The organism is Bradyrhizobium sp., from assembly GCF_047605465.1.
Taxonomy (GTDB): domain Bacteria; phylum Pseudomonadota; class Alphaproteobacteria; order Rhizobiales; family Xanthobacteraceae; genus Bradyrhizobium.
The window spans coordinates 1-52,523 of record NZ_JASGFS010000046.1 but is presented as its reverse complement, the minus strand read 5'-3'; the positions used below and the strand labels follow the sequence as shown (position 1 = coordinate 52,523).

The 52,523-nt window shown below is 65.6% G+C and carries 47 protein-coding genes; 18 read left to right on the top strand and 29 right to left on the bottom strand.

The window, feature by feature from the left end; translation table 11 throughout:
- Both QM712_RS26435 and QM712_RS26430 read right to left on the bottom strand, forming a co-directional pair.
- Positions 1-1,068: PEP/pyruvate-binding domain-containing protein (locus tag QM712_RS26435; RefSeq protein WP_415026092.1), on the bottom strand; the 1,068-nt coding region annotated here is incomplete at its 3' end.
- Between the two features lie 102 nt (positions 1,069-1,170).
- Positions 1,171-1,326 carry a DUF3096 domain-containing protein gene (locus QM712_RS26430; RefSeq protein ID WP_074077234.1) on the bottom strand — a complete coding sequence of 52 codons (156 nt, stop codon included), beginning with the start codon at positions 1,324-1,326 and terminating at the stop codon, positions 1,171-1,173.
- A gap of 223 nt (positions 1,327-1,549) precedes the next feature.
- Here QM712_RS26430 and QM712_RS26425 point away from each other — a divergent pair, with 223 nt between their 5' ends.
- A complete protein-coding gene (locus QM712_RS26425; protein ID WP_415026091.1) occupies positions 1,550-1,903 on the top strand; it encodes a DUF1236 domain-containing protein in 354 nt (117 codons plus the stop codon).
- 156 nt (positions 1,904-2,059) lie between these two features.
- Here the strand turns inward: QM712_RS26425 and glyS are convergent, their stop codons facing one another.
- From glyS to QM712_RS26395, 6 genes are all read right to left on the bottom strand, one after another.
- Positions 2,060-4,261 carry a glycine--tRNA ligase subunit beta gene (gene glyS / locus QM712_RS26420; protein ID WP_415026090.1) on the bottom strand — a complete coding sequence of 734 codons (2,202 nt, stop codon included), beginning with the start codon at positions 4,259-4,261 and terminating at the stop codon, positions 2,060-2,062.
- A complete protein-coding gene (locus QM712_RS26415; protein WP_415026089.1) occupies positions 4,261-5,196 on the bottom strand; it encodes a glycine--tRNA ligase subunit alpha in 936 nt (311 codons plus the stop codon). The genes glyS and QM712_RS26415 overlap by 1 nt, the downstream gene beginning before the upstream one ends.
- 234 nt (positions 5,197-5,430) lie before the next feature.
- A complete protein-coding gene (locus QM712_RS26410; RefSeq protein ID WP_415026088.1) occupies positions 5,431-5,622 on the bottom strand; it encodes a hypothetical protein in 192 nt (63 codons plus the stop codon).
- Positions 5,623-5,737: 115 nt separating this feature from the next.
- The gene (locus tag QM712_RS26405) at positions 5,738-6,646 is read right to left on the bottom strand and encodes a S49 family peptidase (protein ID WP_415026087.1); all 909 of its coding nucleotides are present in this window, start codon (positions 6,644-6,646) and stop codon (positions 5,738-5,740) included.
- Between the two features lie 216 nt (positions 6,647-6,862).
- On the bottom strand, positions 6,863-7,630 hold the full coding sequence (locus tag QM712_RS26400; protein WP_415026086.1) for a tRNA1(Val) (adenine(37)-N6)-methyltransferase: 768 nt from the start codon (positions 7,628-7,630) through the stop codon (positions 6,863-6,865).
- Positions 7,623-7,850, bottom strand: coding sequence for a DUF2007 domain-containing protein (locus QM712_RS26395; RefSeq protein WP_415026085.1), 228 nt, complete (start codon positions 7,848-7,850; stop codon positions 7,623-7,625). The genes QM712_RS26400 and QM712_RS26395 overlap by 8 nt, the downstream gene beginning before the upstream one ends.
- A gap of 130 nt (positions 7,851-7,980) precedes the next feature.
- Here QM712_RS26395 and QM712_RS26390 point away from each other — a divergent pair, with 130 nt between their 5' ends.
- The 3 genes from QM712_RS26390 to QM712_RS26380 all read left to right on the top strand — a co-directional run bounded on the left by QM712_RS26390 (position 7,981) and on the right by QM712_RS26380 (position 10,605).
- On the top strand, positions 7,981-8,988 hold the full coding sequence (locus QM712_RS26390) for a polyprenyl synthetase family protein (RefSeq protein ID WP_415026084.1): 1,008 nt from the start codon (positions 7,981-7,983) through the stop codon (positions 8,986-8,988).
- 102 nt (positions 8,989-9,090) lie between these two features.
- Positions 9,091-9,723 carry a LysE family translocator gene (locus tag QM712_RS26385; RefSeq protein WP_415026093.1) on the top strand — a complete coding sequence of 211 codons (633 nt, stop codon included), beginning with the start codon at positions 9,091-9,093 and terminating at the stop codon, positions 9,721-9,723.
- 15 nt (positions 9,724-9,738) lie between these two features.
- Positions 9,739-10,605: an alpha/beta fold hydrolase gene (locus QM712_RS26380; protein WP_415026083.1), complete on the top strand. Its 867-nt coding sequence runs from the start codon at positions 9,739-9,741 to the stop codon at positions 10,603-10,605.
- Here the strand turns inward: QM712_RS26380 and QM712_RS26375 are convergent.
- A complete protein-coding gene (locus QM712_RS26375) occupies positions 10,602-11,498 on the bottom strand; it encodes a LysR family transcriptional regulator (protein WP_415026082.1) in 897 nt (298 codons plus the stop codon). The two genes, QM712_RS26380 and QM712_RS26375, sit on opposite strands and share 4 nt — an antisense overlap.
- A gap of 98 nt (positions 11,499-11,596) precedes the next feature.
- Here QM712_RS26375 and QM712_RS26370 point away from each other — a divergent pair, with 98 nt between their 5' ends.
- Positions 11,597-12,532, top strand: coding sequence for an AEC family transporter (locus tag QM712_RS26370; RefSeq protein WP_415026081.1), 936 nt, complete (start codon positions 11,597-11,599; stop codon positions 12,530-12,532).
- Between the two features lie 62 nt (positions 12,533-12,594).
- On the opposite strand, the gene QM712_RS26365 is transcribed toward QM712_RS26370, so the two are convergent.
- The 3 genes from QM712_RS26365 to QM712_RS26355 all read right to left on the bottom strand — a co-directional run bounded on the left by QM712_RS26365 (position 12,595) and on the right by QM712_RS26355 (position 17,261).
- On the bottom strand, positions 12,595-13,479 hold the full coding sequence (locus tag QM712_RS26365; RefSeq protein ID WP_415026080.1) for a 4-(cytidine 5'-diphospho)-2-C-methyl-D-erythritol kinase: 885 nt from the start codon (positions 13,477-13,479) through the stop codon (positions 12,595-12,597).
- 25 nt (positions 13,480-13,504) lie between these two features.
- On the bottom strand, positions 13,505-15,301 hold the full coding sequence (locus QM712_RS26360) for a tetratricopeptide repeat protein (protein WP_415026079.1): 1,797 nt from the start codon (positions 15,299-15,301) through the stop codon (positions 13,505-13,507).
- Between the two features lie 298 nt (positions 15,302-15,599).
- Positions 15,600-17,261, bottom strand: a complete 1,662-nt coding sequence (locus QM712_RS26355) for an electron transfer flavoprotein-ubiquinone oxidoreductase (protein WP_415026078.1) — start codon at positions 17,259-17,261, stop codon at positions 15,600-15,602.
- Between the two features lie 135 nt (positions 17,262-17,396).
- On the opposite strand from QM712_RS26355, the gene QM712_RS26350 reads away from it, so the two are divergent.
- Complete coding sequence (locus tag QM712_RS26350; protein WP_415026077.1) at positions 17,397-18,212, top strand: uracil-DNA glycosylase; 816 nt, start codon at positions 17,397-17,399, stop codon at positions 18,210-18,212.
- Positions 18,213-18,334: 122 nt separating this feature from the next.
- Here the strand turns inward: QM712_RS26350 and QM712_RS26345 are convergent, their stop codons facing one another.
- The 4 genes from QM712_RS26345 to QM712_RS26330 form a co-directional block, all read right to left on the bottom strand.
- A complete protein-coding gene (locus QM712_RS26345) occupies positions 18,335-19,843 on the bottom strand; it encodes a glycosyltransferase family 39 protein (protein WP_415026076.1) in 1,509 nt (502 codons plus the stop codon).
- 210 nt (positions 19,844-20,053) lie between these two features.
- Entirely contained in the window at positions 20,054-20,881 is an 828-nt protein-coding gene (locus QM712_RS26340; RefSeq protein ID WP_415026075.1) for a ribonuclease HII, read from the bottom strand.
- A 74-nt stretch (positions 20,882-20,955) separates the two neighbouring features.
- Positions 20,956-21,408, bottom strand: a complete 453-nt coding sequence (locus QM712_RS26335) for a VOC family protein (protein ID WP_415026074.1) — start codon at positions 21,406-21,408, stop codon at positions 20,956-20,958.
- Positions 21,409-21,431: 23 nt separating this feature from the next.
- Complete coding sequence (locus QM712_RS26330) at positions 21,432-22,595, bottom strand: PA0069 family radical SAM protein (protein ID WP_415026073.1); 1,164 nt, start codon at positions 22,593-22,595, stop codon at positions 21,432-21,434.
- A gap of 210 nt (positions 22,596-22,805) precedes the next feature.
- Here QM712_RS26330 and QM712_RS26325 point away from each other — a divergent pair, with 210 nt between their 5' ends.
- Both QM712_RS26325 and QM712_RS26320 read left to right on the top strand, forming a co-directional pair.
- On the top strand, positions 22,806-25,193 hold the full coding sequence (locus QM712_RS26325; protein WP_415026072.1) for a phosphoketolase: 2,388 nt from the start codon (positions 22,806-22,808) through the stop codon (positions 25,191-25,193).
- 4 nt (positions 25,194-25,197) lie between these two features.
- Complete coding sequence (locus tag QM712_RS26320; protein WP_415026071.1) at positions 25,198-26,397, top strand: acetate/propionate family kinase; 1,200 nt, start codon at positions 25,198-25,200, stop codon at positions 26,395-26,397.
- 77 nt (positions 26,398-26,474) lie between these two features.
- Here the strand turns inward: QM712_RS26320 and QM712_RS26315 are convergent, their stop codons facing one another.
- Entirely contained in the window at positions 26,475-27,314 is an 840-nt protein-coding gene (locus QM712_RS26315; RefSeq protein ID WP_415026070.1) for an RMD1 family protein, read from the bottom strand.
- A gap of 275 nt (positions 27,315-27,589) precedes the next feature.
- Between QM712_RS26315 and QM712_RS26310 the strand changes: the two genes are divergently transcribed.
- Together QM712_RS26310 and QM712_RS26305 are read left to right on the top strand one after the other, a co-directional pair.
- Entirely contained in the window at positions 27,590-28,165 is a 576-nt protein-coding gene (locus QM712_RS26310) for a glycosyl transferase (protein WP_415026069.1), read from the top strand.
- Positions 28,166-28,227: 62 nt separating this feature from the next.
- Entirely contained in the window at positions 28,228-29,178 is a 951-nt protein-coding gene (locus tag QM712_RS26305) for a bifunctional helix-turn-helix transcriptional regulator/GNAT family N-acetyltransferase (RefSeq protein WP_415026068.1), read from the top strand.
- Positions 29,179-29,268: 90 nt separating this feature from the next.
- On the opposite strand, the gene moaB is transcribed toward QM712_RS26305, so the two are convergent.
- A complete protein-coding gene (gene moaB / locus QM712_RS26300) occupies positions 29,269-29,832 on the bottom strand; it encodes a molybdenum cofactor biosynthesis protein B (protein ID WP_415026067.1) in 564 nt (187 codons plus the stop codon).
- A gap of 136 nt (positions 29,833-29,968) precedes the next feature.
- Positions 29,969-30,913 carry a neutral zinc metallopeptidase gene (locus QM712_RS26295; RefSeq protein ID WP_415026066.1) on the bottom strand — a complete coding sequence of 315 codons (945 nt, stop codon included), beginning with the start codon at positions 30,911-30,913 and terminating at the stop codon, positions 29,969-29,971.
- A gap of 402 nt (positions 30,914-31,315) precedes the next feature.
- Here QM712_RS26295 and QM712_RS26290 point away from each other — a divergent pair, with 402 nt between their 5' ends.
- Complete coding sequence (locus tag QM712_RS26290) at positions 31,316-32,446, top strand: site-specific DNA-methyltransferase (RefSeq protein WP_415026065.1); 1,131 nt, start codon at positions 31,316-31,318, stop codon at positions 32,444-32,446.
- Between the two features lie 164 nt (positions 32,447-32,610).
- Here the strand turns inward: QM712_RS26290 and QM712_RS26285 are convergent, their stop codons facing one another.
- On the bottom strand, positions 32,611-34,266 hold the full coding sequence (locus tag QM712_RS26285; protein WP_415026064.1) for an EF-hand domain-containing protein: 1,656 nt from the start codon (positions 34,264-34,266) through the stop codon (positions 32,611-32,613).
- A gap of 233 nt (positions 34,267-34,499) precedes the next feature.
- Between QM712_RS26285 and QM712_RS26280 the strand changes: the two genes are divergently transcribed.
- Positions 34,500-35,186, top strand: coding sequence for a glutathione S-transferase family protein (locus QM712_RS26280; protein WP_415026063.1), 687 nt, complete (start codon positions 34,500-34,502; stop codon positions 35,184-35,186).
- Between the two features lie 49 nt (positions 35,187-35,235).
- Here QM712_RS26280 and QM712_RS26275 read toward each other — a convergent pair whose 3' ends face one another.
- The 4 genes from QM712_RS26275 to QM712_RS26260 form a co-directional block, all read right to left on the bottom strand.
- A complete protein-coding gene (locus tag QM712_RS26275; RefSeq protein WP_415026062.1) occupies positions 35,236-37,779 on the bottom strand; it encodes an HWE histidine kinase domain-containing protein in 2,544 nt (847 codons plus the stop codon).
- Positions 37,776-38,360: a biliverdin-producing heme oxygenase gene (locus tag QM712_RS26270; RefSeq protein ID WP_415026061.1), complete on the bottom strand. Its 585-nt coding sequence runs from the start codon at positions 38,358-38,360 to the stop codon at positions 37,776-37,778. Before QM712_RS26270 ends, QM712_RS26275 begins: the two co-directional genes overlap by 4 nt.
- A 118-nt stretch (positions 38,361-38,478) precedes the next feature.
- On the bottom strand, positions 38,479-38,619 hold the full coding sequence (locus QM712_RS26265; RefSeq protein ID WP_415026060.1) for a DUF1127 domain-containing protein: 141 nt from the start codon (positions 38,617-38,619) through the stop codon (positions 38,479-38,481).
- Positions 38,620-38,651: 32 nt separating this feature from the next.
- Complete coding sequence (locus tag QM712_RS26260) at positions 38,652-39,095, bottom strand: nuclear transport factor 2 family protein (protein ID WP_415026059.1); 444 nt, start codon at positions 39,093-39,095, stop codon at positions 38,652-38,654.
- Between the two features lie 91 nt (positions 39,096-39,186).
- On the opposite strand from QM712_RS26260, the gene QM712_RS26255 reads away from it, so the two are divergent.
- The gene (locus tag QM712_RS26255; RefSeq protein WP_415026058.1) at positions 39,187-40,104 is read left to right on the top strand and encodes a LysR family transcriptional regulator; all 918 of its coding nucleotides are present in this window, start codon (positions 39,187-39,189) and stop codon (positions 40,102-40,104) included.
- A 178-nt stretch (positions 40,105-40,282) separates the two neighbouring features.
- On the opposite strand, the gene QM712_RS26250 is transcribed toward QM712_RS26255, so the two are convergent.
- Positions 40,283-40,903, bottom strand: a complete 621-nt coding sequence (locus tag QM712_RS26250) for a glutathione S-transferase family protein (protein ID WP_415026057.1) — start codon at positions 40,901-40,903, stop codon at positions 40,283-40,285.
- Between the two features lie 149 nt (positions 40,904-41,052).
- Here QM712_RS26250 and QM712_RS26245 point away from each other — a divergent pair, with 149 nt between their 5' ends.
- Entirely contained in the window at positions 41,053-42,333 is a 1,281-nt protein-coding gene (locus QM712_RS26245; RefSeq protein ID WP_415026056.1) for a flavin-dependent oxidoreductase, read from the top strand.
- 184 nt (positions 42,334-42,517) lie between these two features.
- Here the strand turns inward: QM712_RS26245 and QM712_RS26240 are convergent, their stop codons facing one another.
- From QM712_RS26240 to QM712_RS26230, 3 genes are all read right to left on the bottom strand, one after another.
- Positions 42,518-42,766 carry a hypothetical protein gene (locus QM712_RS26240; RefSeq protein WP_415026055.1) on the bottom strand — a complete coding sequence of 83 codons (249 nt, stop codon included), beginning with the start codon at positions 42,764-42,766 and terminating at the stop codon, positions 42,518-42,520.
- Positions 42,767-42,839: 73 nt separating this feature from the next.
- Complete coding sequence (locus QM712_RS26235; RefSeq protein ID WP_415026054.1) at positions 42,840-44,930, bottom strand: AAA family ATPase; 2,091 nt, start codon at positions 44,928-44,930, stop codon at positions 42,840-42,842.
- 289 nt (positions 44,931-45,219) lie between these two features.
- Entirely contained in the window at positions 45,220-45,639 is a 420-nt protein-coding gene (locus QM712_RS26230; protein ID WP_415026053.1) for a PaaI family thioesterase, read from the bottom strand.
- A 240-nt stretch (positions 45,640-45,879) separates the two neighbouring features.
- Here QM712_RS26230 and QM712_RS26225 point away from each other — a divergent pair, with 240 nt between their 5' ends.
- Positions 45,880-47,628, top strand: coding sequence for a diguanylate cyclase (locus tag QM712_RS26225; RefSeq protein ID WP_415026052.1), 1,749 nt, complete (start codon positions 45,880-45,882; stop codon positions 47,626-47,628).
- Positions 47,629-47,634: 6 nt separating this feature from the next.
- Here the strand turns inward: QM712_RS26225 and mutY are convergent, their stop codons facing one another.
- Positions 47,635-48,774 (bottom strand): A/G-specific adenine glycosylase, encoded by a 1,140-nt coding sequence (mutY, locus tag QM712_RS26220; RefSeq protein WP_415026051.1) that lies wholly within the window; start codon positions 48,772-48,774, stop codon positions 47,635-47,637.
- A 160-nt stretch (positions 48,775-48,934) separates the two neighbouring features.
- Between mutY and QM712_RS26215 the strand changes: the two genes are divergently transcribed.
- The 3 genes from QM712_RS26215 to QM712_RS26205 form a co-directional block, all read left to right on the top strand.
- Entirely contained in the window at positions 48,935-49,426 is a 492-nt protein-coding gene (locus tag QM712_RS26215; RefSeq protein ID WP_415026050.1) for a DUF721 domain-containing protein, read from the top strand.
- Positions 49,427-49,577: 151 nt separating this feature from the next.
- Positions 49,578-50,234, top strand: coding sequence for a DsbA family protein (locus QM712_RS26210; protein ID WP_415026049.1), 657 nt, complete (start codon positions 49,578-49,580; stop codon positions 50,232-50,234).
- Positions 50,235-50,451: 217 nt separating this feature from the next.
- Positions 50,452-52,523: chromosome segregation SMC family protein (locus tag QM712_RS26205; RefSeq protein WP_415026048.1), on the top strand; the 2,072-nt coding region annotated here is incomplete at its 3' end.

The window sequence follows — 52,523 nt, the reverse complement described above, 5'->3', positions numbered from 1 at the left end:
GGTCTCGCCCATGTTGCCGAACACCATGGCCTGCACGTTGACCGCGGTGCCCCAGGATTCCGGAATGTCGTGCAGCTTGCGGTAGGTCACCGCGCGCGCGTTCATCCATGAGGAAAACACGGCGCCGATCGCACCCCAGAGCTGGTCGTGCGGATCCTGCGGGAAATCCTTGCCGGTCTCGCGCGCGACCGCGTCCTTGTATTTGCCGACCAGTTCGACCCAGTCCTCGGCGGACAGGTCGGTGTCGAGGGTGTAGCCCTGGGTGTCCTTGAACGTGTCCAGGATTTCCTCGAAGTGATGATGCTCGAAGCCGAGCACCACGTCCGAATACATGGTGATGAAGCGGCGATAGCTGTCATAGGCGAAGCGGCGATCGCCCGAGAGCTGCGACAGCGCTTCCACGGTCTCGTCGTTGAGGCCGAGATTGAGCACGGTGTCCATCATGCCCGGCATCGATGCGCGCGCGCCGGAGCGCACGGAGACGAGCAGCGGATTCTTGGCATTGCCGAAGATCTTGCCGGTCAGCTTGCCGACATAGTCGAGCGCCTTTTCGACCTGCGACTGCAGCTCTTTCGGATAGGACTTGTCGTGTGCGTAGAAGTAGGTGCAGACCGAGGTCGGGATGGTGAAGCCCGGAGGCACCGGCAGGCCGAGATTGGCCATCTCGGCGAGGTTGGCGCCCTTGCCGCCGAGCAGGTCGCGCATTTCCGACCGGCCCTCCGCCTTGCCGTCGCCGAACGTGAAGACCCACTTGCCCGCCTTGGCGAGGTTCGCAGCCGCCTTTGCGGGAGCGGCCTTGGCCGGAGCAGCCTTTGCCGGAGCAGCCTTGGCCTGAACGGGCTTGGCCGAAGCAGCCTTTTTCGATGCAGGCTTCACCGCGACCTTGGCGGCAACCTTCGGCGCAGCCGCTTTGGCGGCAGGCTTGGCAGAAGCCTTAGCAGCGGCCTTGGCAACCGGTTTCGGGGCGCTCTTGGCGAGCGCCTTGCGAGCCGCCGGCGCGGCTTTCGCCTTGGCGGAGGACTTTGATTTCGCTGGCATTTTCTTAGGCTTCGAGGCGGCTTTGGCCATAGCTTGCACACAACCTGCGAGAGGGAGGGGAAATCGCGGGCCTTACACCATTTTGGGCGGGCCCGCGCAAGTCGAACTGTTCCGGAAAATGAACCCCTGACGTTAGAGGTGGAGCCATTTCAGGAGCCCAAGCCCGATCGCGCCGTTGATGATGAGGAAGATCGCCACGATCAGGTTGAGCAGCCGCGGCATGATCAGGATGAGCACACCCGCAATCAACGACAGGATCGGCGAAATGTGGGCGACGGTGATGTGCATGAGAAGTCTTTCTGTGGCGTGAGGCGAATCGCGGGCGGATCATAGCCGACCGGGTTCCGCGGGTAGAGACGCGCCGGAGGCGAACGAGTTCCCCGCTTCGCGAAAACTGCCCGAAATTGCCGCGAATGCGGCAGGGCTTTTGCCGGAACATTGCGAAGAGGCATGCATTGGCAACCGGTCGCGCCATTGGCGCTTCCGAAAAATCTTGTCGAAGGAGTTGTCCATGCGGAACAGGATTCTTGCACTTGCAGCGCTCGCGGCCGCGATCGGCTCGCCCGTCGCAGCGCAGGCGCAAACCGGGATCACGGTGGGACGCGCACCCGTCGTGGTCGATGGCGGCCCGGCGATCGCGGTCGAGCAGCGGCCGGCCTTCCGCGAGTATGTCGTCGAGCAGCGCGTACCGGCGTTCAACATTCCGGATCGCGTCTTGGTCGGCAGCACATTGCCCGAGACGGGCATCACCTATTACGACGTGCCGCAGCGTTTCGGCGCGACGACCTACCGCTACACCGTCGTGAACGGCGCGACCGTGCTGGTCGAACCCCGCTCGCGACGTATCGTCGAGGTGCTGGACTAGCGCCGATCGACTCGATGTCCGTCGCGTCAAATCAGGCTGACGCGTGCAGTGTTAAATCGGACATCAGGCCCTGCCCGGTCTTCCCCCCGCCGGGCGGGGCTTTTTCGTGGGCGCTCGTGCGCGCCCTGCCCCCGTGTCCCGGCTCTATCCCGGATCTCAATCCTGGATCTTGGAGAAATCCGCGACCGCACGCGTCGCGCTGCGGATTTCGCCCAGCAGCTTCAGGCGGTTCTCGCGCACTTTCGGATCATCGTCGTTGACGCGCACCTTGTCGAAGAACGCATCGACCGGCGGCCGCAGCTTCGCCATCGCGCTCATCGCGGCGGCGAAGTCTTCCCTGGCGACGGCGGCGCTGGCTTCCGCCTTCACCTCTCCGATCGCCTTGGCGAGCGCCTTCTCCTCGCCGAGGCTGTAGAGCGCGGCATCCGGAGCGCCCTCGAAGCTGCGCTTGTCCTTCTTCTCCTCGATCGAGAGGATGTTGCTGGCGCGCTTGGTGCCGGCCAAGAGGTTCTTGCCGTCATCGCTCTCGAGGAACTTGCCGAGCGCCTCGACGCGGCGAACGATCATGAGCAGGTCGTCCTGACCGCCGAGCGCAAACACGGCATCGACGAGATCGTGACGCGCGCCCTGCTCGCGAAGCTGGACCTTCAGGCGGTCCGCGAAGAAGGCGAGCAGGTCAACGACCACGCTCGAAATGTTCTTCCCGCCAAAATCCTTCAGCGTTTTGGTTACTCCGGATGCAATTGCACCTCCAACACCTAGTTCCTTCGCTGCCGCGATTTTTCGATTCCGATCGACTTCACTTAACTCATTGCGCAGCAGATCTAGATGTTGATCTAACAAATCTGCCAACCTCAAGCGCAGACCGTTCTCGACAATCAGCCTGATCACGCCCAGCGCCGCACGGCGCAGCGCGTACGGGTCCTTGCTGCCGGTCGGTTTCTCGTCGATCGCCCAGAACCCGACCAGCGTATCGATCTTGTCCGCAAGCGCGACAGCGACGCTGACCGGATCGGTCGGCACGCGATCGGCGGGGCCCTGCGGCTTGTAGTGCTCCTCGCAGGCCGCGGCGACGGAGGCATCCTCGCCTTGCGCCAACGCGTAATACTTGCCCATCAGGCCCTGCACTTCAGGGAATTCGCCGACGACTTCGGTCAGCAGATCCGCCTTCGCCAGATGCGCGGCACGCGTCGCCTTGGCGACGTCCGCGCCGACCAGCGGCGCGATCTCCGCCGCAAGACGCTCGATGCGCTTGATGCGCGCCGCCTGCGTGCCGAGTTTCTCATGGAACACGATCTGCTCGAACTTCGGCAGGCGGTCCTCGAGCTTGGTCTTGAGATCAGTCTCATAGAAGAATTTCGCATCCGACAGCCGCGGACGGATCACGCGTTCGTTGCCGGCGACGATGACCTTGCCACCGTCGGCCGCCTCGATGTTCGCGGTGAGGACGAACTTGTTGGTCAGCTTGCCCGTCTTGGCATCCCTGACGACGAAGCACTTCTGGTTGTTGCGGATGGTGGCGCGGATCACCTCTTCCGGAATCGCGAGATATTCCTTCTCGAACGATCCCATCATGACGACCGGCCATTCGACGAGGCCCGAGACCTCGTCCAGCAACCCCTGATCCTCGACCAGTTCGAACCCTTGCGCGAACGTCAGCTCCTTGGCATCGGCGAAGATGATGTCCTTGCGCGCCTGCGGATCGAGGATGACCTTGGCGGCCTTCAGCTTCGCCTCATAATCCTCGAACCGGCGCACGCTGATGGCGGCCGGCGCCATGAAACGATGGCCGTAGGTGGTCTGCCCGGTCTCGATGCCGTCGACCGAAAACTTCACGACATCGGGCTCTTCGGTTTCCGGACCGAAGGTCGCGACGATCGCATGCAGCGGACGCACCCAGCTCAGCGAACCCGGCTTTGCGGAGCGCGCGCCCCAGCGCATCGATTTCGGCCAGGGGAAGGTGCGGATGATGACGGGAAGGATTTCCGCGAGCACGTCGATCGCGTTGCGCCCCGGCTTCTCGATCAGCGCGATGTAGAAATCGCCCTTCGGGTCGCGCTGGATCTTGGCCTCGTCCAGCGACTTCAAACCCGTCGCTTTCAGGAAGCCCTGCACGGCCGCATCGGGCCCGCCGACCTTCGGTCCGCGGCGTTCGGTCTTCAGGTCGGGCTGGCGCACGGGGATGCCGTGCACGGTGAGCGCGAGGCGGCGCGGCGTCGCGAACGCCTTGGCACCCTCGTAGACCAGACCTTCGGCGACGAGCTTGTCGGTGACGAGGCGGCGCAGATCGTCGGCCGCCTTGGCCTGCATGCGCGCGGGGATTTCTTCCGAGAACAGTTCAAGCAAAAGATCGGGCATCAGGCCGCTCCGCCCGCTTCGGTGTGTATCCAGGCCTCGCCGCAGGCCTTGGCCAGCTCGCGTACGCGCAGAATGTAGCTCTGCCGCTCGGTCACGGAGATCACGCCGCGCGCATCGAGCAGGTTGAAGACGTGGCTCGCCTTGATGCACTGGTCATAGGCCGGCAGCGCCATCAAATGCGCTTCCCGCTTGTCGTCCTTCCAGCCCGCGTCGAGATATTTCCGGCAGGCGGCTTCCGCCATCTTGAACTGCTCGAACAACATCGCGGTGTCGGCGACCTCGAAATTGTGCTTCGAATATTCCCGCTCGGCCTGCAGGAAGACGTCGCCATAGGTGACCTTCTGGTCTCCCTCGCGGCCGTTGAAGTTGAGGTCGTAGACGCGGTCGACGCCCTGCACGTACATCGCCAGGCGCTCGATGCCGTAGGTGAGCTCGCCCGCAACCGGTGCGCATTCGAAGCCGGCGACCTGTTGGAAATAGGTGAACTGGCTCACTTCCATGCCGTCGCACCAGCATTCCCATCCGAGGCCCCAGGCGCCCAGGGTCGGGCTCTCCCAGTCGTCCTCGACGAAGCGGATGTCGTGCACGGCGGAATCGATGCCGATCGCGGCCAGAGACTTCAGGTACAGCTCCTGCAGGTTCGGCGGCGACGGCTTCATGATCACCTGGAACTGGTAGTAGTGCTGCATCCGGTTCGGATTCTCGCCATAACGGCCGTCCTTCGGCCGCCGCGAGGGCTGCACATAGGCCGCGTTCCACGGCCTCGGCCCGAGCGCCCGCAAGGTGGTCGCCGGATGGAAGGTACCCGCGCCCACTTCCATGTCGTAGGGCTGCAGGATCACGCAGCCCTGCTCGGCCCAGAACCGCTGGAGCGCGAGGATGAAGCCCTGGAACGAGCGTTCCGGGCGCATATGGGCGGGCAATGAGGCGTCCATCGTCAGATCGGGCTCTCGCGGGGGGTTTTGAATCGCGCGGGACCGTATCGGCGGCGGGGATGGGAATCAAGGCAAAGGGGCGGGATTCGGGCTCGGTTCTCCGCCATGGCCGCGCATGGCCGTCCGAAAGACAGCGTCGCGTCCGCTCGCCGGTGTCCGTGCGATTTCCGAAACTTCTTGCGGCACGAAAAACGTGGATGCCCGGGACAAGCCCGGGCATGACGACTGGCGCGGCTAACCCGGGCGATAGGCTCCGGTCACGGGATCGCGTTTGAGCGTCTGGATTTCCCCCACGCGAGCGGTCTCGGCGACACGCGACAGGCGTATCTCCTCCAGCTCCTGGTTGATCCTGACGGCGGTCTTGTAGGCCCAGCGGACCACGGCAAGTCCGCCCAGGACGCCCGCAAATGCGACGAACGGCGGCATCGGTCGATCCTTGTTCAATGCTCAGCCCCCACAGCCATTCTGGCCCAGAGCGGGCCGCGCCGCAATTGGCTCGGCCTCGATTGGCCCCGGACCAAATGGCGCGGAAGCGCGTCGCCTAGAACCCGAATTTCGCCCAAATCGCCCTGGTTTCCAGCGACGAGATGAGGTCATCCGGAAGTCCGGCGACCGATTCCAGGGCCGAAAGCTGGCCCGCGCCGGGGGATTTCCGGCCCAGCAGTCCGGAAAGCAAGCCCGTCGGCTGCGCGATCACGGGGGTGAGAACCTTCTCGCCATAGCGGGCACGAAGAGTTGAGCGGATATCGCCGATCCCGTCGGCCAGTCCGAGCGTGATCGCGCTCTCGCCGGCCCAGTATTCGCCGGTGAACAGCGTGTCGTCCGCACCCTTCAGCCGTCCGCCCCGGCTTTCCTTCACCAGCGCGATGAAGATCTGGTGGATCTCGCGCTGGATCGCCTTCAGCTTCGCGACGTCATCCGGGTTTTCCGGGAGGAACGGATCGAGCATCGCCTTGTGCGTACCGGCCGTGTAGAGGCGCCGCTCGATTCCGAGCCGCTTTATCGCCTCCTGAAAACCGAAGCTGCCGCCGACCACGCCGATTGAGCCGAGGATCGAGGAGGGATCGCAGAAAATCTCGTCGCCCGCGCAGGCGATCATGTAGCCGCCGGAGGCCGCGACATCCTCGACGAAAACCAGCACCGGCAACTTCTTCTCGGCGGCGAGTTGCTTGATGCGCAGATAGATCTGGCGCGACTGCACCGGTGAGCCGCCGGGCGAGTTGATCACCAGCGCCACCGCCTTGGCGTTGCGGACCGAGAACGCCCGCTCCAGCACCCGCGCGACGCCCGCGAGCGTCATGCCGGGGCGGAGCGGCGTCACCGCGCCGATCACGCCCGACAGCCGCACCACCGGCAACACCGCCGTCCCCGGGCGGAAGCGCGCCGGGAGATATTGCATCACTTTGTCGACCAGGCCGGGACCTGCGCGATCGTTCGATTGTTCGGCCATGCCGTTACCTCTGCTTAACCATTTCTTATCACGCGACTGTCATTGGAGGTGCCTGGAACGTGTTTTGCAGATTCCTCGTTGGGAGGCTGCAATAGCGCAGCGGAGGAGAACAACATGAAAATCTATCTGCTGCTGATGTTGATCGGGGCGCTGCTCACGGCGATTCGCTTCACGTCCCCCCGGGAACAGCAGTCGGAATCGCTTCCCCAGTAAGCCTCACGACTCCGCCAGCGGCAAAACCGCCCTCCCCTCCAGAACATCCATCACCTCTTTTTTGGGCACACGTGACTCTTCGTTGAGCACGAGGCCCGGCAGCAGTCGAGTCGGGGCCCTGCCCCCCTTCACCGCACGCAGCAGCACACGGATCGCCGGCCGACCCGCGTCACCGTGAACCGGCAGAATCGACAGGCTGCCGAACCCGCGCGACAACGCTGCCAACACGTCCGCCAATCCGTCCGCGCGCCAGATCAGGGTGAGCACACCATTCGATCGGAGGATGCGCCGTGCCGCATGGACCCAGGCCTGCAGCGTCTCCCCGGTCGCGACATGCGCGATGTGGCGCGCCTGATCCGGCGAGCCGCGATGCCGCGCCGGATCGTTGAAGGGCGGGTTCGTGAGCACCACATCGACGCTGTCGGGCCCAAGCCCGTTTGCCGCGAAAGCATGCGCATCGGCGGTCACGTCCAGCACGATCGTCTCGGCGGAAATACCGTTCGCCGCCGCATTGGCGCGGGCAAGCTGCGCCAGCTCCGGATCGATTTCGACCATGCAGAGCCTGATCCCCGCGACGCGCCGGGCGAGCGCGAGCCCCGCCGTGCCGACGCCGGCGCCGAGATCGACCACGCGCGCGCCCGCTTCCGCCTGCGTCGCCGCGGCGAGCAGGATCGCGTCGTGCCCGGCCCGGTGGCCGGATCGCTTCTGCTTCAGGCGCAACTGCCCGCCGAGCAGGGCATCCTCCGTGATATCAAGCGCAGGCTCAGTCATCGCCACGCAATTCGTGGCTGAGACCCGCTTCGGTGAGGAGCTCCCGCGCCGCGCGGGCGTCGTCCTCATGGACCAGGATCCGCCGCGGCAGGATGCCGAGCGATCCCTCGATGATGCTCATGTTCTGGTCCAGCACCAGATGGTGGATGTTGGCGCCGTCGAGCAGCGCGCCGATCGCCGACACCAGCACCATATCGTTGGTCCGAACCAGTTCGCGCAAGGCAAGTCTCCTGCCTGAAAGAGGGGCGAGCGGCAAATGTCAAGGTTCCACGGCCCTTGCCGCATTCGCCTGCAGTTTCTATTGTATTTGCATCAGAATAGCCCTTCCGGGGCAAATATTGGAGACCGGCGTGGCCGTCATCGTACCTTTCGAAACCCCCGGCGCGTCGATCGAAGAGCTGGTTGGCCTTGTCGCTGCGGACATGGAGCGCGTCAACGCGACGATTCTGTCGCGGACGGGCTCCGATGTGACCATGATCCCCGAGGTCGCCAATCACCTCATCTCCTCGGGCGGAAAGCGCCTGCGGCCGATGCTGACGCTGGCGATGGCCAATCTCGCCGGCTACACCGGCGACGGCCACATCAAGCTCGCCGCGTCCGTCGAGTTCATGCACACCGCGACTCTGCTCCATGACGACGTCGTCGACGAGAGCGAGATGCGACGCGGCAAGCTGTCGGCGCGCATGCTCTGGGGCAATGAGGCGAGCGTGCTGGTCGGCGACTTCCTGCTGGGCCAGGCCTTCCGGATGATGGTCGAGGTCGGCTCGCTCCGCGCGCTCGACATCCTTTCGGCCGCCGCCGCCACCATCGCCGAGGGCGAGGTGATGCAGCTTGCGGCCGCCAAGAACACCGCAACCACCGAGGACGAATATCTCGCCGTGATCCGCGGCAAGACCGCCGAGCTGTTTGCCGCCGCCTGCGAGGTCGGCCCCGTGATCGCCAACCGTCCGAAGGCCGAGCAGACCGCCTGCCGTTCGGTCGGCATGAATCTCGGCATCGCCTTCCAGCTCGTCGACGACGTGCTCGACTATGGCGGCAAGAGCGCCAAGCTCGGCAAGAACACCGGCGACGATTTCCGCGAGGGCAAGATCACGTTGCCCGTCGTGTTCGCGTTCCGCCGCGGCAACGACACCGAGCGCGCGTTCTGGATCCGCGCGCTGGAGCGCGGCGAAATCGGCGATACCGACCTCGATCACGCCATCGGCCTGATGAACAAGCACCGCGCGCTGGAAGACACGCTCAGCCGCGCTCACCACTACGGCGCCATGGCGGTCGACGCGCTCGCGCTGTTCCCGCCCTCTCCGATGAAGAGCGCGCTGGAGCAGGTCGTGGCGTTCTGCCTGGCGAGATCGCACTAGGCCGCGTGTCGAGACCCTGAACGCCGCGTCGTCCGCTGCGTCGCTCCGGGCGCAGCACGCGGGGCGTGAACCCAACACGGCAAGGACGGATCGACGCGCGTGATCAGCGAAACGAATTTCTGGCTGTTCCTGGCCGCCGCCGTCCTCATCGCCGCCATTCCCGGCCCGGGCATTTTCTATGTCGCGGCACGAACGCTGTCGGACGGGCGTCGAAGCGGTTTCGCATCGACCGCCGGCACCGCGCTCGGCGGCCTCGTCCATGTCGTCGCCGGTAGCCTCGGCATGTCGGCGATCATCCTGGCCAGCGCCGAACTCTTCGCCGCGGTCAAGTTCGTCGGCGCGCTGTATCTCGTCTGGCTCGGCATCCGCACCTTCCGCAGCGCCGGTCGTATGCATGCGATCGAGAGCAATACGGTCGGCGGACGGCGCGCGTTCCGCGACGGCGTGCTGGTCGAAGCGCTCAATCCCAAGACCGCCGCGTTCTTCCTGGCCTTCATTCCGCAGTTTCTCGACCCGGCCGCATCGCGCCCGATCCTGCAGTTCATCGTGCTTGGCACGGTCTCGGTGATCCTGAATACGCTCGCCGACGTCGCCGTGGTGCTGATGGCGTCCGCGACCCGCGCGCAGCTGATCGGCCAGCCGCATCTGATGCGGCGCCTCACGCAAGGCTCCGGCGTCTTCATCGCGGGCCTCGGCCTATCGCTTGCATTGGCGCGGCGGCCGGTGAACGGGTAAGCGGATCGCAGCACCATGCTCACCCCGCAAAGCCGCACCTTCGAGTCTCACGGGCTGCGGCTGCACTATGCCGACTGGGGCAACGAGGGGGCGCCTGCCCTGATCCTGGTCCATGGCGGCCGCGATCATTGCCGAAGCTGGGACGTCATCGCACGGTCGTTGCAGCCGCATTTTCACGTGCTCGCGCCCGATTTGCGCGGACATGGCGATTCCGACTGGACCAGGGGCGGCAGCTACGCTCTGACGGAGTATGTGTACGATCTGGCGCAACTCGTGCGCATGATCGCCGCGCGCGAGATCACCCTCATCGGCCATTCGATGGGCGGGATGGTGAGCCTGATCTTTTCGGGAGCATTCCCCGAGCAGGTGTCGCGGCTGGTCGTCCTCGACGGTGTGACGGTGCTGCCGGACGCGCCCAGGCCGCCGACACATGAACGCATCACCAAATGGATCGGTCAGCTCGACAGGCTGCACGACCGCACACCACGCCGCTATCGCACGATCGAGGACGCGGCGGCGCAGATGGTGCTTCACAACAAGCGGCTGTCCCGCGACCTCGCGCTGCATCTTGCAACGCACGGCACGCGGCGGAACGAGGACGGCACCTATAGCTGGAAATTCGATCCCTATCAGCGCACCAATGCGCCGCACCGGCTCTGGTCCGACGATCACGTCGCGCTGTGGTCGCGCATCACCTGCCCGACATTGCTGCTGAATGCGGGCGAGAGCTTCCTCGCGGGCGGCAAGGCGGCAGGCCTGGAGCGCTATTTTCAGCAGGCCCGCGTCGAGACCGTCGCCGGCGCCGGTCACTGGCTGCAGCATGACAAGCCGCAAGAGGTGCTGGACGCGATCCGGCGCTTTCTCGGACTGGCAGACGATTAGTCCGTGGCGGCGGCGACGATGTCGCTGCGGGCCTCGGCGAGAAACGGCGACAGCGCCGGATTGAGATTGCCGGGCCGCCAGGCGACCACGTGCTCGATGATCGGCGCATGTTCGAGATCGCGAAACACCAGGTTCGCGATGCCGAGCTTCGCCATCGACTGCGGCACCAGGGCGATGCCGAGATTTTCCGCGACCAGGCTGACGATCGTCTGCTGAAGCTCGACCTCGAGCCTGAATGTCGGTTCGAAGCCGCCGGAACGGCAATACCCCGCGATCGACTGCCGCAATCGCGGCGCGACCTCGACCGGCGCAGCGATGAAGGCTTCGCCATTGAGTTGCTCGGGCGAGATCACCCCATGCTCCGCCAACGGGTGGCTGGCGTGCACCGCGAGGCTGAGCGGCTCGCGGTAGATCACCTGCGTCGCCAGGCCGCGTACGGGGCCGGGATCGAACAGGATCGCCGCGTCGAAACGTCCGGTCAGCACGGCGTCGGCAAGGATGCCCGGGATCACCTCGCGGAGTTCGACGCGCACGGCGGGGTGGCTCGCCATGTAACGCCGCGTCAGGCCCGGCAGGATGGTGTAGGCCGCATGCATCATGAAGCCGACCGAGAGTTCGCCCAGTTCGCCGCGCTCGGCCATCCGCGCATTCTGGCAGGCCTGGTCGAAGCTGATCAGCACCGCCCGCGAATCCTCCAGGAACCGCCGGCCGGCGGGGGTCAGCGTCGCTCGCCGCGATTGCCGGTCGAACAGGCGGACGCCGAGTTCCTTCTCCAGGGCCGCGACCTGCCGGCTCAGGGGTGGCTGGCTGATATGGAGGCGCTCGGCCGCACGGCCGAAATGAAGGGTCTCAGCCACCGCCACGAAATAGCGCATCTGTCTGATGTCGATCATTTTGATACCGAAAAGGCATGAAGCAGCGCAGCAATCAGTATTGGATGATATCAATCCGGCTGGATAGGCCTGAGTTGCAATTCAAAGTCAGGTTTCCGATGCTTTCCACCCTTGCGGCCGTCCTGCCCATTTTCGCCCTCATCTTCGCCGGCTGGCTGGCCCGCCGGATCGGCGTCCTAGGCCCCCACGCCACGACCGAACTCAACCGTTTCGTCGTGTATCTCGCGCTTCCGGCGCTTCTGTTCGACATCGTCGCGCACGCGCAATGGGCCGACGTCTGGCAGCCCCGTTTCATCGCCGCGTTCGGCATCGGTGCGGCGCTGGTGTTCTGCCTGACCATCGCCGTCCGCCTGCGCCGCCCGCGGCATCTCGCCGACGCCGCGATCGACGCCCTGAACGCGGGCTATGCCAACACCGGCTTCGTCGGCTTCCCGCTCGCGCTCGCCGCGCTCGGCCGCGAGGCGCTCGCGCCGACACTGATCGCGACCATCATCACGGTCTGCGTGCTGTTTGCGATTGCCATCGTGCTGATCGAAACGGGGCTTCAAACCGAGAAGCGGCGCCGGCATCTCGTCGCCAAGGTCGGCGGCTCGCTGCTGCGCAATCCGCTGCTCGTCGCGCCCGTTCTGGCCGCGATCGTGCCGATCGCCGGCCTCGGCGTTCCAGCCCCCGTCGAAAGCTTCCTGAAACTCCTGGGCGGCGCCGCCTCGCCCTGCGCGCTCGTCGCGCTCGGACTTTTCCTCGCGACAAAGCGTGACAGCGCGGAAACGAATGTCGGCTCCGCGGCGCTGCTCGTCGGTTTCAAGCTCGTGCTTCAACCCGCCGTCACCTGGGTGATGGCGACCGCGGTGTTCGGCCTGTCGCCGCTGCTCACGCATGTCGCGGTGCTGCTGGCCGCGCTGCCGACCGGCACGGGTCCGTTCATGCTGGCGGAGTTCTACAAGCGCGAGGCGGTGATGACGTCGAACGTGATCCTCGCATCGACGATCACGTCGATCCTGACCATCAGCGGGTATCTCGCTCTGGCGAAATGACCTGACGGAGCGCCGATGAAGCGCAGCGTCATCGGCCGCGCGTATCCTCGTCGGGAGATAGTCTAGCTCAACGTGCCCGCATGCACCCACCAGCCGGGGTGATCGCGCCGGATCGCTTCGGCCGCCGCATGGGCCTCGGCCGGCGCGCCATAGATCGCAAAACACGTCGCGCCCGAGCCGGACATGCGGGCGAGCTTGACGCCGCCGGATTTCCGCAGGGCTCCCAGCACGTCGCCGATCACCGGCTCGATCCGCAGCGCAGGCGCTTCGAGGTCGTTGGCGACGGTCTCGAGGACATCGACCCAATCGGTGATGGAGGCGCCCTCCTCCGGCCACGCCGGAGCTTCGAGGACGTCCGTGGCGCCGACCAGCAGTTCGCCGTTGCGCAGGCCGAGCGCCTGGAACACGTCCTTGGTCGCCACCGGCACGCGCGGATTGACCATGACGCAAGGCATGCTCGGCAGCTTGAGCGGCAGCAATTGCTCGCCGACCCCCGTCATGTCGCAGGCGCGCGAGAGCAGACACACCGGCACGTCGGCACCGGTCGCGAGCGCGACCTGCTGCAGGCGCGGGTCGTCGAGCGGAAGATCGTTGAGGCGCGCCAGCAGCCGCAACGCCGCCGCGGCGTCCGCCGAGCCACCGCCGATGCCGGCGGCAACGGGAAGCACCTTGTCGAGCGCGAACGCACCCAGCTTCAGATTCGGTACCGTTTCTGCCAGCAGCCTGGCCGCCTTGAAGACGAGGTTGTCGGCGGCATCCCCGCAAGCCGCGGCCAGCGGCCCGGTCGTGACGAGCCGGAGTTCGCCGCCCGGCTCCAGCGTGAGCCGGTCGGCGCAGTCGGCGAACGCGACGACGCTTTCGAGATCATGGTAGCCGTCGGCGCGACGGCCGACCACGCGAAGGCTCAGATTGACCTTCGCCCGTCCTTCTTCAATCAACGCCGGCATTGGCGAGCAACCCCCAAACGCACCCTCAACCGCCCTTGCCGTCGTCCTTCTTCTTCTCGGCCTGCGCCGCCGAAGAGTTCGAATTGTCGTCGGTGAGGCCGTTGGCGATCTTGGCCTCGATCTTCGGCAGGTCATCCGGCTCGGGCTTGAGATCGCGCGCATGCGACCACTGGAACTTGGCCTCCAGCGTGCGGCCGACGCGCCAATAGGCATCGCCCAGATGGTCGTTGATGGTGGGATCCTCGGGCTTGAGGTCGATCGCGCGCTCGAGGTTCTTCACCGCTTCCTCGTAATTGCCGATGCGGTAATAGGCCCAGCCGAGGGAGTCGACGATGTAGCCGTCATCCGGGCGCTGCTCGACCGCCCGCTTGATCATCTTCATGCCTTCGTCGAGATTGATGCCCTGGTCGATCCAGGAATAGCCGAGATAGTTCAGCACGTGGGGCTGGTCGGGCTGGAGCTCCAGCGCCTTCTTCATGTCGGCTTCCGCCTTGCTCCACTCCTTGGAGCGCTCCTCGCAGATGCCGCGGTAGTAGTACCAGACGCTGTTGGCCTTGTCGTTGCCGGCCGGCAGCGCGTCGATGCCTCGCGAATAGGTCGCGCCGCAATCGCTGAACTTCTTGCGGCCGCGCTCGATGTTGCCGAGCGCCATGATGGCTTCGAGATCCTTCGGATCCTCGCTCACCACGCTCTTGAGGATCTTGATCGACTCGTCGGTGCGGTCGGCGGAATCCAGATCGACGGCGAGCTGGATCTGCGCGTTGCGCTTCAGCGGCGAGGACGCCGGGACACGCTCATAGACCTTGATGGCCATTTGCGGCCGCTTCACGGATTCATAGAGGTCGGCGAGCGAGAGCAGAGCCAGCGGATGGGTCGGCTGGAGATAGAGCGAGAGCTGCAGATAGACCAGCGCGAGATCCTCGCCACCGCGGCGCGTCAGCGTGGCGCCGATGCCGTAGAGCGCTTCGGCCGCGCCGGCCTGCGCGGAATCGACCAGCGGCGGCATCTTCTTGCCGGCCTTGGTGTCGCGCAGCCCTTCCTGGATCAGGGGGTGGCGCGGCAGCTTCTTGTCGAAGGCCTCGTAGATCGCGGTCGCGGCGGCCGCATCCTTGTTGCGCGACAGCCAGCGCGCATAGGCCTCGGAGACGCGCAGCATGGAATCGTCGAGCTTGTAGGCGCGTTCGAACCGGGTGCCGGCGTCCTTCTCCTTGCCGGCGAGTTCGAGGATCATGCCGGTGTGGAGATCCTTGAACAGCGGATACCATTCGGGGCCTGCCAGCTTGTCGATGGAGGCGACGGCCCCCTTGGCATCGCCGGCGCCGTAGGCGGCCCATCCCGACAGCAGCGTCGCGACGAGATCGGTGATCGGACCGCGGATCGACTGATTGATGTTGGTCTGCGCGGTCGCGTACTTCTTGAGCTTCAGATCGTGCACGCCGACCACCAGGCGCGCGACGCGATTGGATTTGTCGACGGCGAGGATGCGCTCGGCGAGCTTGACCGCCTCGTCGATGTCACCGTCGGCGACGGAGGAGATGAAAGCGCGATCGAGCAGCTCGTTGTTCTTGGGGTCGGTGCGCAGGGCCGAGCGGTAGAAGGCGGCGGCCGAGGCAGCGTCGCGCTCGACGCTGGCATGGCGGGCGGCAAGGTAGCTACCGGACGTGGTGAGCGACTTCAGATCGTTTCGGGTCGGAAACTGCGCCGCCGTATCGGACGGATGGTCCGGCGTCTGCGCCAGAACCACGCCGGGGACCGTCGCGATCGACGAGCCCATGAGGGCGATGGCGGCAACAGTCCAGCGGTTGAAACGATTTGAGAACATCAGGGCTCGCCTTGAGTTGGTAGTGCCTGGGTTTGCAGCAGAAGGCCGTCTCGCACGCGAACGCGGCCGGTAGCATCGGGACCCGGAACCGTCGGGTCGGACAATGCCGCTTTTGGCGCTTCGCCGCAAGGATTCGGACCGGGCGATCCCCTCCGCACGCCCCAAACCGGCCAAGAGCGCCCCAAGACGCCGCCACTATGGCCTTATCGTGGCCGCGGCGGGTGGCCGCAGCCCGGTTCTCACGCGAACGTGCGCCAGATCACCTTTTGTGACCTGGCCCGCGCGCGTCGGGACGTTCTTACATCGCCTCGTAGTTCGGGCCGCCACCGCCCTCCGGAGGAACCCAGGTGATGTTGCCGTTGGGGTCCTTCACGTCGCAGGTTTTGCAGTGGACGCAATTCTGCGCGTTGATCTGGTAGCGCGGGCTCGCGCCCTCCTCGACCCACTCGTAGACGCCGGCCGGACAATAGCGATTCGAGGGTCCTGCGAAGACGTCGTGCTCGGACATCTTCTGCAGGTTCATGTCGGCCACCCTGAGATGGATCGGCTGATCCTCCTCGTGATTGGTGTTGGACATGAACACCGACGACAGCTTGTCGAACGAGATCTTGCCGTCCGGCTTCGGATAGTTCTTCGGCGCGTGCTGCTTGGCCGGATCGAGCGTCGAGCGGTCGGGCTTGGCGTGCGACTGGGTGCCGAACAGCGAGCCGCCGAACAGCGTGTTGCACCACATGTCGAAGCCGCCGAGCGCGACGCCGAGCACGGTGCCGAACTTCGACCACAGCGGCTTGACGTTGCGGACCAGGAACAGGTCCTTGCCGACGGACGAAGAACGCCAGGCGTTCTCGTATTCCACGACCTCGTCATTGGCGCGATCGGCGGCAAGCGCGGCCGCGACATGCTCGGCAGCGAGCATGCCGGTGCCCATCGCATTGTGCACGCCCTTGATGCGCGGCACGTTGACGAAGCCAGCCGCGCAGCCGATCAGCGCGCCGCCGGGGAAGCTGAGCCGCGGCACCGACTGATAGCCGCCCTCGGTGATGGCGCGCGCGCCGTAAGCGAGCCGCTTGGCGCCCTCGAACGTGGCGCGGATCGACGGATGGGTCTTGAAGCGCTGGAACTCGTCGAACGGCGACAGGTACGGATCGTCGTAGTTGAGATGCACGACGAAGCCGACGGCAACAAGGTTGTCGTCGTAGTGATAGAGGAACGAGCCGCCGCCGGTCTTCAGGTCGAGCGGCCAGCCGAACGAATGCTGGATCATGCCCTTCTGGTGCTTGGCGGGGTCGATCTGCCAGACTTCCTTCAGGCCGATGCCGAATTTCCCCGGCTCGCTCTTGGAGTCCAGCGCGAACTTCGCGATCAGCTGCTTGGTCAGGCTGCCGCGTGCGCCTTCCGCGAACAACGTGTACTTGCCGAGCAATTCCATGCCGCGGGTGAAGGAGTCCTTCGGCTTGCCGTCACGGCCGATGCCCATGTCGCCAGTCGCGATGCCCTTCACATGGCCCTGCTCGTCGTAGAGCACTTCGGCAGCGGCGAAGCCCGGATAGATCTCGACGCCGAGCGCTTCGGCCTTGCGCGCCAGCCAGCGGCAGACGTTGCCGAGCGAGCCGATATAGCAGTGGTGATTGTTCATCAGCGGCGGCATGACGAAGTTCGGCAGCTTGATCGCGCCGCCAGCGGTCATCCAGTAGAATCGGTCGTCCTTCACCTGCGTCTTCAGCGGGCAGTCGGAGTCCTCGCGCCAATCGGGAATCAGCTTGTCGAGCCCGGCCGGATCGATCACGGCACCGGAGAGGATATGCGCGCCGACCTCGGAGCCTTTCTCCACGACGACGACGTTGAGATCGGCGTTGATCTGCTTCAGCCGGATCGCGGCCGACAGGCCCGAGGGGCCGGCGCCGACGATGACGACGTCGAATTCCATGGATTCGCGCGGGGGAAGTTCTTCGGTGCTCATCTGATCTCAGCCCTTGAGACGGTTCCTTGTCATTTGCGCCCCCTTGTTTCCGATTTTTCCGGGTAGGACAACCACGGAAATGCGTTCCGCTGGGATGCAAGGCGGCCTAAACTGAACTAATAGTCAGACTATCGCATGATCCCTGAACCCGTCCCAACCGTCCGCGAGCTGCTGGCCTTCTATCTGGAGGCCGGTGTCGATTGCGCGCTCACGGAGGAACCGATCGACCGGCTGGCCGAGGCGGACGCGCCGCCTCCGGCCCCGCGTGCAGCACCGCCGGCCGAAATGCCGCGCCCCGTCGCGGCGCCTGCGGTGATGCGCGGCGAGGCCGCGCCTGCCCCCGACATCGCCATCGCCTCGGCGCGCGAGGCCGCGCGCACCGCGCCGACGCTCGAGGCGCTCCGCGAACTGATGCAGGGGTTCGACGGCTGCGCGCTGAAGCACACCGCGACGCGGCTGGTGTTCGCTGACGGCAACCCGCAGGCGCGCATCATGTTCGTCGGCGAGGCGCCCGGCCGCGACGAGGACATCGAGGGGCTTCCCTTTGTCGGACGCTCCGGAAAGCTGCTCGACCGCATGATCGGCGCGATAGGTCTCGACCGCACCACCGCCTACATCGCCAACGTCATTCCGTGGCGGCCGCCCGGTAACCGCACGCCGACGCCGCAGGAAACACAGATCTGCCTGCCCTTCATCCAGCGTCAGATCGAGCTGGTGAACCCCGACGTGCTGGTGACGCTCGGCAATCCCTCGACGCAAACCCTGCTGTCGACGCGCGAGGGCATCATGCGCACGCGCGGACGCTGGTTCGACTACGAGACGGGCGCGCGCACCATTCGCGCACTGCCGACCTTCCACCCGGCCTATCTGCTGCGATCGCCATCCTACAAGCGGCTGGCCTGGCAGGATCTGCGATCGATCGCGAAGGCGTTGGCCGGATTGCCGGCATAGCCGCAAGCGCGCCGTCATTCCGGGACTGCCGAAGCGAGATCCCGGAATCCATCGTGTGGCAGAATTGGTGGATGAATGGCTTCCGGGCTCGCGGCGTTGCCGTGCCCCGGAATGATACCGGCCTACGCCCCCTTCGGACGGACGATGGCCCAGCCGATGCGCAGCAATTGCTGGCGCCCGGTCACGAGCCATTCGAAGGCACGCGGCACTTCCGGCACGATGCCGGGAAACCGCGCCAGAATCTCCGGCGGCGGGGTGCCGGCGGTGTCGGACGCGCGCCACACCACGACGCCGCCGATCTCGCTGAACCGCGCCGGCGTCATCCACGGCGTCCGCGAAGGCTCGGCATCAATGAGCAGGTGCGGACGGCCCGAATGCAGCGCGATCAGGCTCGCGAGCTGCGTCTCGCCGGCGACCGCGCGCAGGGGATGATTGGTGCGCCGGACGAAACTGTCGTCGAAGAAGTCAGAGATCGCGCGCGCCGGCATCGCGGTCGGGATCTCGCTGGTGCCGGTCCATGGCAGGAACAGGCTCGCCAGGACGACGCCGGCGGCGGGAGCGACGATGGCGGCGGCCCAGACCGTGCGCAGCATCCGCGCGCGCCGCATCGCAATCAGATCGCCGGCCGCGACGACCACCGCGAGCCCCGACATCACCAGCACGACCCCGGCGCCGCCGACGACGCCGTCGAACCCGAACAGGCCGGAGATCAGCACCGCACCGAGCGCCGGCGCGAGCGCGAAGAAATAGACGAAGTTGCGGCCGAGCGGCTCGACCGGCGGCCGGTAGATGATCGGCGCCTCCTCGGTCTTGCCGGCCAGCAGGCCGTTGTTGAGAACCGTCAGCGCAGGGATCGCGGCGGCGCCGAGCACGAGGCCGCCGAGCAGCCACGCCGCATGCATCGCGCGGGCGTTCAGCTCCGAAAGCTGCGGCAGTGCCGGCAGCACCAACGTGTCGGCGCGCATCAGCCAGACGGCATAGGGCAGCGCCAGCACCGCGACGACGATCAGCGCGAACAACGGATCGAGCGCGCGCAATGTGCTGCGGCCGCGCGCGGTCGCAACCGCAAAGACGACGATCAGCAACAGCAGAAAGATCGCCGCGGGCGTGGTGAGCAGCAAGAGGCCGGCCTCGATCGACCAAGCGAACCAGGCATTGCCGCGGCGCTGGCCGATGATCTGCCAGGAATGCAGCAGCAGCAGCGCCCACAGCGGCCGCGCCAGCACCAGCGGGCCGAATTCGAGCGCGGGCGAGGAGAACGTCAGCACCGTCATGGTGAGCAGCACGGCGAGCACCGCCTGCTGGGAACCGACCACGGCGCGGGACAGGTGATAGAGCGCGATGAAGGTCGCGATCTCGCACAGCTGGGCGAGGACGTAGACGCCGAACATGTGGCCGCCCGCGGCGCGGTAGGCGATGTCGGCGAGCCAGATCGGCAACGGCGGGCCAAGATCGGTCCCGACTTGATACTCGCGGCCGAAGGCGAGCAGCGTTGCGAGGTTGCCGGGCGGGCTGCGGTAGAACACCAGCGCGACGAACAGCCACATCGCGGCCTGCAGCAGCACGGCGATCCACACGATCAGCCGCGGCCGGGCGCGAATGAGCTCGATGACCAGGGAGGTAAACCGCATGCAACGTCCGAAAGATGCAGCCAACCCGTCAGCCGGCCCTGTTCGCTTACCTCTGTTTTGATAAAGGGCGCCGCGCGTCGTGGCAACCGCGACAGGGCATCATGACCGGGCTTGTCCCGGGCATCCACGTGATTTGGTTTGCAGGCCAGGCTTGGACGGCCGGATCAGGCCGGCCTTGGCGGATCGCGGGAACGCTACAAGACGAACGAGTTAGAGATTCGCCGATGCGTCGATCTCGACGCTCGTCTCCACCTGCAGCTCGACCTCTGTCACGGCAAACAGGTCCTGCACCGGCTCGACCGTCCAGGGCATGTGCTTGGCGCGGGCGGCGGCAACGGGGGCGAAGAAGCTGCGGTGATGAACGGTGGGACCGAGGCGGTTCAGCGCGTCGAGATGTTCCGGAACGCCGTAACCCTTGTGCTGCTCGAAGCCGTAGCCCGGGCAGTCCTGCGCCAATGCGCACATCAGGCGGTCGCGCGTCACCTTGGCGACGATCGAGGCCGCCGCGATCGAAAGCACCAGGCCGTCGCCGCCGATCACGGCCTCGCAGTCGCAGGCGGTATCGAGCTTGTCGCGACCGTCGACGAAGACGTGCCGGGGCGCCTCGGGAAGCGCCACCACGGCGCGCTTCAGCGCCCACAGCGAAGCGCGCAGGATATTGTCGCGATCAATCCGGGAACGCGAGGCGACGGCGACCGAGACCTGCGCGGTCGCGCAGATCTTGTCGAACAGCTTTTCGCGCTCGTCCGCCGAGAGGCGCTTGGAATCGTCGATGCCGCGCGGAATGCGGTCGGGATCGAGGATTACGGCGGCGGCGACCACCGGACCGGCCAGCGGCCCGCGGCCGGCCTCGTCGCAACCCGCGATCGGCCAGACGCCGCGCTTGATCAGCGCCCGCTCACGGCGAAAGCTCGGAGCCACGATGATAGCTCCCTTCTTCGCGCCAGCCTTGCCGGCCGACGGCTTGGCCGCCTTTTTGGAAGCCGCCGTCCTGGGCGCCTTCCCGGCCGGCTTGCTGGCAGACTTGTCCCGAATCATGGCCGGGATCGTGCGCAAGCGGCCCGGCCGGCGCAACCGGGAACCCCGGCCAATTCCCGTTCTTCAAGCCGACCTTACTCGGCCAGATGCACCCGGCGGTCGTCGCCGACATCGATGCCGGGCGCGACCACGACCTCCCAGGGATGGCCGTCGGGGTCGGAGAAATAGCCGGAGTAGCCGCCATAATCGGTGTCGTGGGCCGCCTTCAACAGGACGGCGCCCTTGCCGACCGCGAAGGCCAGCACGGCGTCGACCTCCTCGCGCGTCCGGCAGTTCCACGCCAGCGTCACGCCGCGGAAACCCGAAGACCTCGGTGTGACCGGCAGCGAGGCATCGGCCGCGAGTTGATCCCAAGGATACAGCGCGAGGACAGCACCACCGGTCTCGAAAAACGCAACAGCCTCGCCGGTTGCCTTCAATCTCCGCGCAAAGCCGAGCGCCGCGTAGAAAGCGATGCTGGCGCGGATGTCGCCGACGCCCAGCGTGATGACGGTGAGCCGCGGCACCGGCGGCAATTCCTCACTCATGATACGCCTCGCTGGATCTTCCCTCAGAACAGGCTGAGCTGATCGCCGTTCCGCTTCGGCCTGGCGAAATGATCCGTCGTCAGCTTGGCCCGCCGCTTGTTGAGCCCGAGCCTGTCGCAGGCGATCTCGAAGCGCCGGCCGATGGTCCAGGCCATCGGACCCGTGCCCTTCATCCGCTCGCCCCATTTGGCGTCGTAGTCGCGCCCGCCGCGCATGTCGCGGATCAGCGTGAAGACGTGGCGGTAGCGGTCCGGATAATTCGCCATCAGCCATTCGCGGAAGAGATCGCGCACCTCCAGCGGCAACCGCAGCAGCACGTAGGAGGCTTCCTTGACGCCGGCATGGGCCGCGGCATCGAGGATGCGCTCGATCTCGGAATCGTTCAGCGCGGGGATCACCGGCGCGACCATCACGGTGGTCGGAATGCCGGCATCCGAGAGCTGCTTCAGCGCCTCCAGCCGCTTCGGCGGCGTCGATGCGCGCGGCTCCATGCTGCGCGCGAGCTTCGGATCGAGCGAGGTGACGGATATCGCGACCTTGGCGAGGTTGCGCTTCGCCATCCGCGCCAGGATGTCGATGTCGCGCGCGACCAGCGCGGATTTGGTGACGATGCCGACGGGATGGCCCGCCCGTTCCAGCACCTCGAGAATGCCGCGCATGATCTTTCGCTCGCGCTCGATCGGCTGATACGGATCGGTGTTGGTGCCGATCGCGATCATCCGCGGCTCGTAGCCTGCCGCCGCAAGCTCCTTCTCCAGCAAGGCCGGAGCCTCCGGCTTCACGAACAGCTTCGACTCGAAGTCGAGTCCCGGCGACAGGCCGAGATAGGCGTGGGTGGGCCGTGCGAAGCAATAGACGCAACCGTGCTCGCAGCCACGATAGGGATTGATCGAACGGTCGAAGCCGATATCGGGCGAGTCGTTGCGGGTGATCACCTTGCGCGAGGTGTCGACCGCAACCGTGGTCTTGAACGGCGGCAGCTCTTCCAGGCTCTGCCAGCCGTCGTCGAAGGCAACGCGGGCCTCGGCCTCGTAGCGGCCGCTGGCATTGGATTGTGCGCCCCGCCCTCGCCTGCGCTCGCGGTCGATCGCGACGCCGAGCTCGGGAAAATCGGAAGCCGCACCCGCCGGCTCGGAGGGCGCCGTGACCGGCGGGTGCCTGAGGGCATGAGAGGATGCTCGACTCATGAAGCCAAGATAGCACGCCAACGGAACAAATCAAGAACGAGAACAAAAATCCACAAAACAACCCCATGCACAGTAGAGCTGCCCAAACTTCGCGCGCCCGCTTTTGACCTCACGCAACACGGCCGTCACGACGCTCCCGTTTGATGGCGCAGGGATCGAACACCCTGGAACAGGGTTGATGACGATCGTTCGGTGAAGGTCAGCAACAACATGACAAATCAACAGCAATCAGCCGCCGCGAGCAGCGAGCTCGATCTCCTCGACCGTTACTGGCGCGCCGCGAACTACCTCTCCGTCGGACAGATCTATCTGCTAGACAATCCGCTGCTGCGAGAACCCCTGCGCCCCGAGCACATCAAGCCGCGCCTGCTCGGCCATTGGGGCACGACGCCGGGACTGAACTTCATCTATGCCCATCTCAACCGCGCCATCCGCGCGCTCGACCTCGACGTGATCTATGTCTGCGGTCCCGGCCATGGCGGCCCGGGCATGGTGGCCAACACCTATCTCGAAGGCAGCTACAGCGAGATCTATCCGAATATCGGGCGCGACACCGACGGATTGCGAAAGCTCTTCAGGCAATTCTCCTTTCCCGGCGGCATCCCGAGCCACGCCGCGCCGGAGACGCCAGGCTCGATCCATGAGGGCGGCGAACTCGGCTACGCGCTCGTGCATGCCTATGGCGCCGCCCTCGATAATCCCGATTTGATCGTCGCCTGCGTCGTCGGCGACGGCGAGGCCGAGACCGGCCCGCTCGCGGCCTCCTGGCATTCGAACAAGTTCCTGAACCCCGCCCATGACGGCGCGGTGCTGCCGGTCCTGCATCTCAACGGCTACAAGATCGCGAACCCGACCGTGCTCGGGCGGATGCGCGACGCGGAAATCCGCGACCTCTTCCGCGGGCTCGGCTACGAGCCGCTGTTCGTCGAGGGCGACGATCCCAAGCTGATGCACCGGACCATGGCGGACGCGCTCGACGTCGCGCTCGCCAGCATCCGCTCGATCCAGCAGCACGCCCGCGACGGCCGCAAGACCGTCGAGCGGCCGCGCTGGCCGATGATCGTGCTGCGCAGCCCCAAGGGCTGGACCGGTCCGAAGGAGGTCGACGGCCTCAAGGTCGAGGGCTTCTGGCGCGCCCACCAGGTTCCGGTCGCGAACTGCCGCGAAAATCCGGCGCATCTGAAAATACTGGAAGACTGGATGCGCAGCTACGAGCCGGACAAGCTGTTCGACGCCGGCGGCGCGCTCATTCCCGAACTGCAGGCGCTGGCGCCGGCAGGCGATCGCCGCATGGGCGCCAACCCGCACGCCAATGGCGGACTGTTGAAGAAGGAGCTGAAGCTGCCGGACTTCCGCAGCTTCGCAGTGGACGTGCCGCGGCCCGGCGGCGTCACCGGAGAAGCAACGCGCGAGCTCGGCAAGTTCCTGCGCGACGTCATCCGCCTCAACGCGCAGGAGCGCAATTTCCGCATCATGGGTCCGGACGAGACCGCGTCCAACCGGTTGGATGCGGTGTTCGAGGCCACCGAACGCGTCTGGATGGAGCCGATCGAATCCTACGACGTGCACCTCGCGCAGGACGGGCGCGTGATGGAGGTCCTGAGCGAGCATCTCTGCCAGGGCTGGCTCGAAGGCTATCTGCTCACGGGTCGCCACGGCTTCTTCTCGTGCTACGAGGCCTTCATCCACATCGTGGATTCCATGTTCAACCAGCACGCCAAATGGCTGAAGGTCACGCGGCATCTGCCATGGCGGCGCCCGATCGCCTCGCTGAACTATCTCCTGACCTCACATGTCTGGCGGCAGGATCACAACGGCTTCAGTCATCAGGATCCCGGCTTCGTCGATCTCGTCGCCAACAAGAAGGCCGACATCGTCCGTATCTATTTCCCGCCCGACGCCAACACCCTTTTGTGGATCGCCGACCATTGTCTGCGCACCTACGACCGCATCAACGTGATCGTCGCCGGCAAGCAGCCGTCGCCGCAATGGCTGTCGATGCAGCAGGCCGCCACACATTGCGATGCCGGCATCGGCATCTGGACATGGGCCGGCAGTGAGGATTCCGGCGGCGAGCCCGACGTCGTGATGGCTTGCGCCGGCGACGTGCCGACGCTGGAAACGCTCGCGGCCGTCGATCTCTTGCACAAGGCGCTGCCGGACCTGAAGATCCGCGTCGTCAACGTCGTCGACCTGATGACGCTGCAGCCGAAGGAGCAGCATCCGCATGGCCTGTCCGATCGCGACTTCGATAGCCTCTTCACGCGCGACAAGCCCGTGATCTTCGCCTATCACGGCTATCCCTATCTGATCCATCGGCTGACCTACAACCGCACCAACCATGCCGGCATGCATGTGCGCGGCTTCGCCGAGGAAGGCACCACGACGACGCCGTTCGACATGGTCGTGCTCAACGAACTCGACCGCTATCACCTCGCGATCGAGGCGATCGAGCGCGTACCCGGGCTTGCAGCCAGGGCCGCGCACGTCAAACAGCAATTCCGCGACGCGCTGATCGAGCATTCGCGCTACGTGCGCGAGCATGGCGAGGACATGCCGGTCGTGCGCGACTGGGTCTGGCCGGGCAAGACGGAGTGACGTCATGCCGGCGCCAGAGGCGGTTCTCGTTCTCAACTCGGGATCGTCGAGCATCAAGTTCGGCTTGTTCGACATCGCGGCAGCCGACCCCGTCCTGCTCTGCAAGGGCCTGCTCGACGAGCACGAGGCGCAGCCGCGCCTCGTGGCCAGGAGCCCGTCGGGCGCGACGTTGTTCGAGAAGCAGAGGACGGGATCGGACCAGGACAGCCGCCACCTGTTCGCCGACGTGCTGGCCTTCATCGCGGATCATTTCCGCGAACATCGCCTGCGCGCCGTCGGCCATCGCGTGGTCCATGGCGGCCCCGACTATTCCGGCCCGGTCGAACTGACCGAGGCCGTCGAGGCAAGGCTGGAGGACCTGACACCGCTGGCGCCGCTGCACCAGCCGCGCTGCCTCGCGCCGTTCCGCATCATCAAGGCGATGCAGCCGACGCTGACGCAGATCGCGTGCTTCGACACGGCCTTCCATCACGGCTTCGCACCGCCTGCGAGCCGCTTCGCGATTCCGCGACGATATGAAGAGCGCGGCATCCGGCGCTACGGATTCCACGGGCTCTCGTTCGAATACGTTGCGGGGCGTCTCGCCGAAATCGCGCCGGAGTTCGTCGCGAGGCGCACCGTCATCGCGCATCTCGGCAACGGCGCGAGCCTGTGCGCGCTGCGCGACGGACGCAGCATCGACACCACGATGGGCCTGACCCCGCTCGACGGGCTGGTGATGGGCACCCGCTGCGGCACGATCGATCCCGGCGTCCTGCTCTATCTGCAACAGCACGAGAAGATGCCGGTCGATGATGTCCAGCGTCTGCTCTATCACGAGTCCGGCCTGCTCGGAGTTTCCGGCATCTCCTCCGACATGCGCGCGCTGCTCGCGAGCGGCGAGGCCGCGGCGCGGGACGCGATCGATCTCTTCAGCTTCCGCGCGGCGCAGCAGATCGCGATGATGGCGACCACGCTGGGCGGGCTGGATGGCCTCGTCTTCACCGGCGGCATCGGCGAGCACGCCGGCGAGATCCGCAGCGCGATCGGCGAGCGTCTCGCCTGGCTCGGACTGCGTATCGATTCAGCTGCGAATGGCGAAGCCCGCACGCGCATCGACGACGCCGACAGTGCCGTCGCCGCTTTCGTCATCCCGACCAACGAGGAACTGACGATCGCACGGCATTGCGCGGAGATGCTGCGGGCGAGAGAGCCAATCGCATAGGGCGCCGCTTGGCGGCGCGTCTCGAACCATCGGATCGGACACGCCTTGCGCGGCGAACAGATGAGATCGCCAGGAGCTCAGTGCGTGCCCGACAAGATCTGGACGCAGCCGATCACGACCTCGATCACGATCAGCACCACCACCGCGATCTCGAGGCGGAGTGAACGCTGGGTATCGATGATGTCGGTCAAAGCGTTCGCCGTCTCCGACACCGCCTTGAGCTTCCGCTCCAGCGTGTCGAGACGCTCCTTCAGCTCGTACTCGTCCTCGAGCCGCGCATAGAGCCGGTCGAGCTCCGGCTTCTCCCAGAGCACGTCGGGCTTTTCCGCGACCGCGACGCGCCCGGCGACCCGCTGCTGGACGAGGAGCGCGTTGCCGATGAGCCGCAGGATGTCCTTGCGCCGCCGCGGCGTGCTGCCGCGCTCGGCAAGCTCGCGCGCGAAAGGCTCGATGACGTCGAACACCGCGGCGACACGCCGTTCGTCGCGCGCCAGCGAAGTGCTCTTGGCAAGCGCGTCCGCGATCAGCAGCAGCCGGTCATCGGAGAACTTGGAAAGGCAGATCGGACCGCCCGGCTGGATCACCTCGGCGCTCTCGTCCTTGCAGAGCTGCGCGTGCGCGGTCTCCTCCTCATGGGGGCTGAGTTCGCCGATCACGCGCGACTTCAGGCTGTCGATGAGCACCTTCTCCTCGGACGGGAGCAGGCCGATCAACACCACGACACCGTAGCGGAAGATCACCGTGAGGCCGGCGTGGACGCGAAAGGCGGCGGGCGTCGAGGACACCACCGTCCCGATCTCCAGCCCGGACGGATTGATGCGGTCGCCGAGCATCACCGCACGGATCCGCAAGGTCGGCGGGGCGTCCTGCTTCGGCGAAACTGCCATCGTGCCGAGAGCGAGTTGATCGGCGTTCATTCGAATACCCTGCTCATCACCGCGGAGATTGCATGTTTTTCCCGCATGGCCATGCGAGACCGGCGTCGGGCTCCAATGCCGCGTGGGAGGCGCCTCCTGCCGCCACATGCGACAGATTGTCACCCTGGACCTGATCTGGATGCTGCGAGCCCCCTCAGTTTACCATCGAAGGGTGACGTGCCGGCAAAAAGTTGCGCTCGGCACCGCTGCATGTTTATGACGGCATCAGAGCTACTACGCTTCCGAAGAAGCGCAGATATTTTGAAGTTCCTATCATGCTGAGCGTCATCATCCCGACCGACGGCGTCGAGCAAACAGCGGTCGCAACGCTGGCTGCGCTGGTGCCGGGCGCCGCTGCCGGCATCATCCGGGAGGTTCTCCTGGTGGACGGGACCCGCAACGGTGTCATCGAGCGTGTCGCCGACGTCGCGGGCTGTCGCTTCATCGGCTACGAGGGGTCGACGCAAGGCGCCGCACTGGCCGCCGGCGCGCTGCAGGCCCGTTCGCAATGGCTGCTGTTCCTGCCCGCGGGAGCCGTGCTGGAGACCGGCTGGATCAACGAGACCAGCCAATTCATCCAGGCCGTTTCGGCCAGCGGCCGCGACCGTGCCGCCGTGTTCAGCTATGCACGCTCCCCCTACGCCGATACCAGCTTTCGGGACGTGTTCCGCGCCGTGGCGCGCAAGCTCCTGGGCCCGCAGCCGGATCAGGGCCTCCTGATCGCGCGGGATCATTACGACCGGATCGGCGGATATCCGCCCCAGGCCCGCCGTTCCGAGGCGCGCCTGTTGCGGCGGCTGGGCCGGTCGTCCCGCACGATGCTGCACAGCCGGATCGTCATGGTGGGGTGACATCGCGATTACTTGCCAAAGTCAAATAATTATTTGACAATGGCAATTATCGAGGTCCCGCCATGCCATCAAGCCTTCCCCATCCGACCGACGACGTCGCCGACGACCAGATCCAGGCGGTTCGCGCCTTCAACCGCTTCTACACGCACAAGCTCGGCGTGCTCGACCAGCAGCTCCTGAAGAGCCCGTTCTCGCTGAGCGAGGCGCGCGTGCTCTACGAACTCGCGCATGGCGGCGAACAGCCGGCCAAGGCGATCGGCAACGCGCTCGGGCTCGATCCCGGCTATCTCAGCCGCATCGTGCAGAATTTCGACGAGGGCGGCCTGATCGTGCGCGAACCGCTCGCGAGCGATCGCCGGCAATACCAATTGAGCCTGACCGAGAAGGGCCGGCAGGCGTTCGCAAAGCTCGAACGCGTCACCCGGGACGATGTCGCCGCGATGCTGCGGCCCCTGCCGGTCGAGGAGCGCAGGCGGCTGACCGGCGCGATGGAAACGATCGAAGCACTGCTCGGCATGCCCCGGGCGGCCGCTCCGCGCGCGATCCTGCGCGATCCCCGCCCCGGCGACATGGGCTGGGTGGTGCAGAGCCACGGCGCGCTCTATGCCGGCGAATACGGCTTCGACTCCGGCTTCGAGGCGCTGGTCGCCGAGATCGTCGCCAAATACATGACCTCCTACGACGCCTCGCGCGAGCGCTGCTGGATCGCCGACATCGAGGGACGTCCGGTCGGCTCGGTGTTTCTGGTCAAGGCGAGCGACGACGTCGCCAAGCTGCGCCTGCTGATACTCGATCCCGCCGCGCGTGGTCAGGGCCTCGGCCAGCGCCTGGTCGGCGAATGCATCTCCTTCGCGCGCGCCTGCGGCTATCGACGGATGACGCTGTGGACACAGAGCATTCTCGTCGCCGCGCGCGGCATCTATCAGGGCGCCGGCTTCCAGCTGACCGCCACCGAGCCGCATCGCAGCTTCGGCCAGAACCTGGTCGGGGAGACCTGGGAGCGGGAGCTGTAGCGTCTCGCAGCGCTCGGCATGCGCATGAACGCGCCCTCGCCCCTTGCCCGAGAACAGCGTGCCTCGTGATCGCCGTGCCTCAGCGCACGATCACACCGTCGCGCCCTGCGCCTTCGGCCGCCGCAGATGCTCATCGAGCCGCGGCATGATCTCGACGAAATTGCAGGGGCGCGTGCGGTAATCGAGCTGGGCCGCGAGGATACCGTCCCAGCCGTCGCGGCAGGCGCCGGGCGACCCCGGCAAGCAGAAGATGTAGGTCGCGCCCGCCACGCCCGCGGTGGCGCGGCTCTGGATCGTCGAGGCACCGATCTTGGCGTGGCTCAGCATGTGAAACGCGATGGAGAAGCCGTCCATGCGCTTCTCGAACAGCGGCTCGACCGCCTCCGGCGTGACGTCGCGCCCGGTGAAGCCGGTGCCGCCGGTGGTGATGACGACATCGACACCGCTGTCGGCGATCCAGCGACGGATGATCGCGCGGATCGCTTCGACGTCGTCGGTGACGATGTCGCGCGCGGCGAGCTGGTGACCGGCCGCGGTGAGACGATCGACGAGAGTCTGACCGGATTTGTCATCCGCGAGCACGCGCGTGTCGGAGACGGTGAGCACCGCGATGTTGAGCGGGATGAATTGCTTCGACTCGTCGATGGAGGCCATTGCGCGTCCTCTTGTGTCCCTGCCCCGGAGCGGCGCATCGCAGAGCCGCGCTCCGTTTGCCCGAAGCCGGCGTCGCGGCCCGGGCTCAACGGCGCAGCATCGCATGCTCCGCCGCGTCCGGGCCACGAGGTCTTCGTTACAACGCGCCCGCGCCGAACGTGTTGCAGGCCTGGACCGTGCCCTGCTGGTAGCCGGTCATGAACCACTGCTTGCGTTGCGCCGCCGAGCCGTGCGTGAAGGAATCGGGCACGACGCGTCCGGTGGCCTGGCGCTGCAGCGTATCGTCGCCGATCGCGCTCGCCGTGGTGAGCGCGGCGTCGATGTCGCCCGGTTCGAGGAAGTTCGGACGCTTCTTCGCCTCGCGATTGACCCAGACGCCGGACAGGCAGTCGGCCTGCAGCTCGACCTTGACCTGGAGCGCGTTGGCCTCGGCCTTGCTGCCGGCCTGCTGCTGCAGCCGCGTCACGCGCGGAATGATGCCGAGGAGGTTCTGGATGTGATGGCCGGCCTCGTGGGCGATGATGTAGGCGGTGGTGAAGTTACAGGCCGATTTGCCCGAGCAGCCGCGAAAGCGCGTCTCGACCTCGCGGAAGAAACCGGTGTCGAGGAAGATGGTGCGGTCCGGCGGGCAGTAGAACGGGCCCATCGCCGACTGCGCCATGCCGCAGCGCCCGCCATTGGTGGCGTTGCGGAACAGCACGATCTTGGGACCGGTGTAGGACTGGCCGCTGGCCTGGAAGATCTCGCTCCAGCGATCGTCGATCTCGCCGAGGATGCCGGCGATCATGCTCCCCATCTCGTCGGTCGGAGCGCCGCGCTTGGCCGAGGTGGACGACCGGTCGGTCTGGTAGGTCGGCGCCTGGTTGCCGCCGGTGAGGATCTCGGCGCCGCCGATGAGGATGCGGGGATCGATGCCGAAGGCGTAGCCGATCAGGCCGAGCACGATGACGGTGCCGATGCCGAGCCCGCCGCCGCCCATCGGCAGACCGAAGCCGCCGCCTCCACCGCCGCCGAAGCCGCCACCACCTTCGTCGCGACGATCCTCGATGTCGTCGCTGCGGCGGAAATCATCGTAACGCATGGCGGGCTTCCCTCAGTCCTTGATGGCAGCATCTGGGCACGCAAGAGCGCGAAAACGCAACGCGCAACCGATGTAGAATTTCCATTGCGTTAATCAATATCGCGCTCGGCAAAAATTGCCTAGTGCGACCGCGTCCCGGCGCCTGCAATTTTTTCCAGGATCGAGCAATTTTTTCCGAGGCGATTTTGCAGCCCGCGCGATGCCCGCAGCGCGAAGGATTGCGAAATACACTGCAAAACCCGGCAAACGCGCGCATCGAAGCGTTCGCGCGACGCGATGCGATGGCTGCTCACAAAAGCAGCGGGTTAAGTCGTTTTTTACTTTGCGCCGTCAAGGTAGCGGCCAGTCGGTTGTTTGGTCCCGCGTCGCCGACAGCGTCGCCTGAGTCAGAGTTCTTGAGTCATGGTAGTGTCGCGTCGCGGGGCGTCTGCAAAGGCGCCCCGCACAAACTTTGAGTCCGCTTCGCACAGCATCATCCTCGGCGATTGCGTCGCCGAGATGTCGAAGCTTCAGGCAGGTTCGGTCGACCTCGTGTTCGCCGATCCGCCGTACAATCTCCAGCTCAAGGGCGATCTGAAGCGCCCCGACGAATCCCATGTCGATGCCGTCAACGACGACTGGGACAAGTTCGATTCGTTCGCAGCCTACGACGATTTCACCCGCGCCTGGCTGCTTGCTGCCCGCCGCGCGATGAAGCCGTCGGCGACGATCTGGGTGATCGGCTCCTATCACAACATCTTTCGCGTCGGCGCGATCATGCAGGATCTCGGCTTCTGGCTCCTGAACGACATCGTCTGGCGCAAGTCCAACCCGATGCCGAATTTCCGCGGCCGCCGCTTCACCAACGCGCACGAGACCATGATCTGGGCCGCGCGCGACGAGAAGGCCAAGGGCTACACGTTCAACTACGAAGCGCTGAAGGCGGCCAATGAGGACGTGCAGGCACGTTCGGACTGGCTGATTCCGCTCTGCACCGGCGAGGAGCGCCTCAAGGGCGCCGACGGCAAGAAGGTGCACCCGACGCAGAAGCCGGAAGGCCTGCTCGCGCGCGTGCTGCTGTCGTCGTCCAAGCCCGGCGATCTCGTGATCGATCCGTTCAACGGCACCGGCACCACGGGCGCGGTCGCCAAGCGCCTCGGCCGGTCCTATATCGGCTTCGAGCGCGACAAGACCTATGCCAAGGCGGCGGAAGCCCGCATCGCCGCGGTCGAGCCGCTGCCGGAAGAGAGCCTCGCCCCGTTCATGACCGCGCGCGAAGCTCCCCGCGTCGCCTTCTCCGAGCTGATCGAGCGCGGCATGATCATGCCGGGCACGAAGCTGTTCGATTCCAAGAAGAAGCTCGGGGCGCTGGTGCGCGCCGACGGCGCCATCATGCTCGGCGACAAGGTCGGCTCGATCCACCGCATCGGCGCCGTCGCGCAGGGCGCGCAAGCCTGCAACGGCTGGACCTTCTGGCACGTCGAGACCAAGAAGGGCCTCAGGCTGATCGACGAGCTGCGCGCTGAAATCCGTGCTGGCATGGGGGCGGAGTAGTCCTGCTCCGCCATGTCCGGGGGCCCGCGCGTCGCGCGCCCGTGACGGCGGCGGCCGAAAGCGGCCGCCGATAGAACCAGCATCATCGTATCGCAGGCGGCCCGACCGCCCTTCCCCGCGGCGACGGTCCGAGACCTCGCTGCCCGTGCCGCAGGCGGCACGGCTCAGCGCGTGCGGCAGACGGCGCCTTTGCTCTCGCCGGTGTCTTCCACCACGACGCAGGAATGCCCGGGATCGCCGTCGGGATAGTCCGTTCCCTTCATGATCAGGAAGGTGACGGAATGAGCGCCGTAGAGCCCCGGCGGAAAGCGGATCTTGCGGCGGACGACATATTCGCCGGCACCGTTCTGCGTCGCGGCGCCTGACGCCAGCAACTGCGCGAGGCCGGCTTGCGCAGGCAGCACCTCGTAAGCGCTCACCGGCGCGCTGGCGACGACCTTGTCCGGGGCGATCTCGACGACGCCGCCCGGCCAGTAATTGTACATGTCGTCCCGCGCGCGGCTCGGGCCGACTTCGACGACCGCGCCGCTGCCGTTGCCCACGATGTTGAGCGTGCCACCGTCCTTGCGGATCACCAGCATCCGCTGGGTCGGCTCTTTCGTGGAGTCGATCCTGCCGGACGGGATGTTGTAGGCACCGACCGAATATCTGGTCGCGACGACGTCCGGCGCCTTGCCCGCCGAGAGGCGAACCGTGCCGGCCGCCTGCAGCGACCCGCTGGACGGAGCCTCGCTGAAGTAGCTGAGGCAGTTCGACCTGGCTGGAAACACGACGCGATCACGCGGCACGCCGGTGACGCCGGCCACCGGCGCCTGCTGCGCATTGCCGCCGTTCCGGCCGTTGCTCGAACTCGTCGCCACGACACGTTCGATCCGCTCCACGGCGCCGCTGAACTGCCAGATCGTCGGGCTGTAGCTCGCGATGACCACATAGAGCGGCTCCTCGCCCGGCTCGACATTGATGCGCCCGGCGTGCACCACGGCGTCCTGCGAGCCGATGGTCGCGCTCGACAGCGCCTCGGTCTGGTAGCTGCTGAGAAGCAGGATCCTGGCTTTTTCGGACGCGGCCGGCATCTCGCACCCCGCACGCTCGGCCCGGGTCCGGTAGGCCGTCATCTCCTGCTGCGAGATCGTGCCGTCCTTGTCAGTGTCGATCTTGGCGAACAGCGCCTCGCCGGCGGCCTCGAATTCAGCCAGGGTCAGCACGCCCTTCGATGCACCGTCGATCACCAGAAGCTGGCGTGCGCGCGTCGCCTGCCCGTTCTGAAACCGCCCCGGTGCGCCGGACTTGGTGGCTTCGGCCATGCTGACCTTGCCGTCCTTGTCGGTGTCGAGCGCCATGACGGTCCGCACCATGGTGTCGATCTGCTTGGCCACCATGTCGGCGGGAGAGAGCACCGGCGAGGTCGCTTTCTTGTAGGCCGCGAGCCCGATCTGGCTGCGCAGTTCGTAGGTCATGCTGCGACGGATCTCGTCCTCGGTGACGAACCCGTCGCCGTCCAGATCGTAGCGCAGGACCGTGCTGATGCTGAGGTTTCGGGCCTGGACGCCCTCCATCAACGTGTGCAGATCGATGTCACGCTGCGTGATCTGGCCATCTGCGTCGGCGTCCGACATGACGAACTCGTTGCGCAGGGCTTCCCGGTAGCGCTCGAGCGGCGTTCCGACCTGCAGGCGCTGCAGCAGGATCTGCTCGGCCGTGGGAGGCGGCGGCCCGCTGGGTTCCGTCATGCGCTGCGCGAGCGCGGGCGAGACGATTGCGAGCATGGCAACGCCGGCCATGCCGAGCGAGCCGGATCGGAGTCGTGCGAACGAGAACATGATTCAGTCTCCCAGACAGAAGACCAATAGGAAACGGGTGCAACACCGGCAAGACACCACCTGCTGTTGATCCGGCGCACGGTAAATTCTTGCTTGAGCTCATCATTCCGATTCCATCATGGCGCGGTCACGAAGTCTTCGCTTGCGGACGCGGTGGAACCGACGCAGATAGACCCGCCGGCAGGAACCGCACCTGCCGCATCCGCCTCAAACATGCAGCACTGGGGAGAACGATGCTCAAATTCTATTTCAACGGTTCGCCGAACCCGACCAAGGTCGCACTGTTCCTGGAGGAGTCCGGCCTGCCCTTCGAGCCGGTGGCCATCGACACCCGCAAGGGCGAGCAGTTCGCGCCGGAGTTCCTCAAGATCAATCCGAACGGCAAGGTGCCCGCGATCGACGACAGCGGCACGATCGTGTTCGACAGCAACGCCATCCTGCTCTATCTCGCCGAGAAGACCGGCAAGTTTCTTCCCGCCGCCAGCGCCCGCGGCGAGACGCTGTCATGGCTGATGTTCATTGCCACCGGCCTCGGGCCGTTCTCCGGTCAGGCCGTGCACTTCAAGCATTTCGCGCCGAAGGACCAGAACCACGACTACGCCCACAATCGCTACCAGTACGAAACCGATCGTCATTACAAGATCGTCGACGCTCACCTCGCCGGCCGCCGCTACATGGCGGGCGACAGCTATTCGATCGTCGACATGGCGCTGTGGGGCTGGGCGCGGATGGTGCCGTTCAAGCTCGGCGACGACGCGTTTGCCCGATATCCGAACGTCAAGCGGCTGCTCGATGAGATCTCGGCGCGCCCCGCGGCCGCGCGCGCGATCGCGCTGAAGGACAAGTTCACCTTCAAGGCCGAGATGGACGACGAGGCCCGCAGCAACATGTTCAAGCACATGAAGACGAAGGTGGCCTGATCGGCACCGCGCTCCGGGGGCGCGCCAGGCGTTCCCCCGGAATGGCCGCCTAGACGTTGGCCTGCTGCAATTTCCGCAGCGCGTTCTCGACCACTTCGAGCGTGTAGGGCTTCTGGACCACCGGCGCGGACGCGAGCTGCTCCGGGATCGGCGCGCGCTCGCCGTATCCGGTCGCGAAGATGAAGGGCACGCCGATCTCCTTCAGCTTCTGCGCCACCCTGATGCTGCTTTCGCTCCCGAGATTGAGGTCGAGCAGCGCGAAGTTCGGCCGCGCCCGCTCGATCGAGCGCAGCGCCTGGTCGACCGTCGCGGCGGTATCGACGTGACGGGCTCCGAGATCGAGCAGGATGACCTCGGCGGCCATCGCGATGATGAGGTTGTCCTCGACGATCAGCGCGGTCTCGGAAATTCGCGGCCCGGCGGATTGCTGCTCTTCGATGCGCATGGCGGCTCCTGTGATCGACGGCACCAGCTCGACGAAGTTGGGGGGAATGACGAACCTCGCCTGTACGCCCAGCAGGTCGAAGCGAATCTCGGCTTCGCCCTTCAGGTCGAACGGGACGGAGCGCTCGATGATGGTGGTGCCGAAGCCGCGACGCGTCGGCGGCTGCACCGGCGGTCCGCCGGTCTCCTTCCACTCGATCTCGAGGCTCGAATTCGGGTCGAGACGCCAGACCACCTCCACCTGGCCGGTGGAATCGGCAAGCGCACCGTATTTGGCGGAATTGGTCATCATCTCGTGCACGACCAGCGCCAGCGTCGCGAACGCCTTGGGATCGAGTGCGACGTCCGGACCGCCCATCTTCACGCGGCCGGCCCGCGCGCCGAGATAGGCGCCTGCCTCTGACTCGACGAGCGTACGCAGCGCCACCGGCGCCCAGTTCAGATTGGTGATCTGGTCGTGCGCGCGCGCCAGCGCCTGGATGCGGCCGCCGAGCACGCTCGCGAACTCTTCGACGTTCTTGGCGGTGTCCTTGCTCTGCGCCACAAGCGCGCGGACCAGGCTGAGAATGTTGCGGACGCGGTGATTGAGCTCCGCGATCATGAGCTCCTGCCGCTCCTGGGCACCGCGGCGCTCGCGCGCGGCGAGGTCGGATAGTTGCAGGATCACTTCGAGCAGCGTGACGCGCAGGCTCTCGGCGATGCGGATGTCGGCCGCCGACCACGGCTTCGACTGGCCCGCGACGGTCTCCTGCCAGAGCTCGAAACTCTTGCGCGGCGTCAGGCGCGGCCCGTTCGGGCCTTCCTCGTAGACTTTCTCGGGGGCGCCCGCCCAGGTCACCGAGCGCAGGACCTCGCGCCGGAAGAAGATCAGGCAGTCGCGCGGCGTGCGCGAGATCGGAATGGCGAGGAAGCCGGCCGCGCGATCGCGGAAGGCCTCGCCCGCGGCGTAGACCTTGGCGATCTCGGCACTGGCGCAGATCCGGCCCGGCGAGGTCCGGTTGATGAAGGCGACGAGTTCCTTCACCTCGTCCTCGGTCGGCGTTTCGCCGTCGAGCGTGATCTTGTTCTCGGACCAGATCGCCACGCCGTCGCAGGCGATCATCCTGCGATAGTCTCCGGCGAAGTCGACGATGGCGCGCCGGCTGTGCTCGTGCGCGGCCGCGGTCTCGATCAATCGTTCCTGGATCTTCTGGGCGCCGGCCTCGTAGGCGACATCGCCCTCGCGCTCGCGTCCCTCCACGATCCAGGAGAACATCTGCCCGAACAGTTCGGACGCCGTGCGCTTCTCGAACGAGATGTAATGCGGCGAATAGTGATGGCACGCGAACAGGCCCCACAGCTTGCCGTCGCGCAGGATCGACACCGACATCGAGGCGCCGACGCCCATGTTGCGCAGATACTCGACATGGATCGGCGAGACCGAGCGCAGCACGCTCATGGAGAGATCGAGCAATCCCGCATTGTGCGTGGCGGTCGACAGCAGCGCGGCCGGCTTCGCCTCGATATCGGCAATGATGCGCAGCCAGTTGCGCTGATAGAGGATGCGGGCCTGCTTGGGGATGTCGGAGGCCGGATAGTGCAGGCCGAGAAACCGTTCGAGACCGGCTTCCGCGGCTTCCGCGATCACCTCGCCCGATCCATCCGGGTGAAACTGATAGACCATCACGCGGTCGAAGCCCGTCAGAACCTTGAGCTGGCGCGCCGCCTCGCGGGCGAGCTCGGTCATGCCGCGCGTCTTGCGGATCCGCTCCAGCATCAGACGCACGAGCTCGCCGGAATTGACGCCGGGTTCGGCGACGCTGGGCTCCGCTTCGACGACCAGATAGGCGCCCGAGAAGTGGATCGAGAGATCGTAGAGCGGCTTGCCGGCCTGGAGTTCGACGCCGAACATGCGCTCGGTCGCGTCCGGTCCGCTCAGATGGTCGACGCGGCCGCGGATGGTCTCGACCGCCGTCCTGGAGATGATGCTCGACAGCGGCTTCTGCAGCAGATCGGCGACATCCATGCCCAGGAAACCGCCGGCATTTTCGGATGCCATGCAGATCGTGAAATCCGACAGCACGGTCAGAAGGAAGCCGAACGGCTGCACATTGCCGGGGGTGTGGATCGGCTCGCGATCGCAATTGGTGAGATTGACCGCCTCGTTCATGCGCGATCCGCCGCCTGCTCGAACGCGGCAAATGCGAGGCGCGCGGCGTCGATCGCTTCGTCGTCGTCGCAGCTCGCCTCGCTCGAGAGCTTCGTCAGGAAGCTTTGCCAGAGCCGCTTGCCCTCGCCATGGCTGAGATAGGAGGTCGCTTCGCCGACGCGATGATCGGCCGAGTCCGCGACCGTCTTGAGAAGGAATTTGGCACCCAGCCGGGAGCCCTCCAATACGTACATCGTGCCGAGCACGCCGCTCCGCGTCAGCGGCGGCACCGAGATCGTGGATTGGACCGCGCTGCCCAGACGGCCGAGATCGGCGGCGATCGCAGCGCTCCGCGACCGCTCCGGCCAGTCCGGAAAGATGTCCGCGACGCCCGCTTTCACGAGCGCGGCTTCGAGCGGCAGAAGCGCCGCCGCGCTGGCCTGCAGGAAGCGGCGATAGCCCGAAAATCCCGTCAGATCGAACGCAGAGAGCTGCGCATCGAGCTCGCGATGCGCCTCCGAAGTGGCGTCTCTCAATCTTTCGCGGAGTCCGGAAAGGCTTCGGCCCACAGGTGTTGAAACGTCCGAAGCCCCAGCCAGCATGAACTTCCCAAAGCGCGCTATGCCGGGCACGCAATTGCGCCCAGAACCGGGAGAACGTCGGCGGAACCCGAAAAGTTCCGTCGACGCCGGAAGATAATGGGCAAGCGGCGTCCCCGCCCTAGCACCGCCGGACAGGCTTTCTCAGTTCATAGGCGATCTCCGACCGCGTCATGCCGCAGTCCTGAAGCTCGCGTTCGCTCATCGCGGCGAGCTGGCAGCGCTGCAGCGCCCGCTCCCGCCGGCCTCGGATGAACTCCACCAGGGAGCACCAGACCGAGACGATGAGGCCGTTCAGCTCGCGGCCCTCACCGGCGCCTGAGGAAACGGCCCCAGCGCCCTCTCGGTCAGGACCGAGTCGCAGTATTCCCTGATCTCCTTGATCTTGCCGTCCTCGAGCCGGAACACCAGGCAATAGTCGTTGTCGTAGCGGACGCCTTCGGGCGTGACGTTGTCGCCCTTGGCCTCCACCACCACGACGTCGCCGTCGGCGATGAAGCGGTGGGCGATGGTCCGCGTCCGGTCACGGAGCCGCGAGCGCACATAGCCGTGCAGATCGTTGAGGATCGCCTCTTTCCCGGCGAAGGTGCGCGACCAGGAATACTGGCCGGTCACGACCCATCTGGCGTCGTCGGCAAGGCTCGCAGTGAACAGGGCACGATCGCGCGCGGCCGGATCGGGATTGGCGGCGGCGGCGAAAATATCCTGAATCAGTTTCTTGTTGGCGCTCGCGCTCATGGCGGCATCTCCGTTTTGTGGCAACGGGGAAAGGATGGCCGCGCGATCGTCATTCTTCAAATCGATAGCCGATATGATATTTATTCGCTCCATGAATTTGAATTCGCTCGACCTCAACCTGCTGACCGCCCTCGATGCGCTGCTGCGCGAAGCCAATGTCAGCCGCGCCGCGCTGCGGATCGGGCTGTCGCAGCCGGCCGCGAGCCACGCCCTGCAGCGGCTTCGCGACATCTTCGGCGATCCCCTGCTGGTACGCACCGGTGCGCGGATGGAGCTGACGCCACGGGCGCAGGCCTTGCGCGCCCCGCTGGCACAGGCGCTCGATCAAGTGCGCGGGCTGTTCGTGCCGGAGGAGTTCGATGCCGCGCGCAGCGAACGGCAATTCCGCCTGATGATGCCTGACCTCGCGGTCGAGCTGCTGATGCCGCCCTTGATGGAGAAGGTCACGCGCGCCGCGCCCAATGTCCGTATCGACGTCGTACCGTGGCGGGGACCTGCGATCTTCCACGCCGAGTTCGCCCGCACCATCGACCTCGTGATCTCGATCGGCAACGCCTTCAAGGGCTTTCACCGCCAGCTTCTGTACACCGACAGCGACGCGCTGGCGGTGCGGCGCGGCCATCCTCAGGCCGCGAAGCTGAAGCGGCGCGAGACGTTCCTTGCCGCGCGCCACGTCGGCGTGATCATCCGCGGCCAGCCGGAGGATCTCATCGACACCTGGCTGCGTAGCAAGGGCATCGAGCGCCACATCTCTCTCGTGGTGTCGGGCTATCTCGAAGCGCTGCACGTCGCCGCCCGAACCGACCTCGTCGCCTTCGTGCCGCGCCGGCTGATCGCGGCGCTGTCACGGCAGTTCGGGCTCGTCACGGTGACGCCGCCGCTCGATCCCGGCATCGACGAGCAGTTCATGTTCCATCCGACCCGCGCACAGATGGACCCGGGATCGATCTGGTTGCGCCGGCTGATGCTGGAGACGGGACGGGAATTGGAGAAGCGCAAGGCTGGATAGGATGCGGCTTCAGCAAACTCGGTCATCCCGGACAAGCGAAGCGCCGATCCGGGATCCCATCACCAGAGGGAGTTTGGCGAAGACTGGTCGTTCGGTACTTCTACCGATCGCAATCGATAGATTCCGCAGTATGGGTCCCGGGTCTGCGCTGCGCTTGCCCGGGACGACATAGAGCTTGTTACGCCTGCTGCGCGTCCATCACCTTGCGCACCGCGGGGCGGTCGGACATGCGCTTGAAATGGTCGGCGATCTTCGGCGTGGCGTTGATGTCCACGTTGTCGCCTTCGAGCCAGTTCGACAGGGTGAAGAGATAGGGATCGCAGATCGTGAACTGCTCGCCCATCACCCAGGGTCCCCTGAACATCTTCTGCTCGATCAGGGCGAAACAGGCACCCATGGTCTTCGGGATCATCTGCTTCATGTCGGCGAACGAGCTTTCCTCGGTCGCCCAGCGCGCCCCGCGCATCTTGTGGGCGTGGTTGATGTGCACAGTCGAGCAGAGATAGGAGTTGAACGATTGCGCCTGCGCGAACTCGAAGGGATCGTCGATCGGCGCGAGCTTCGCCTTGGGGAATGTCTGCGCCACATAGGCGAGCATCGCCGGCGTCTCGGTCAGCACGCCGCGATCGGTCACCAGCGCCGGGACCCGGCCCTTCGGATTGATCGCGAGATATTCCGGGCTGTTCTGCTGGTTGGTCTTGAAACTCAGCCGCTCGGCCGTGTAGTCGGCCCCGACTTCCTCCAGCGTGATGTAGGTGGCGAGCGCGCAGGTGCCGGTGGCGTAGTAGAGCTTGAGCATGGCGGACCTCATGGGAAAGCTGGAAATTAACTGCTGTCGTCCCCAAGGTCCATAGGACGACTTTCTCCCGGCCGTCTCCCGGCGGCCTCTTCGCAGTTGCCCACCGCCGTCCGCCTGTGCCAAGACGCCCGCAATCGGAGGGGTTTGTCATGACTGTACTCATCGCCGGTGGCGGCATCGGCGGGCTGACGCTCGCGCTCAGCCTGCATCAGATCGGCGTTCCCGTCCGGGTGTTCGAGAGCGTCGCGGAGCTGAAGCCGCTCGGCGTCGGCATCAACGTGCTGCCGCACGCGGTGCGTGAGCTGATCGAGCTCGGGCTGATGGAGAAGCTGGACGCCAGCGGCGTACGGACCCGCGAGCTCGCCTATTTCTCCAAGCACGGCAAGCCGATCTGGAGCGAGCCGCGCGGGCTCGAGGCCGGCTACAAATGGCCCCAGTTCTCGATCCATCGCGGCACGTTGCAACAGCTCCTGCTCGATACCGCAATCGAGCGGCTCGGCCGCGAGAACATCCTGACCAGCCATCACCTGACCGGCTGGAGCGAGACCGCCGATGGCGTGCGGGCCGACTTCATCGACAAGGCGACCGGCAAGGCTGCCGGAAGCTACGAGGGCGCGATCCTGATCGCCGCCGACGGCATCCATTCCGCCGTGCGAGAAAAGCTCTATCCGCAGGAGGGGCCGCCGATCTGGAACGGCCGCATCCTCTGGCGTGGCGTAACGCCGGCCAAGGCCTTCCTCACCGGCCGCACCATGATCATGGCGGGGCACGAGATCCTGAAATTCGTCTGCTATCCGATCTCCAAGGAGCCGGATGCCGCGGGCAACCATCTCGTCAACTGGGTCGCCGAACGCCACATGCCGCCGACCTATCAGTGGCGCCGCGAGGACTATAACCGTACCGCGCGGCTGGAGGAGTTCTTGCCGTGGTTCGAGAGCTGGCAGTTCGACTGGCTCGACGTGCCCGGCCTGATCAGGAACTGTCCGCACGCCTACGAATATCCGCTGGTCGACCGCGATCCGGTGTCGCAATGGACCTTCGGCCGCGTCACGCTGATGGGCGACGCCGCCCATCCGATGTACCCGATCGGCTCGAACGGCGCCTCGCAGGCGATCCTCGATGCCCGCGTCCTCACCCGCGAGATCCTGGCGCATGGCCCGACGCCGGCCGCCATGCTCGCCTATGAGGCCGAGCGCAGGCCCGCGACCACCGACCTCGTCCTGCTCAACCGCAAGAATGGTCCCGAGCAGGTGATGCAGCTCGTCGAGGAGCGCGCGCCCGATGGCTACAAGGTCGTCACCGACGTGCTGTCGCAAAAGGAACTGGAAGACGTCGCCGCGAACTACAAGCGCGTGGCCGGCTTCCAGGTCGAGGCCCTGAACGCGAAACCGCCGATCGTGAGCAAGGACGCGAGACGCGTGGGGGCGTAAGGACGGAACAGCCCCAAGCTCGTCTCGCGCCGTCATCTCGCACGACGCGAGATGCGCGCGAGCGCGAAGAGGCCGAGTGACGCGGAGCACCAGTGTAGGGGAACGCGATACGCACCATCGTCAGCGACGTTTGCCGAGCGATGGCAGACCACCCAGCGTGGGGCGCCCCTGCAGCCGACTCCAGTTATTCGAGACCCAGCCCTTGTTGATCTCTTTTGACGGCCTCCACCTCGACCTCGGTGGCCGGCCGCGTGGTATCGACAAGGTCATCCCAACCATCGAGCAACTCGGGATCGGCCTCGGGATGTTTCTCGTGACCGGCGGGCTTTCGGTTCTTTTTCTTATTGAGTGGGGCGCGTTTGACCACCATCGCCGCCAGCATCTCTGCGCGACGGGCCAGATACGACTTTCGCTTCTCTTTCGATCCTGTCATCTGGTACATCCTAGCTCTGAGGACGCACAATGGGGCCGGCGAGCGCGAAGAATCCGAGCGCGCGACCTGAATGTCAGCTCTCGCTCAGCAGATCCTCAAAAAGCTCAGCCCATTTGTCCAAGCTCGGATCATCGAAAAGGGGTTTCGTCGACTCTAATGTTCGCCTCTTAGCTTCCCGCGCCACTGCCACCTTCCAACCGTCATCAAGCGGAACGCCTTGTGACTTCGCCCACGTCTCGATTTGCGGAACGATTGGCTCTCCGGACTTTATTACGTCCGCAAATGGTACATCTGCTTTACGTCCCCAACGGTCCACGGCCGCGACGAGGAAGTCTTGCGGGAAAAGATCTTCGATCTCCGAATTAGCAAAGCCGACATATTTTTCCGTCGTTCTTACTTTGCCTTTTGCGCTTTGGTACAAACCATTTTGAAGGTCGCGCGCCATCTTCTTGCCAGCATCATCGCCGTCGAGGAGTACGTTTGGCAGAACCTCGTCTTTTCCTCCGAGGATACTTGCAATCACCTTGGCATTGTTGGCGCCATGCGAGGGCGGGAAGACCATCTCTCGCTTAGGATTAATCTTCTTGTTGGCGATCAGTACCGTTTTGATGAGAGCAAGGTAATGCTGGTCCGATGGACCCTCCACGATCACCGGATGGCATCCATACAGAATGCTTTCAGCGAGGCTCATGTTGAGCGCAGAGTAAATCGCGTAGGTAGCTCCGGCTCGTCGAGGATCATCGACGCCCTGACGCAGGTCTGACGAGGATTTCGTTGAGCCATCTTGCGAGACAAAGACCTTCCGCACGCGGTCGAGCATGTCAGCATCGACAAGAAAGGGCGAATGCGTCGTGTAAACAATTTGATTGGTCGATGCGAGATTTTCGAAGAACGCCGACAAATCGCGTTGCGCCAGCGGATGGAGAGAAAGTCCCGGCTCGTCCAGGAGCAGAATCGCGTCGGCATGGTCGCCGCTGCTTTCCACTAGGAAAATAAGGTAGAAACTTAGAAACCATTGTAATCCGCTGCTACGATCTTCAAGTTCGATCTTTTCCGGCCGCTTCGAATCGCTGACCCAAATCCGAAAGTGGTCGCCATCGGCTTGAAATTCGAACGTATAGTCACCCTGCTTCCACCAGTCCCGAAACCTCTTCGTCAAGTCGGTTCCGGCTGAGTTCAACAGGATGGTGCGTTCGCGCTTTTTGGTCGCTATTTCGGCGATCTCTTGTTCATTCGGCTGTCGGCTCGGGTCTTTAAAATCGCGTCCAAGTTCTAGAATTTGCTTTGGTTGTAGTTGGACGAAGTTGAACAAGACCCGAAGTGTCCTAGCTTTTGCAGCTTCCTTCGCGCCAAGATCTTCGCGCGCCAGATTTTGAACGACATGCGGCAAGTAGATTTCGGAGTCGAGGTTGCCGTAATTCGAGTAGTAGACGAAGCGCGGCAGGCTCTCGATGACGAACCGTTTCACAGCGCCGACTTCATTCGGCGCGGGGGCCAACAGTTTCGACTTAGCGGCCTCTAGGTCTTGAATTAGCAAATTCAAACGAGGCACAATCGAGCTTGTCGGCGCTGGCATTTCAGGGAGTAAAGCCAACAAAGGCGCGATGACTGCATCTAGGGCGCTAGCGTTGTAGGCCGAGACTGGTCCATCGTTCTGCTTTGCAGATGCTAAGGCGCTTTGTATGTCGGCTTTCAAGCTCCCTTCCTTACTGAGCTGATTCATCGCGCTGATGTCAGTCTCAGCCGCCGTAAGGATCGAGATTAACTCCGCGCCGCTTAGCGCATCCGCCTTCTTGAAGTTCGGAAATGTAACCGTGTGCCCCCCATCGAAGAATCGGCTGACACAAAAAAGGCCAACCGCGTCCTCGTCCAATCCGGTGAGCTCCGCGAGCTTCTTCCTGATTGCATCAGTCGGCACAAACTCCGCATGAATGAATGGAAACGAACCCGGAGCCGCACGCACAGCTGCGTAATTGCCCTTTGGATAATCCGATGTGGGCTTTATCTCGCCTTCGCGTGCCGGGTTCAACTTCCACAGCGGGAGCAACAGATTGGTCTTGCCGGATTCGTTAACACCAATAAGCGCTGTGACTCGTTCTGAATCGATCCAACCGCTGTCAACAACAGATCGGAAATTCGTCACCTTAAATTTGGTCAGCCGCATCATTTCCTCCCAGCCCGCGCGAGAGATTGTCCCGGCAGATAATTAAACGCAATGCGATTAGCCTGAAGAGTCCACAACTCGGCGGAAGGCTCGAAGGCAGCACCAACCCATCGATGGGCTTGACCGTCTAAAGCAGCAACCATGAGGGAGCTACCGGCGAGAGACCACGCGCAAGAGACGCCAGACGGACACCATTTTTAAATTATCTTGTGTAATCAATTTGTTACATGGAGAATTATTCTCCCGCACGGGGGAGAAGGGAAGATGGAGTGCGCGGCGATGCCAAAATCTACCGCACCACCCTCGCCGCTTCCAGCAGCCGTTCGCTCGCGCTCGCCGTCGCCAGCACGGTGCCGTCCTCGGTCGTCAGCTTGCCCTCGACAAACGCGATCGTCTTGCCGAGCTGCGTCACCTTCGCCTCGCCGATGATCGGCCCGGGCCTGGCGGGCGCCAGGAAATTCACGGTCATGCTGATGGTGGTCGTGTAGAGCCGGCCTTCGCTCATCACCAAGACCGCCGGCCCCATCGTGTCGTCGAGCATCGCCGAGAGCATGCCGCCCTGGATGAAGCCCGCCGGATTGCAGAATTCGGGCTTTCCATCGAAGGCGAGCCTGATCCAGCCTTCGTCCGGGCGGGCATCGAGCAGGCGCCAGCCGAGCAGCTCGGCGCAAGGCGGCCTTCGAAAGTTGTCGAGCGCGGTCTTGACCATGCGATCCTCCGTTGCCGGCTGCTGATAGCACAGGCCTGCTGCCAGCTCGTGTCAGCAGCCTGCCCGCCGCAATGCAGCATCCGGGGAACCACGGGAATCGCACGGATGGCGAGAGGTTTTAAGATCGCTTCAACCACGCGGTTTCACGACTGATTCAATACGATCCAATTGGGCAATCAGCCGGTAAGCGGTTGGAAGTTACCACGTGGCATGAGCGACGGTGACACCGGAGCCTTGTCCATGCGAGCCTTGTTGCAGCAGGCCGTGAACCGCCTGCACGCCATCGAAGACCACCTGACAGTACGGACGCAGATCGCTGCGGCAGTGGCGGCAATGTCGATCGTGCTCGTGGGCACCCTCGCAGCCGGCGCCGCGCTCGTCAGCTACAGCCACACCGCCGCGCTGATCGAGAGCAATCTGGCGAGCATCGCCTCCAGCGCCTCCGGCCGGCTCGACCGCTTCATGGCGACGCGCCAGCAGGAGATGAAGCTGTTCGCCGAATTGCAGCCGATGCAGACGGTCTGGCAGGGCGATCCCGCCGCGCTGCGCAGCTCGCTCGAGGACCTCCAGCGCTCCTTCGCAGAATTCGCCTGGATCGGCTTTGCCGACGTCGAAGGCAAGGTCGTCGCCGCCACCGGCGGTCTGCTGCAGGGCAAGTCCGTGGCCGCGCGTCCCTGGTTCAAGCGGGGCCTTGCGGAAGTCACCGTCGACGACGTGCACGAGGCCGCCCTGCTGTCGTCCCTGCTGGCGCAGCGCGCCAACAACGAACCCTATCGTTTCGTCGACATCGCCGTGCCGGTGCGCGATGCCTCCGGCAAGCTGCTCGGCGTGCTCGGCGGACATCTGAACTGGGATTGGGCCAGCAACCTGATCAAGGACGTCGAAGCCAATGACGGCGGCACCGACACGACGCTCTCCATCCTCAGCAAGGGCGGCATGGTCCTGCTCGGCCCGCAGAAGCAGACGATCCGCTATGGCGGCGAGGAGCTCGCCCGCATCTTGAATTCGCGCGACGGCAGTTTCCGCGAAGCGACGGACGGCCAGCAGATGCTGACGGCGTTCCATGTCGGCCGGGGCCACCGCGACTACCAGGGCCTGAACTGGATCGTCACCGCGAGCCAGCCGGCGAGCGTGGCGCTCGCCGCCGCGATCTCGTCGGCGCAGATCATCCTGGCGATCGGCGCGGTCACGGCTCTGATCGCATTGTCGCTGGCCGTGCTGGTCTCGCGCAGGATCGCAGGCCCGATCATCGCCATCACGCAGGAAGCCGATCGCATCGGTCGCGCCCATGGCCCGACCATGCTGGCGCGGCAGAGCGGCTCGGTCGAGGTCGTGCAGCTGTCGCGCGCGCTGCGTTCGCTGCTGCGCCGCATCGGCCTTGCCGAGGAACGCACCAAGGAAGCCGAACTGCGTGCGACCGAGAATGCGATGCAGCTCCAGGAAGACATGCTGAAGCTGCGCCAGCTCGCCGATACCGATTTCATGACCGGCCTGATGAACCGCCGCTCCTTCCTCGCCATCGCCGACGACGCCGTCGCGTTCTGCCGCCGCTACAAGCGCAGCATGGCGACGCTGATGATCGACATCGATCATTTCAAGAAGATCAACGACACCTACGGTCACGCGGCCGGCGACGATGCCATCAAGCGCGTCGCGGAAATCGTCAACCAGTCGATCCGGACCACCGACAAGGCAGCCCGCTTCGGCGGCGAAGAGTTCGTGGTGCTGCTGCGCGAGATCGACCAGGAGACGGCCGTGCTGCTCGCCGATCGCGTCAGGGCGTCGATCGAGAGCGCGACGGTGCGCCATGGCGACACCGTCATTCCCCTCACCGTTTCGGTCGGGCTCGCGCTGTTCGACGAGAGCGACCGCGACGTGCAGGACGTCATCGAGCGCGCCGACCAGGGCCTCTATGTCGCCAAGAAGACCGGCCGCAACCGCACCTTCCTGATGCCAGTCGCCGAGGAACGGGTGGCACGCGCCGCCTGATCCCCTTCAATCCAGCGCGTGCGCGATCACCTTGCGCATGACGTTGGGCAGCGCCTCTCCGGCGAGCGTGGCGATCGGCACCCAGCGCATGCCCTCCGGCGCGCGCGTGCGGGCTTCGGCCGTGGCCGTGTAGACCACCAGTTCCAGCGGAAAATGGGTGAAGACGTGGGTGACGACGCCGACCCGGCGTTGCCAGCGCGACAGACCCTTCAGCTCCGGCGCCTGCTGCTTGGCCGTCGCGTCCTCCTGCCCCGCCACCCAGTCCGAGCCGGGCACCTCGGTCATGCCGCCGAGCAGGCCCTTGTCCGGCCGGCTGCGGACCAGAAGCTCGTCGCCGCGCGTGACGACGAAGGCGGCACCGCGCCGCAAGGTCCCGCTCTTCTTCGGCGCCTTGCGCGGAAAGCTCTCCTGCGTGCCCTGCGCGCGCGCCGCGCAATCCTCGCTGAGCGGGCACAGCGAGCAGGCCGGCTTCTTCGGCGTGCAGATCGAGGCGCCCAGATCCATCAGCGCCTGGGCGCTATCGCCGGCGCGAGACCTCTCGTCGCCGGCGCGAGATTTCTCGTTGCCGATGTCCGCATCGACGAGCAGCGTCGCCGCCAGTTGCTGGATCCGCGGCTTTGCCTGCGGCAATTCCTCCTCGACCGCGAACAGGCGCGACACCACGCGCTCGATGTTGCCGTCGACGGGCATGGTGCGACGGTCGAAGGCGATCGCCGCGATCGCGGCTGCCGTGTACGGGCCGATGCCCGGCAGCGTGCGCAGCCCTTCCTCCGTGTCGGGAAAGACGCCGTCATGGTCGCGCGTCACCGCGACCGCGCAGGCGTAGAGGTTGCGCGCTCGCGAGTAGTAGCCGAGCCCGGCCCACATCCGCAGCACGTCGTCCTGCGAGGCCCGCCCGAGCGCCGTGACATCCGGCCAGCGCGCGACGAACTTCTCGAAATAGGGGCCGACCGCCTTCACCGTGGTCTGCTGGAGCATGATCTCCGACAGCCAGACGCGGTAGGGGTCCGATGTTTCGCCGGGCAGTGCGCGCCAGGGCAGCCGGCGGCGGTGGCGGTCGTACCAGGCCAGCAGCGCGCGCGGGCGCGACGAAGCTTCCGGCCGAACCGGTTCCGACTTGGCCTTGAGGGCGGCTTTGGGGCTCATGCCCCACTGTAACGACAACGTACCGGCCGCTCCACGCCATGCCGGCGCTTGTCGCGAGCATCCACGCCTTTCTTCGCGGGAGAAAGTGGATGGCCGGGACAAGCCGGGCCATGACGGGGAAGTCTCTGCGTCCGAGGCGCCGGAGTGCTATAAGGCCCGCATGTCGAAATTCCCCCCCAAACCCGGTCCCGTCAGCGCCAAGCCGCTCTCGCTCCTGCTCGACGACGTGTTTGCCGAGGCCTATGCCAAGCAGGGCTTCGCCGCGCGCGAGCTGGTGACGCGGTGGGCGCAGATCGCGGGCCCAGACATTGCGGCCCATGCGGAGCCGCTGAAGATGCAATGGCCGCGGCCGGTCGAGGGCCAGCCGCAGGAGCCGGCGACCCTGGTGCTCCGGGTCGAGGGACCGATGGCGCTGGAGATCCAGCACTCCGCGGACGTCATCCTGGAACGGGTCAACCGCTTCTTCGGCTGGAACGCGGTCGGCAAGCTGGCCTTCCGCCAGGCCCCCCTGTCACGGGCCCGCAGGCCGAAACGGCCCGGCCCGCCGGACGCCGGATCGATGGCCATGGTGGCGGAGAGCCTGGGCCAGATCGAAGACGAAGAACTCAAGACCGCGCTGGCGCGGCTCGGGGCCGCCATCAAGCGAAATTGAGCCTCATTCCAGCGCTATTGTGGACCCGTCCGTGTCGGCCGCCATTGCCTCAAGCTGCGTTTCAAGCTAGCGACAGGCGCACGAGCGGGAACCCTGACAGGGACCCCTGACACGAAGCTTGGGCGAGACCACGCCAATTCGGGAGCCGACCTTGATCATCACGCGCCGCGCCTTCACCACGATGCTGTCGCTGACCGGACTTGCCGCGCTGGCCGGGCTCTCGCCGCTGCGGTTCATCTCCGAGGCCATGGCGCAGACCGCCGCCGACGTCGCGAAGCCCGTGTCTCTGCCCGACATGGCTCTCGGCCCGAACGATGCCGCCGTCACCATCACCGAATTCGCCTCGATGACCTGCCCGCATTGCGCGGCCTTCAACGAGCAGGTCTTCCCGAAGATCAAAAAGGAATACATCGACACCGGCAAGGTGCGGTACATCTTCCGCGAGTTCCCACTCGACATCAAAGCCGCCGCCGGCTCGATGCTGTCGCGCTGCATCGCCAATGGCGACGCGCCGAAATACTTCGCCGTCACCGACATGCTGTTCCGCCAGCAGAACGACTGGGTGGTGAAGAACACCACGGAGACGCTGACGCGGATCGGCAAGCAGGCCGGCCTCACCCAGCAGCAGGTCGAGACCTGCCTCAAGGACCAGGCGCTGCTCGACAAGATCGCCGCCGACCAGAAATATGCCAGCGACGTCCTGAAGGTCGATTCGACGCCGACCTTCTTCATCAACGGCGAGAAGATCAAGGGCGAAGCCTCGTTCGAGGAATTCGCGAAGAAGATCAACCCGCTGCTGAAGAGCTGATCGTCGCCTCCCGATCCTGATTCGCATCTCAGAAGCCGTATCATTCCCGTCACAAATCCCTTGGGAAAAGCGGCTTTCGCAGGTTGCCCTCGCGGCGCGGCACGGCCATTGTCCAGCCGCATGAGCCGCCTCGCGCGACTCGCCCAGACAACGACATTGCCTTCCATGGTATTGTCTCGGCAGGGGGATTCGCGCCTGCCAACAGAGATGCGTGTTTATGAAAATCACCCGCCTGCGCCTTCACGGCTTCAAGTCTTTCGTTGAGCCCACCGACTTCGTCATCGAGCCCGGCCTGACCGGCGTCGTCGGTCCCAACGGCTGCGGCAAGTCGAATCTCGTCGAAGCGCTGCGCTGGGCGATGGGCGAGACCTCCTACAAATCGCTGCGCGCCGCCGACATGGACGCGGTGATCTTCGCCGGCTCCGGCAATCGCCCGGCACGCAACCATGCCGAAGTGACGATGACGATCGACAACGCCGATCGCACCGCGCCGGCGGCGATGAACGACAGTCAGCTTCTGGAAATCTCCCGCCGCATCGAGCGTGAGGCGGGCTCAGTCTATCGCATCAACGGCCGCGACGTGCGCGCACGCGACGTGCAGATCCTGTTCGCGGACGCCGCCACCGGCGCGCGTTCGCCGGCCCTCGTCCACCAGGGCAAGATCGGCGAGATCATTCAGGCCAAGCCCGAGCAGCGCCGCCGCGTGCTGGAAGACGCCGCCGGCGTCGCCGGTCTGCATGCCCGCCGCCACGAAGCCGAGCTGCGGCTGAAAGCGGCCGAAACCAATCTCACCCGCGTCGAGGACGTGATCGGCCAGCTCTCCGGCCAGATGGAAGGCTTGAAGAAGCAGGCCCGCCAGGCCGTGCGCTACCGCGAAGTCGCGGCCAAGGTGCGCAAGGCCGAGGCCACGCTGTTCCACCTGCGCTGGATCGGCGCCCACGCCGACGTCAACGAATCCGGCCAGACCCACGATCTCGCGGTCCGCGAGATGGCCGAGCGCACCCAGCATCAGGCCGAAGCCGCCCGTATCCAGGCCATCCGCGCCGCCGAAATGCCGGCGCTCCGCGATGCCGAGGCGCGCGCCGCCGCCGGGCTGCAGCGCCTGACCAATGCCCGCGAATTGCTCGACCGCGAGGAAGAGCGCGCCAAGGAGCGTGTCACCGAGCTCGAGCGCCGTCTCGCGCAGTTCGAAGGCGACATCGCGCGCGCCCAGCAGCAGACCATGGACGCCGATGTCGCGCTGCAGCGGCTCGACACCGAAGACGCCGAGTTGAAGGAAGAGATCAAGTCGCGCGTCGAGAAGCGTTCCGGCGTGGATGAACGCGTCGGCGAAGCCGAGGCGGTGCTGACCGAGACCGAGCAGCAATTCGCCGAGCTCACCACCGCGCTCGCCGACCTCACCGCCAAGCGCAACCAGCTCGAAGCCAACGTCCGCACCCACCGCGACAAGCTCGCCCGTCTCGACCAGGAGATCGCGAACGTCACCGCCGAAGAGCAGAAGCTCGCCGACGAGACCGGCGGCTTCGGCGATCTCGACGAGCTGACCGCGACGGTCGAAACCGCCGAGCAGACGCTGGCCGCCTCGGAAGCCGCCGCGCAGGCGAGCGAGGCCGCCCATGTCGCCGCCCGCCAGACCCTGGAATCCTCGCGCTCGCCGCTCGTCGAAGCCGACAAGCGCGTGCAGCGGCTCGAGACCGAGGCGCGCACGATCTCCAAGATCGTCAACGGCGAGACCAAGAATCTGTGGCCGCCGATCATCGACGGCATCACCGTCGACAAGGGCTTCGAAAAGGCGATCGGCGCCGCGCTCGGCGACGATCTCGATGCACCGGTCGACCCGTCGGCCCCGATGCGCTGGACCAATGCCGGCATCACCGAAGGCGATCCGGAGCTGCCCGAAGGCGTCGTGCCGCTCGCCAACCACGTGCAGGCGCCGGCCGAACTGGCGCGCCGCCTGGCGCAGATCGGCGTGGTGCCGCGCGAGCGTGGTGCCGAGCTGGTCTCGCAGCTCAGGACCGGCCAGCGGCTGGTCTCGCCCGAAGGCGACGTCTGGCGCTGGGACGGCTTTGTCGCTGCGGCTCACGCCCCGACCGGCGCCGCGCGGCGCCTTGCCGAGCGCGCCCGCCTCGTCGACATCGAGAACGAGCTGGAGCAGGCCCGCATCGACGCCCAGATCAAGCGTCAGGCGCTGGAGAATGCCGAGTCCGAGCTGCAGATGGCCGCGAGCACCGAAGGTGCCAGCCGCGAAGCCTGGCGCGCGGCGCAGCGCGAGGTCAACGCCGCGCGCGA

Coding starts and splice junctions, on each gene's coding strand:
- QM712_RS26275 (WP_415026062.1), bottom strand. CDS start 37,779: ATGAACGAGGCGGTCAATCTCACCAATTGCGATCGCGAGCCGATCCAC.
- QM712_RS26345 (WP_415026076.1), bottom strand. CDS start 19,843: ATGCGGTTTACCTCCCTGGTCATCGAGCTCATTCGCGCCCGGCCGCGG.
- QM712_RS26285 (WP_415026064.1), bottom strand. CDS start 34,266: ATGTTCTCGTTCGCACGACTCCGATCCGGCTCGCTCGGCATGGCCGGC.
- QM712_RS26320 (WP_415026071.1), top strand. CDS start 25,198: ATGCCGGCGCCAGAGGCGGTTCTCGTTCTCAACTCGGGATCGTCGAGC.
- QM712_RS26410 (WP_415026088.1), bottom strand. CDS start 5,622: ATGCCGCCGTTCGTCGCATTTGCGGGCGTCCTGGGCGGACTTGCCGTG.
- QM712_RS26215 (WP_415026050.1), top strand. CDS start 48,935: ATGTCGAAATTCCCCCCCAAACCCGGTCCCGTCAGCGCCAAGCCGCTC.
- glyS (WP_415026090.1), bottom strand. CDS start 4,261: ATGCCCGATCTTTTGCTTGAACTGTTCTCGGAAGAAATCCCCGCGCGC.
- QM712_RS26315 (WP_415026070.1), bottom strand. CDS start 27,314: ATGAACGCCGATCAACTCGCTCTCGGCACGATGGCAGTTTCGCCGAAG.
- QM712_RS26365 (WP_415026080.1), bottom strand. CDS start 13,479: ATGCCGGCGTTGATTGAAGAAGGACGGGCGAAGGTCAATCTGAGCCTT.
- QM712_RS26430 (WP_074077234.1), bottom strand. CDS start 1,326: ATGCACATCACCGTCGCCCACATTTCGCCGATCCTGTCGTTGATTGCG.
- QM712_RS26240 (WP_415026055.1), bottom strand. CDS start 42,766: ATGACAGGATCGAAAGAGAAGCGAAAGTCGTATCTGGCCCGTCGCGCA.
- QM712_RS26355 (WP_415026078.1), bottom strand. CDS start 17,261: ATGAGCACCGAAGAACTTCCCCCGCGCGAATCCATGGAATTCGACGTC.
- QM712_RS26255 (WP_415026058.1), top strand. CDS start 39,187: ATGAATTTGAATTCGCTCGACCTCAACCTGCTGACCGCCCTCGATGCG.
- QM712_RS26330 (WP_415026073.1), bottom strand. CDS start 22,595: ATGAGTCGAGCATCCTCTCATGCCCTCAGGCACCCGCCGGTCACGGCG.
- QM712_RS26305 (WP_415026068.1), top strand. CDS start 28,228: ATGCCATCAAGCCTTCCCCATCCGACCGACGACGTCGCCGACGACCAG.
- QM712_RS26225 (WP_415026052.1), top strand. CDS start 45,880: ATGCGAGCCTTGTTGCAGCAGGCCGTGAACCGCCTGCACGCCATCGAA.
- QM712_RS26360 (WP_415026079.1), bottom strand. CDS start 15,301: ATGTTCTCAAATCGTTTCAACCGCTGGACTGTTGCCGCCATCGCCCTC.
- mutY (WP_415026051.1), bottom strand. CDS start 48,774: ATGAGCCCCAAAGCCGCCCTCAAGGCCAAGTCGGAACCGGTTCGGCCG.
- QM712_RS26400 (WP_415026086.1), bottom strand. CDS start 7,630: ATGACTGAGCCTGCGCTTGATATCACGGAGGATGCCCTGCTCGGCGGG.
- QM712_RS26350 (WP_415026077.1), top strand. CDS start 17,397: ATGATCCCTGAACCCGTCCCAACCGTCCGCGAGCTGCTGGCCTTCTAT.
- QM712_RS26270 (WP_415026061.1), bottom strand. CDS start 38,360: ATGCTGGCTGGGGCTTCGGACGTTTCAACACCTGTGGGCCGAAGCCTT.
- QM712_RS26230 (WP_415026053.1), bottom strand. CDS start 45,639: ATGGTCAAGACCGCGCTCGACAACTTTCGAAGGCCGCCTTGCGCCGAG.
- QM712_RS26415 (WP_415026089.1), bottom strand. CDS start 5,196: ATGGACGCCTCATTGCCCGCCCATATGCGCCCGGAACGCTCGTTCCAG.
- QM712_RS26250 (WP_415026057.1), bottom strand. CDS start 40,903: ATGCTCAAGCTCTACTACGCCACCGGCACCTGCGCGCTCGCCACCTAC.
- moaB (WP_415026067.1), bottom strand. CDS start 29,832: ATGGCCTCCATCGACGAGTCGAAGCAATTCATCCCGCTCAACATCGCG.
- QM712_RS26235 (WP_415026054.1), bottom strand. CDS start 44,930: ATGCGGCTGACCAAATTTAAGGTGACGAATTTCCGATCTGTTGTTGAC.
- QM712_RS26340 (WP_415026075.1), bottom strand. CDS start 20,881: ATGATTCGGGACAAGTCTGCCAGCAAGCCGGCCGGGAAGGCGCCCAGG.
- QM712_RS26335 (WP_415026074.1), bottom strand. CDS start 21,408: ATGAGTGAGGAATTGCCGCCGGTGCCGCGGCTCACCGTCATCACGCTG.
- QM712_RS26290 (WP_415026065.1), top strand. CDS start 31,316: ATGGTAGTGTCGCGTCGCGGGGCGTCTGCAAAGGCGCCCCGCACAAAC.
- QM712_RS26380 (WP_415026083.1), top strand. CDS start 9,739: ATGCTCACCCCGCAAAGCCGCACCTTCGAGTCTCACGGGCTGCGGCTG.
- QM712_RS26295 (WP_415026066.1), bottom strand. CDS start 30,913: ATGCGTTACGATGATTTCCGCCGCAGCGACGACATCGAGGATCGTCGC.
- QM712_RS26375 (WP_415026082.1), bottom strand. CDS start 11,498: ATGATCGACATCAGACAGATGCGCTATTTCGTGGCGGTGGCTGAGACC.
- QM712_RS26260 (WP_415026059.1), bottom strand. CDS start 39,095: ATGAGCGCGAGCGCCAACAAGAAACTGATTCAGGATATTTTCGCCGCC.
- QM712_RS26370 (WP_415026081.1), top strand. CDS start 11,597: ATGCTTTCCACCCTTGCGGCCGTCCTGCCCATTTTCGCCCTCATCTTC.
- QM712_RS26325 (WP_415026072.1), top strand. CDS start 22,806: ATGACAAATCAACAGCAATCAGCCGCCGCGAGCAGCGAGCTCGATCTC.
- QM712_RS26280 (WP_415026063.1), top strand. CDS start 34,500: ATGCTCAAATTCTATTTCAACGGTTCGCCGAACCCGACCAAGGTCGCA.
- QM712_RS26425 (WP_415026091.1), top strand. CDS start 1,550: ATGCGGAACAGGATTCTTGCACTTGCAGCGCTCGCGGCCGCGATCGGC.
- QM712_RS26405 (WP_415026087.1), bottom strand. CDS start 6,646: ATGGCCGAACAATCGAACGATCGCGCAGGTCCCGGCCTGGTCGACAAA.
- QM712_RS26310 (WP_415026069.1), top strand. CDS start 27,590: ATGCTGAGCGTCATCATCCCGACCGACGGCGTCGAGCAAACAGCGGTC.
- QM712_RS26245 (WP_415026056.1), top strand. CDS start 41,053: ATGACTGTACTCATCGCCGGTGGCGGCATCGGCGGGCTGACGCTCGCG.